This is a genomic window from Kibdelosporangium aridum (assembly GCF_900176515.1).
In the GTDB taxonomy this organism is placed as follows: Bacteria; Actinomycetota; Actinomycetes; order Mycobacteriales; family Pseudonocardiaceae; genus Kibdelosporangium; species Kibdelosporangium aridum.
This window is the reverse complement of the sequence record NZ_FWXV01000001.1, coordinates 2,161,547-2,203,829: the sequence shown is the minus strand read 5'-3', so window position 1 is coordinate 2,203,829 and position 42,283 is coordinate 2,161,547. Positions and strand designations below refer to the sequence as shown.

Genomic DNA, 42,283 nt, shown 5'->3' with positions numbered 1-42,283 from the left:
CTGCCGTTCAGCTGCGCAACGCCACTCCAGGCCGTGTCTACTTCGATGCGAAGAAGGCCGCGGGCAAGACCTCGATGGAAGCCATGCGCGCACTCAAACGACGACTATCCAATGTGGTTTATCGCCGGATGGTGCACGACCAGCAGACCAGGCAAGCGGCAGGCCCGGGAGGGCACTCCGGGACGACTCGCCAGTCCAGCGTGACCGACCTACCCCCGGACATCGGCTCTTCGGACAAGCCACAACCCGGACCCACCACAACCCAGCCTAACCCCCACTTCCCAGCCGCCTCTTGACATAAAGGGGAGCCATGGGAGGAGCCGGAGCTGTTCAGCCGGGAGATCCGTGCCGCGTTCCGTTCACTTCGGAACCGGTGAGCCGGTGGCCCGGCACCGCCAAAGCGATGCCGGGCCACCGTGGGTGACCTGCCGTTCGGCCGGAGGTGTACAGCTGCTTCACCGCCTCGGCGGTCAGCGACCAGTCCGGTCTACTTGCGGCCGAGCGAAGCCATGAACTCGACCAGGAAGTCGCGTGTGGACTCCGCGGACCAGATCTCGATCACAGCTGGATCGTCGAGGGCACGCAACGACTCGATGCGCTGCACTGCCGGTTGCTGGAGCTGCTTCTTGCTCAGTGCATAGACTTCCGCCGCGACCGTGGCGAGTTTCTCCGCTTGGCCGAGCGCGACAGTCATCAGGTCCTCGGGGATGACGGCCCGGTCGACCAGGCCGATGGCGGCCGCATCGGCTGGGCTGATTGTCTTCGCTGTCAGGACAAGCGATGAGACTGCGGCGGATGCGTGCCGCATGATCTCCAGCGGTACGGTCGGAAAGGGCACTCCGGCGGCCAGTTCGGTGAGCCCGATCGTACCGCCGGACATCAGCGTCACATCCGCGGCCGCGGCGAGGACACATCCACCAGCGAGCGCGTGGCCGTTGACCGCGGCGACGGTCGGTTTGGGGTGCGTGAACCAGGCGAAAGCCGCGGTGCTGAGCGCTGGGATGAACTCCTGGGCGTAGCCGGCGCCGCCGTCGATGATCCGCTTCAGGTCCACCCCCGCGGAGAAGCACCTGCCCGCGCCGGTCAGCACCACCGCGCGGGCGTCGGCGACCTGTGCCAACACGTTCGGCAGCTCGGTCAGGATCTCCAGGTCCAGCGCGTTCACCGGACCGTGGCTCAGCGACAGGATCGCCACGCCGTTGTGGTCAGTCACCTCGATCATTGACCCATCTTGGCGCACGGGGGTGCGGCGCGTGTGTGAGCCGCGCTTCATACTGATCAGCATGACCCGGCAGCCTCGCCTTGAGATCGAGTACTGCACCCAGTGCCGCTGGCTGTTGCGCGCGGGGTGGACCGCACAGGAACTGCTGACCACCTTCACCGTCGAACTCGGCGAGGTCGCGTTGATCCCCGGGACGGGCGGTGTCTTCGACGTCCGGCTCGACGGTGACACGCTGTGGTCACGTGCGGAGCAGGGCGGTTTCCCTGAGCTCGCCGAGCTCAAGCGTCTGGTGCGGGACCGGATCGCCCCCGACAGGGACCTCGGGCACACGGACCGGCGCGCGTCGACCTGACCACGCGTTGAAGGCGATCACGCCGGTGACAACCAGGACCAGGCTGCCGTCGCAGGGCAAGCGTCGCTAGGGTCGCGCCATGGGGATTGAGGACGTGCACGCGTGGCTCCGCGATTCCGATCCGGCGTTACGGTGGCAAGCCGAGCGTGATCTCGTCGGCGAGCCAGCCGAGATATGGGAGGCGACAAGAGCGCGGATCGGGACCGAAGGGTTCGGTGCCCGTCTGCTGGCCCTGCAGGACGCCGACGGCCAATGGGCGGGCGGTGCGTTCTTCCCCGCGGGCTTCGACTTCGCCACCATCGAACAGACCGGGCAGCCCTGGATGGCGACCACGTGGACGCTGAACTCCCTGCGGGAATGGGGGCTTGACCCTGCGGTCCTCAAAGGCACGGCCGACCTGATCGCTCAGAACAGCCGTTGGGAGTACGACGACCTGCCGTACTGGGGTGGCGAGGTCGACTGCTGCATCAACGCGTGGACGCTCGCGAACGGCCTGTGGCTCGGCGCGGACGTCACTGGCATCGCCGACTGGTTCGTGGAGCATCAGCTGGCCGACGGCGGATGGAACTGCGAATGGGTGGAAGGCTCGAAACGGTCGTCGTTCCATTCGACGCTGAACTCCCTCAAGGGATTGCTCGCCTACGACATCGCGACCGGAGGCACCCCGGCGACGCGTGCCGTCCGGCGTTCAGGTGAGGAATACCTGTTGCAGCGCGGGCTTTTCCGCCGCCTGTCGACGGGTGAGCCGGTGGGGCCGTGGATCGACCACTTCGGCTACCCGTTCCGCTGGCGCTACAACGTGCTCAACGCGGCCGACTACTTCCGCCAGGCGGCGGTGTTCGACGGCGTGCGGCCAGACCCACGGATGTCTGATGCGATCTCGTTGATCCGTGCGGCCCGGCAGGCAGACGGCACGTGGCTGCAGGCTGGCCGGCCACCAGGGCAGGTGTGGTTCGAGGAAGACGTGCCCGCAGGTGAGCCTTCGAAGTGGTTGACGTTGTACGCGACGCGAGTCCTCAACTGGTGGAGTGCTTCGTGAAAATAGGTGTGAACATCCCCAACTACGGACCGGGCACCGACCCGGGAGTGCTGCGCAGCTGGGCGCAAACCGTTGAAGGACTGGGCTTCGACCTGCTGATGATGTCCGACCACATCGCGGTCACGCCGGACGTCGCCGAGAAGTATCCGGCGCCGTTCTACGAGCCGTTCACCACGCTTTCGTGGCTCGCCGGTGCGACGCGGCGGATCCTGCTCGGCACGACAGTGCTGATCGTGCCGTACCGGCATCCGCTGCTCACCGCGCGAATGGCCGCGAACCTGGCCGACCTCAGCGGCGGCCGGTTCATCCTCGGTGTCGGCGTGGGCTGGGCCGAGCAGGAGTTCGACGCGTTGGGCGTGCCGTTCAAGCAGCGCGGCAAGCTCACCGACGAGCACCTGCGAGCGGTGCGGACCGCGTGGCAGCAGGAAGACGACTACCGCAGCGGCCGGATCCCCATCTGGGTCGGCGGCAACAGCGCGGCCGCCGTCCGGCGGTCAGTCCGGCTCGGGGACGTGTGGCATCCGCTGCGGTGCAAGGCGTCCTGGTTGGGCGAAGCCGCTGAGTGGTTGAAGTCCGTTGCGGCACAGGAAGGTCTTCCGGTTCCCGGGCTGGCGCCGCGGATCGTGCTTCGACCGTCCGATGAGCCGGTGACAGGCGAGGACCGGCTCGCCGGTGAAGGTGACCTCGAGCAGATCGTCGGGGACCTCGCCACGCTGCGGTCGCTCGGCGCTGAAGCCGTGCTGCTCGACACGTTCGGCGGCGACCCCGAGGAACTGAAGCACCCGGAGCAGGCATGGCGTGATCTCGCGGCGGTGGCTGCGGGCTGGAGGGAACAGACGTGAGCACCGCGTTGGTGATCGTGGACATGCAGGAAGTGCTGATGCCGCTGGTCTGGCGCGGCGACGAACTCGCGGGCCGGATCGCGTCACTCGCCCGCAAGGCACGCGAAAGCGGTGTCCCAGTGGTCGCGCTGCAGCAGATCGGCCCGAGCGGGTCGATGTTCGATCCGGAGTCGTCGGGCGCACAGCTCGCCGCCCGCCTCGATCTGCAACCGACCGACGTGGTCATCCGCAAGACCGCGACGGACGGCTTCTACGGCACGAACCTCGCCGCAATGCTCCTCGAGCGGGACGTGGACACCGTTGTGCTCACCGGTGTCGCCACCGACTACTGCGTCGACGCGACAGCGCGCTCGTCGTTGAGCCACGGGTTGGACGTCGTGCTGGTCGGCGATGGACACGCACCAGCGGCAGACGGTGATCCCGACGCAGGCCTGAGTGCCGAACAGATCATCGACCGGCACAACAGGATTCTCAGCACCGCGGTGCATCCCGGTGGAGAGGTGAGCGTACGGCCAGCGGCCGAAGTAGAGGCGGCATGGACGACAAGGTGATCAACACGGTCGCACTGATCCATGTCCAGGACCGCAAGGCTTTGCTGGTTCGCCCGCGCCAGAAGCTCGCGTTCTACCTGCCAGGCGGCAAGCTGGATCAGGGCGAGAACGACGAGGCCGCGCTGCGGCGCGAGATCCGGGAAGAGCTGGGCTGTTCAGTGGGAAGCCTGCATGGCTACGACACGTTCGAGGACCAGGCCTACGGCGAACCCGAAGGCACACGGGTCTGGATCGCCTGCTACTTCGGCGAGCTGGACCGCCAGCCGGCGCCGATGGGGGAGATCGCCGAAGTCGCCTGGTTCAGCCACGAGGAATACGCCGCCATGCCCAACACCGCGCCCGCGGCACTCAGGATCTTGCTCGATCTGCGAGGCCGGGCCCTGATCACGTAGTCACGAGACCGGTTGGACGTCCTTCTGAGGCGTTGGCGGCACGGTGATCGTCGTCGCGACGTCCCGGGCGCGGGCGAGTTGGGCGACTCCGTAGCCGCTGAGCAGGCCGCAGATGACTGCGAGCGCGATTTCGAGGTTGCTGGTGGCGAGATTCTCGCCGAGCAGCGCGACGCCGATGATCGTGGCGGAAGCAGGGTTCACGAGGTTGGTCACAGCCAGTGGTGCGCTGAGGCCGTTGCGGTACGAGCGCTGCGTCAGGATGGTCGCGACGATCGCGAAGGTCGCGACCGCGACCATGGCGAGGATCGTCGTGGGCCATAACAATGCGTCGGCCCCACTGTCGCCCACGGTGACAACGAGCGTCTGGCATAAGGCCGAGCAGACGCTGAACGCCACGCCGCCCGCGACGGCTTCCCATAAGGTCGACGCCCCTGGGCGCCTGCCGAGGAAGCCGAGCACGGTGACGAAGACAACAGTTCCGATGATGAGCGCGATGAGCTCGAACGAAGTGAGCGTGTCGGCCTTGCCGGAGGTCGTGATGATCAGCGCGAGACCGGTCAGGCCGAGCACCGTGTAGGTCATGCCGGTCAGTTCGAGCCGGGTTGGCTTGCGTCGTGCGGTCAGCGCTGCCAACGGGACAGCGATCACGAGCGTGAGCACGCCCAGCGGCTGGATCAGGGACAAAGGACCGAAGTTCAGCGAGGCGACGTGCAGCGCCGCACCGAGTCCATTGAGTCCGATCGCCAGCCATAACACCGGTACGCGGACAAGTTGGGCAACAGTCAGGTGCGCGTGGCGCGCTTGGATGAGAGCTGCCACGGCATACGCGATCGCGACTGCGACACACAGCACGATCGCAATGATCAAGTCAGTCATAGCCCCAGTCGTCGCCCAATCTCAACGGAACGGGTGTGTTCAGCCGTCCTTGAGTGGACGCGCGGAGATCCCTCACCCCCGAGCGTACCGGCTTTGCGGATCTTGGGTGACCGATCGGGAAACTATTGCTTACGGAGTCCAGGGCGCGGCGACCGCCCAGCTGACATCTGCGGCGTACGAAACGGGGTTGTCGAACACCTGGGCGCCTCCGTTGGAAGCAACCCACACCTCGGCGTTGTAGTGCCGCATGTTCGTACCCAGTTCGTTGATCGACGCCAGCCTGACACTGCCCGGGGTTGCTCCAGGCTGCGCGCAGAACGTCGCGTCCCGGCGGTACAGATCCGTGTTCTCCGACGGGTTCAACCGGACGCGGAAATCCGCGTGCCGCAGGTAGCGGCCGGCGATGTTGCGCGCTTCGAAGGAGTAACACGAAGAGTCGGCCAGTCCTGGCCGGATGTAGAACGTCGCGTCGGCCTTGAGCAACGGCGCGCTGCCGCTGGTCACCACATCGGTGCGGGCCAGGCTGTCCTGGTGGCGCAGGAACCGGTCGGTGAAGCCGGGAGTGGTCACCTGCAACGACCGTGCCGAGTTCACCGGCAGCGAGAATCCGCTGCGCCACCATCCGATCGTCGCGGCCCACGTGGTGTCCGCGGCGAAGGTCGTCGCGGTGTCCCACGGGTTGGGGCCGCCCTGCCGGGCCAGGTAGACGTTCTCGTTGAAATGCCTGATGAACGATCCCGGGGCGTCGTGTGATTCCAACGCGGTCGCGCCGAGACCCGGCCGGGCGCAGAAGGTCGCGTTGCCCGCGAACGCCGCCGTGCCGTCGTTCGGGTCTTTCCGGATCACGGAGTTGGCGTGCCGCAGGTACTCACCGGGGAAGTTGCGGGACTCGAAGGACAGACAGGACGGGTTGGCCAGACCGGGCCGCGCCCAGAACGTGCTGTCCTGTTTGAGCAGGTCAGGGCTGGTGTTGGTGACCACGTCGGTGCGCGTGACGCTGTCCTGGTGCCGCAGGTAGCGGTTGGTGAGCCCGAACGTGGTCACCTTGAGCGAGATCAGTTCGTCCCGGCCGACCTCGGTCCCGTTGGCCTTCGCCAGCACCTCCTGGTTGACCTGGCGCACCCGGGCCTCGGTCATCTTCATGATCCGGCGGTCGTAGGTGAAGAACCCGTTGATTTCGTTCTCCACGTCGTACGGTTGCGTGTAGACCGAGGCCGACAGCCCTCTGCTGTGCACGAACCGGCCGACCTCACGGGTGATCTCGACATACCGGTTGGTCAACGAGTTCTCGTCCGGATACAGCGGGCCGTAGGCGCCTCCGGCACCCGGTTGCCACTCGTGCCCGACGATCCGCCGCCCGAGGCCGCCGTATTCGCCGAGCACCGCCACCCGCGTCTGCGTCGGCGGCCGTGTGCCGCTGGACATCTGGTAGGCGTGGTCGTCGATCACGTCACCGTTGGGTGGCTCCGGGTCCGAGATGCAGCAGTTGGAGCCGGAGTTGTGGTTGATCAGCCTGGTCGAGTCGTTCGCCCTGACCAGGTTGACGATGCGCTCGTTGTCGTACTCACCCCAGCCCTCGTTGAACGGGACCCACTGCACGATCGACGTGATTCCCTTGAGCTGATTGATGATCCGGGGTACTTCCGCTTCGAAGTTCGCGCGGCCGGCGGCGGGCGGATCGGCGACGGGGGCCAACGACGGCATGTCCTGCCAGACCAGCAGACCGAGCCGGTCGGCCCAGTAGAACCACCTGGCCGGTTCGACCTTGATGTGCTTGCGGACCATGTTGAAGCCCATGGCCTTCTGCCGTTCCAGATCGAACCGCAGCGCTTCGTCCGTCGGCGCGGTGTAGATCCCGTCCGGCCAATATCCCTGGTCGAGGGTGCCCAGTTGGTAGACGAACTTGCCGTTCAACATCGGGCGGAGCGCGCCGCCGATCACGGCTTTGCCCAACGACCGCATACCGAAGTAACCCGTCACGACGTCACCGCCGGTGAGCATGGTCACGCGTAGGTCGTAGAGGAACGGGTCGTCCGGCGACCACAAACGGGCGTTCGGCACCGGGATCCTGATGTTCGTCCCGGTGGTGCCGGTCATGCTGCCGACGACCGTGCCGCCGGTCAGCACCTCGGCCCGCACCTGCTGCCCAGCCGTGCCCTGGACGACGAGGTCGAGGGCGCCTAGCGGCACGTTCGGCGTGGTGTCCAGGCGTGTGATGTTGTTGGCGTGCACCGGTTCCAGCCACACCGTCTGCCAGATACCGGACGCCGGGGTGTAGAAGATCCGGTCCGTGGAGTTGAGGCGCTGTTTGCCGACCGGGAACGCGCCGCCGTCGACCGGCGAGTACGCCCCCACGATGATCTCGTTCGAGCCCGCGCGCAGGGCATTGGTGATGTCGAACGAGAACGCGTCGTAACCGCCGGTGTGCGTGCCGACCTGGGTGCCGTTCACCCAGACCCGGGCCTCCCACGTGACAGCGCCGAAGTTCAGCCGTACCCGGCGCCCGTCCCATGTGGACGGCACGGTGAACGTGCGCCGGTAGTACATGTAGTTCTCGTGCCGCATGATCCCGGACAACGCGGATTCGATCGGGTACGGCACCAGCACACCTTCCGGCAGCGTCCGTCCGATCGGCGGGGTGTTCAGGTTCGGTGCGCCGCTGAACTCCCATACGCCGTTGAGGTTCTGCCAGTCCGCCCGGACCATCTGCGGGCGCGGGTATTCGGGCAGGGCGTTGGCAGGGGAGACCTGGCTGGTCCATGGCGTGGTCAGCGGCGGTGTCTTGGGCACCCACGTGGCCGCGGCCGCCTGCGGCGCGGTGACCAGCGTGGCGGTCAGGAATAAGCCGGTCAGTGCACTGATCAGCAGACGGCTGGGCCTGGTCATCACGTCCCCCTTGACGTCGTCCGGTGCGCCCGATCGTAGCGGCATTACAACGTTGTGCCAACGTTGTAAAAGACGATCATCACCGTGGTGACTTGACAACGTGGGGACAATAAAAAATTGGCGCGCCCACCATTATCCAAATGGTGAACCCGCCTTCCTGGTACCAACTTAGCCGCTGTGAGGGGCATGTGTCAACTCTGGGGTACGAAGCGGAATTGCGGTCCGAGCGCAGCTACGTCGAAGGGCTCTACACACGGCTCGACGCCGAGCGCGCACGAGTGAAGGGGGAGTTCCAGGCGGCATTGCGCGGAAACGGCGGGACGGCTGTGGAACGCGACGTCGAGGTCCGTGCGCTTGCCAAAGAGGCGAAGCGGCTGGACGTCGCGGACAACGGATTGTGTTTCGGCCGCTTGGACACCATTTCGGGGCACCATTCCTACATCGGCCGGATCGGCATTTTCGACGAGCAGAACCAGTACGAACCGGTGCTGCTGGACTGGCGGGCACCCGCCGCGCGCCCGTTCTACACGGCCACGGGCGCGAATCCGGAGAACATGCGCAGGCGCCGTCAATTCCTCACCCGCGGGCGTCAGGTGGTCGACTTCACCGACGAGGTGTTCGGCCATCCCGGCGAAGACGACCGAGGCGACGCGGCCCTGCTCGCGGCGGTCAACGCACCGCGCGGCGAGGGGATGCGTGACATCGTCGCGACGATCCAGGCCGAGCAGGACGAGATCATCCGGCTCGACCACCCGGGCGTACTGGTGATCGAGGGCGGCCCGGGCACCGGGAAGACAGTGGTGGCGCTGCACCGCGTCGCCTATCTGCTCTACACCCAGCGCGAGCGGATGGAACGCCACGGTGTGCTCGTGGTCGGGCCCAACCCGGCGTTCCTGAACCACATCGGCCGGGTGCTGCCATCGCTGGGCGAGTCCGACGTGGTGTTCATGACGCCGGGTGATCTTGTGCCCGGCCTGCGCGTCACCGCCGAGGACGCACCGGACGCCGCGCGGCTGAAGGGATCGCTGAAGATCCTTGACGTGCTCACGGCGGCGATCGCCGACCGGCAGCGGCTGCCGGAGCAACCGATACCGATCCAGTTGAAGGACGTCACGGTCCGCATCGACGCCGAGACCGCGGAGTGGGCGCGGGACGAGGCCCGCTCCAGCGGGCTGCCGCACAACGAGGCCCGCTCGGTGTTCGCCGAGATCGTCACGTACGTGCTCACCGAACGTGCGCTCGGCCGGATCGGCAAGGGCTGGCTGACCAGATCGGACCGGGAAGCATGGGAGGAGATGCGGGCGGACCTGCTCAAGGAACTCGCGGAGGACGAGGTGTTCACCGCGGCGCTCGATGAGCTCTGGCCGATCCTGACGCCGGAAACTCTGTTGGGACCGCTGTACTCGTCGCCGGAGCGGTTGCGTGCCGCGGGTGCTGACCAAGCGCTCCTGCGTACCGACGGCGAGGCTTGGACGGTGTCGGACGTGCCGCTGCTCGACGAGTTGGTGGACATGCTGGGACGCGACAAGGCGGTGGACAAAGCCGCCGAGCAGGCGGCGGAGCGAGAGCGGAAGGCCGATGCGGAGTACGCCGCGGGCGTAATGGACATCATGCGGCTGGACTACGAGGAAATGGACGAAGATGTCCTGCTGCGTGCCGACGACCTGCTGCGCTCTACGGAGCTGGCGGACCGTTTCGTCGAGCGCGATACCCGTGAACTGGTCGAACGTGCTGCGGCGGACCGGGACTGGACCTACCGGCACGTCGTGGTCGACGAGGCACAGGAACTGTCCGAAATGGACTGGCGGGTGCTGATGCGGCGCTGCCCCAACCGGTCCTTCACGGTCGTCGGCGACCTGGCGCAACGCCGGTCGGCCGCCGGAGCGCGGTCGTGGGGCGCGATGCTGGATCCGTACGTGCCGGGCCGCTGGGTCTACCGGTCGCTGACGGTGAACTACCGCACCCCGGCGGAGATCATGAATGTCGCCGCCGCGGTGCTCGCCGAGTTCGCACCCGGTGTCCAGCCGCCGGAGTCGGTGCGCGCGAATGGCGTCCAGCCGTGGTCCAAGCGGGTCACCGAGGACGAATTGACCGCTGCCATCGAGGAATTCGTCCGCGACGAAGCCGACCGTGAGGGCACCAGCGTCGTGATCGGGCCGCCGGGTGTGCCGGGTACGGTGCCGGCGTCGGAGACGAAGGGCTTGGAGTTCGACGCTGTGCTGGTCGTGGAGCCAGAACAGATCCTGGCTGACGGCCCACGCGGCGCGGCAGAACTCTACGTCGCCCTCACCCGTGCCACTCAGCGCCTGGGGGTCCTGCACCAGGGCCCGTTGCCGCAGGCGCTGAGCGGACTCGCGGAAGCCGTACAGGTGTAGGGATGCATATGTGGCCGGCCCTGGCGCAGGGCTGGCCACATATGATCAACGTTGTGCCGTTACTGCGTTTCGACGATCAGGTGCCCGTCCGTCCACGCAAGATCGCCGTGGCCGGTGCGGCCGGTTCGGGCAAGTCGAGTCTGGCTCGCTTGCTCGGGCAGTGGGGCGATCTGCCGTACGTCGAACTCGACTCGCTGTACCACGGACCTAATTGGACAGTCCGGGACACATGGATGGACGAGGTCGAACAGATCGTCAGGGGCGACGCCTGGGTCATCGAATGGCAGGGCGAAGAGGTCCGCACGCAGGTCAGCGAGAACGCGGACTTGCTGGTGTGGCTGGACCACCCGAGGTGGCTGACCACCTACCGGGTCATCAAACGCACGTTGAGCAGGCGGATCAACAAGACCGTGCTCTGGTCGGGCAACACCGAAGGGCCGCTGCGGGAGTTCTTCACCGACCCTGACTACATCGTGAAGTACTCATGGCGGATGCACCCGTTGATCCGGCAACGGGTGATCACGGTCGTCAAGGAGAACCGTTTCCCGAAGCTGCACGTGGTCCGGCTACGCGGCCAGCGCCAAGTGACCGCCTGGCTCAACGGCCCGCTCCGGACCGCCCTGGCTCGCTCCACAGTGGACTAGGGCGTCAGCAGTAGCCCGGCGCTCGTGATCAGGCCTGGCAGCACGGACCAGAACCGGCGTGGACGGTGGGTCGGCCGGGTGGCCCGGCCAACCCGGGCACGTCAGAACTGCAGGCTCCATGCGTTGATCCGGCCGACGTCCGCGTTGGCCGCGTCACGGACACGCAGCTTCCATGTGCCGTTGGCGACCTCGCTGGACGCGTTGATCGTGAAGGTCCCGGTCAGGTTGTCGGCGCTGCCGCCAGCACGGTTGTGGATGTTGTAGGCGGTGCCGTCGGGAGCGACGACATCGACGATGAGGTCACCGCGGTAGGTGTGCACGATGTCGACGCCCACGCTCAGCGCGCTGGGTGCGTTGCCGGGAACGCCCGTCACCGTGATCGGGCTTTCCACAGTGGAAAGATCCGGGATCGCGACGTCATCGGGGTTCTCGAAACGCGGCCCAGGAGGTGCGACCGGGCCCGACAGCGACCAGATCGCGGTGGCGATCGCATCACTGTTACGGTCCAACGCGGTGGCGTTGACGTTGCTCGTCGTGTCGCAGGAACGGTGGTAGCACCGGTCGTAGGCGACTCCGCTGCTGCCGCCCCACTTCTGCGCTTGCGCTGCCGTCATGATCCCCTCGGCACCGGTGAACAAGCCACCGATCGGGATGCCCGCCCTGGCGAAGGCGGCGTGGTCGGAACGCCCGCCCACCGAGGTCAGTTCGGTCGGCACGCCGATGCCGGTGAAGTGCGCTTCCAAAGCCCGCTGGATGTCGATGGAGCCGGTGGGCTGGCCGCTGGCGCTGTATACGAAGTAGCCGGGGTTGGGCGAGCCGATCATGTCGAAGTTCAAGTAGCCCTTGATCTTCGCGCGCTCGGTGCCCGGCAGGTTGTTGACGTAGAAAGTGGACCCGACCAGGCCGAGCTCCTCAGCACCCCACCAGCCGAACCGCAGGTGCTTCTCCGGCTGGAAGTTGGTGCGGGCCACGGTCAACGCGACTTCCAGCAGCCCCGACGACCCCGTCCCGTTGTCGTTGATGCCAGGACCCGCGGAGACGCTGTCGAGGTGAGCACCCGACATCAGGACGTTGTCGGCGTTGCCGCCCGGCCAGTCCGCGATCAGGTTCCAGCCGGTCGCACCGCTGGAGGTGAACTGCTGCAAGCTCGTGGTGTACCCGGCGGCGTTGAGCTGAGCCTGGAGGTAGTCGACAGAGGCCCGGTAGCCGGGACGGCCGTGCGCTCTGTTGCCACCGTTGTTGGTGGCGATGTTCTGTAACGCGTTGACGTGGGCCTGGACGTTCGCGAGCGGAATGTCCGGCGCCGCAAGCGGTGCCGGTAACGCCGTCGCGGTTGATCCGATCAACAGCCCGCCCGCGGCCAGCGCGGTGGCTGTCAGCGTGGCGAGCAGGGTTCGCGTACGCATCGGGTGCTACCTCCAGCGAGAATGGGGACGATCCAGGTGAGCTTCCCTGGCACTCGCTGTGCGAAGTAGGTCCGTTCGGATCCGGTTGTTCCCAGTTGCGGGCTAGTGCGAACCGCCGTGCAGGATCCGGAAGCGGTCGGGTCGCGCCGGATCTCGATCAACGACTTGGACCGGTGGCCACGTCCATTGCCACACGTTGATGCCGGGCGTGCGGGAGAACTGGATCTTTCCGCGGGTGCCTTCGACGGCGACGCGCGGCCAGGAATCGGCGATGCGCGCCCGGTCCACGCCGTGAGAGCGCAGCACATCCGCGAGGACGGTGATCGTGTCGTAGCCCTCGAAGGCGACGAAGGAGGCTGGTTCGGCCAGCCGCTCACGCAGGGCCGTCTCGACTCGCACTCCAAGTGGGGTGAGGCGCTCGGGCAGGTAGCGCAGGAACGGGATCGCGGCGCCGTCGTCGCCCAGCAACGCGGCCCATTCGGCGAACTCCGGTTGCCCGGCCGGAGCACCGAGCACGATCTCGGCGAGGCGCTGGTCGCGGCGGACAGCCTGGACGATCGACACCGCCGGTTCTGGGTGGCCGACCAGAAGAAGGAGAGCCGTCGCGCGACTGTCGACGAGCGCGTCGCACACCGCCGCGGGGGTGAGTGAGCTCATGTCGAGTTCGACGACCGAGCCGCCACGCGGAGCGAGGTAGTCCCGCAGAACGCGGATCCCAGATGCCCAGTAGACACTCGACTGGGCGGCTACGGCGATCCGCCGTCGGCCCGCGCTGAGCAGGAAATCTGCGTAGATCTGCCAGCCGCGGGACTGTGGCGGGCAGAGGCGTGCGACCCATTCCGTCGGCTGGTCGGTGAGCGCGTCGAGAACCGCTGACGAGCACAGGAACGGCAGGCCGAGGGCGTCGGCACGGGCAGCGGCAGCGCGAGCGACGACGCTGTGATACTCACCCGCCAGGGCGGCCACGCCCATGTGGGCCAATTCGTCGACGGCCGCCTCGGCCTTCTGAGGATTGGCCGCGGTGTCCCGGACCACCAGCTCGAGTGGTCGTCCGGCGATCCCGCCGGCGTCGTTGACGTCGCGAACGGCCAGCTCGAGTCCGGCGAGCAGGTGTCGGCCTGCTTCGGCCCAGCCAGGCCGAGTCAGCGGAACGAGAGCGCCAATCTGGACGGTCTGCTCCATTCCAGGTGGCGATGGTGGCCTGTTCATGTGTTGAGCCTACGACCCTCGGCCGTTCTGGTTGAGCGACGCCACGACTGCGCGGATTGTGGGGCTACGGAACAGGTCTCGCAGTTTGACGGTGGGCTGGTTGCGTGCTCGCAGCGCGGCGTTGATGCGGACCGCCAGCAACGAGTTGCCGCCCAGCGCGTAGAAGTCGTCGTCCAGGCCTACTGGGACGCCGAACACCTGTCCCCAGATCTCCTGGAGCGTGCTGGCGAGTGAGGAATCGACCGGGGTATCTGCCGAAGCCGTCGACAAAGCCGGTTCGGGCAACCTCGACTGGTCGAGTTTTCCGTTGGTGGTCAGGGGGAGGGCGGCCAACGCGGTCACAGTCGCTGGAACCATGTAGGACGGAAGGACCGAAGCCGCTCGTTTTCGGACGCTTGCCGTGTCGAGCGAAGCCGGGCAGACGTAGGCGTCGATCCGGGCTGAGGCGCCATCGCCGCGGACGACTACCGCGACCGACGTGACGTCTGGGTCCTCCAACAGCACCGCGCGGATCTCGTCCAGTTCGATTCTGAAGCCGCGGATCTTCACCTGGCTGTCGATTCGGCCGAGGTGCTGCAGCGTTCCGTCGGGCAGCAAGCGGCCTAGGTCTCCGCTGCGGTACATCGTCCCTTCCCGATAGGGATCGGGCAGGAAACGGGATGCGGTCAGTTCCGGCTGGTTGAGATAGCCCTGGGCCACACCCGCGCCGCCGACGTAGATCTCGCCCGCGACTCCCGGTGGGATCAACGCGCCGGAGGAGTCCATCACGTACACATGCCAGCCGGGGAGGGCTGGGCCCACTGAACGGGACGCCGAGAGGGCCATCGCGCGGGTGAACGTCTGGTGTGTCACGTGCACAGTGGTCTCGGTGATGCCGAACATGTTCACCATTCGGCACGCGGGGTGGGAGTCCAGCCAGCGCAACAACATCCGGGCGTCCAGCGGCTCACCGCCGAAGACGACCAACCGGGCGGGTACGTCGGCATGGGAGACATCCAGCAGTTGGGCGAAGGCGGACGGGGTCTGGCTGAGCACCGTGACTCCGGCGGACACCAAAAGGTCGCGGAATCGGGAAGGATCACGGGAGTCGTCATAGGAGACCACGACCAGACGGCCGCCGGTCAGCAGGCAACCCCAGATCTCCCAGACTGAGAAGTCGAACGCGCTGGAGTGGAACAACGTCCACACGTCGGACGGCCCCAGGTCGTACTCGGGGCGGGTGGCGTCGACGAGGCTGATGACGTTGCGATGCGGGACAACCACGCCTTTCGGGCGGCCGGTCGAGCCAGATGTGTAGATGACGTATGCGGGCGAGTCAGGGGGCACAGGCGCGGAAAAGACCGCCTCGTGCAGCAGTGAGTCTGGCGTGACGACCGAAGAACCGGGGAACTCGGCGAGTCGGGTGATCACCAAGCGGGCATCGGCGTCCCGCGTTGTGTACGACAGCCGCTCGGCGGGGTAAGCCGGGTCGACAGGGACGTATGCCGCCCCGGCCTTCAACACTGCCAAGAGAACCACGACCAGCTCAGGTGTCCGGTCAAGGCAGACAACGACCTTGTCGCCATCGCCGACACCCGACGAGCGAAGCCCACCAGCCATGCGGGAGGACAAAGTGTCCAGTTCGGCGTAAGTCAGATCGCCGACAGCGACCGCGGAAGGCTGCGCGGCCACAACACGGCTGAAGGCCTCGGGGATGGAAACCGGAGTGGCCGGCAAAGGTTCCGACTGGCCCAGCGCGACAATCCGGGCGACCTCGGCAGAACTCAGCAGCGAAGGCGGGATACCGTCGCGAAGCTGGGCGTGCACGTGCACGAGGTGCGAAGCGAACTGGGCGATGATCTCCGGGGAGAAGTGGCTGCGCAGGAAGTCGAAGCGCACGCACCCGTGCAGGACCGACACAGTCAGCGGATAAACCGGGGACAGGCAGGGAACGTACTCGGCATCAGGCAGTGGCAGGCCGGGTTCGAACAGCATGCCGACGGCCGGAGTCGGTCCGTAGCACTGCAAGACGAACTCCAGCGCGGCGGGCCACAGCGAAGTGGATGTGTCGCAAGGCAAGGAATACGTGCCGACGCCGATACCCGAGCCCAGGCCCCATTCCGGCGGTGCGCAGGAAACAGCACTCTCCGTACGAGGAGCCACGATCACCAGATCGGCCACGCCGTCGGTGTATCGCAACAGCACGCACCGCGTGTCCGAAGCCGGTCGTGCCAGCTCGATCGCCGCCCGCCGGCCATCGGTCGAAGGTGCCGGCACGTCCTCCACCCATACCCCAGGTGTGGAGAATGGTGCCGTCAGCCGGATACGCAGTGCGTGGTGCACAGTTCCCCCTCTGCTCAGCGTGCGCTGAATCCGCCGTCGACGGTCAGCACGGATCCGGTCACCTGACGCGATTCGTCGGAGGCCAGGTAGACCACGGCGGCTGCGATGTCAGCCGGTTCGATCAGCGCGTTCATCGGCTGGGCTTCCACAAAGGCTGACTCGTGGTCGGAGACGTCCAACGCGTGCGCGATTTCGGCCAGCATGCGGCCTTCCATCTCGTTGTCGTCACGGACCGAGCCCGGGCAGATGGCGTTCACCCGGACCTTGACCGGGGCGTAGTCCAGCGCTGCTGCTTTGGTGAGGCCGATGACGCCGTGTTTCGCGGCCACGTAACCGGCGAAGTGCCGGTAGCCGACCAGGCCCGCGGTCGAGGCGATGTTGATGATGCTGCCTGATCGGGCCGCGCTCATCGCCTTGCCGACCACGTTGATCATCCGCCAGGTCCCGGTCAGGTCCACGTCGATCATCAGCGTCCACTCTTCCTCGCTGATCTCGTGCACCGGTTTGCCCGACGGCGCGGCGATTCCCGCGTTGTTCACCACCGCGTCGATCCGGCCGTACCGGTCGACAGCGAGATCCACCGCGGCCCGAAGCGTTCGGACATCCCGAACGTCGGCGGGCGACGCAAGCACCGATGATCCGAGAGACCGGCACAGCGAAGCCGTGTGTTCCAGCTGGCCGGCTGTGCCCAACGGGTACGGAACGCCGGGCATGTCCCGGCAGATGTCGAGCAATGTCAGATCGGCGCCTTCACGGGCACAGGCTAGCGCGGTCGCCCGGCCGAGGCCGCGCGCCGCGCCGGTGATCATGACGGTCTTCCCAGTCAGTCGCATACCGAGTCCTTGATCAGCTCCAGCAGCGGTCCGGCGGTGGTGAGATACATGTGGCCACCGGGCAACTCGGTCGACGTGAAGTCCTTGCTGGTGGCCTTCACCCACGCAGCCACCTGGTCCGGGCTGACCAACGAGTCCGAGGAGCCCCGCAGCGCGGTGATCGGAGCGGCCAGTGGCAGGTGGGTCGAAGGCACGTAGCTCTCGTGCATCTGCACGTCGGCCCGCAGCGTGGGCAGGATCAGTTCCCGCAACTCCTCGTCGTCCAGTGCCTCGTCGCTGAAGCCCGCGAACTGGCGGACCTGGGCGACGAAGGCGTCATCGGACAGGCCGGTCGCCCGCCCGGGCCGGGGCGTATGCGGTTCGGTCGACCCGCTGGCGAACAGCCGGACCACCTCGAAGTCCAGATCCACCAAGCGATGCGCCAGTTCATAAGCCAGCACGGCACCCAAGCTGTGCCCGAACAACGCGACCCGGCGGTCGGAACCCAGTGAGCCGAGCAGTTCGGGAAGCAACCCGTCGACAGCCGCGTGCACATCGCGGTACGGCTCCTCGTCGATGCGCCGCTCACGGCCGGGAAGCTGCAACGGCAGCACCGGGAACCGAGAGCTCCACGCGTAGTAGAACGACGCTCCCGACCCCGCGAAAGGCAGACAGATCAACGGAGTCATCGCGGCAGCCTCGCGTCGTAGGTGATCGGGAGCGTGGCAAGGCCCCGGCTGGTCGAGTTGTCGAAGATCCACTCCAGCTCACCGGGAGCCACCGCGAGCCGCAGGCCGGGAAGGCGGCGCAGCAGCGTCGGGAACGCGATCGAACCCTCCACCCGGGACAGCGGGGCGCCGGCGCAGAAGTGCGCGCCGTGGCCGAAAGCGAAGTGCTTGTTCGGTGTGCGGGTGATGTCGAGCCGGTCGGGGTTCTCGAACGCGTCCGGGTCGCGGTTGGCCGAGCTGAGCAACAGGTGGACGAAGCTCTCCTTGGCGATGTCCACGCCGTTGAGCGTGATGTCCTCGGTGGCGATCCGGATCGTGCCGCGGAACACCGGCGCCTCGAACCGCAGGAACTCCTCGACCGCGCTCTCGGCCAGCGACGGGTCGTTGATCAGCAGCTCAAGCTGGTCGGGGTGCTGCAACAAGGCCTGCGTGCCGTTGCCGATCAGGTTCGCGGTCGTCTTGTGGCCGGCGATGATCAGCAAGACCAAAGTGGACACCAGCTCGTCCTCGGTGAACACGTCGTCCTCGTCGGCGGCCCGGATCAGCACACTGACCAAGTCGTCACCGAGGTCCTCGCGGCGATCGGCCAGCAGGTCCAGCAGGTACTGCTCGATCTTGTCGCTGGCCACCCGCAGCAGCCGGTTGCGCTCCTCGTCCGGGTACGGCGCCTCGCTGAGCATCACCACGTCCGCCTGGACCTGCGGCCGGTCGTGGTCGGGGACCCGGAGGAACTCACTGATCACGCGCATCGGCAGGCTGTAGGCGAACTTCATCAGATCGACCGGGCCTGTCGCGGGGAACTCGTCGATCAGATCGTCGGTGATCTGCTGGACACGCGGGCGCAGCAGCTCCATCCGCCTTGGCGTGAACGCCTTGCTGACCAGCTTGCGCAGCCGGGTGTGGTCCGGCGGGTCGGCGGTGATCATGTTCTTGATCAGCACCGGGCTGGCGTCCCGCAGCTGGTCCTGGAACCACTGCGGGGCCGCGTCAATGCGTTTCGACAGGCGTGGATCGGTGAACGCCTTCAAGGCGGTGGCGTAGTCGGCCACGACGTACGCCTCGGCGCCGGGCGGGTGGTCGATCTTGTGCACGGGGCAGCCGGAGCGCAGTTGCGCGGCCCAGCCGTGCGGGTCGTCGCCGGGTGAGTTGAAGAACTCGGGCGGGAGCGTCTTGTCGGTGGCGGTCACAGCTTCGACTCCTCCAGTTGTTCCGGACGGGGCAGCCGGCGCATGGTCGGCGTGAGAGTGGTGAAGGCGACGGGGACGGCGATCGCGCCGACGAAGGTGAACACCGCGAACGGCCCGCCGAGGTCGAAGATCACGCCGATGGTGAAGATGCCGATCGGCTGGACCAGCATCGACAGGAAGAACACCGCACCGAGCACGCGGCCGTGCAGCTTGTCCGGCGCCAAAGCGGCCACGTAAGCCAGGAACAGCGCGCTGACGATCGGGCCGCGCAGGAACACCACACCGACGATGACGCCCATGACGATCACGTTCGGCACGATTGCGAGCAGAGCGGCCGCGACCGGTCCGACCCACGCGGCGAACCACATGATCCCGCTCGGGGACACGTGCTTGAGCACCCAGGAAGCGAAGAACGAGCCGATGAGGCCACCTGCGCCGGCGAACGCGACCGAGATACCGATGACCGCCGACTCGGTGCCCTTGTCGTTGGCGGTCGCGGCGAGCGCGATGAACACCCCGGTGTGGTTGAACACCAGGTTGGAGCCCATGATCCAGGCCAGCGACCAGAACAGGATCGGCTCACGGCGGATCAGCCGGAAACCGTCCTTGGCGTGCCGTTTGCCGTCGTCGGCGATCGTCGACGCGGCCTGCATCGGCTTCTTGATGAACATCAGCAGCGCGGTCGAGATCAGGAACGACACCGCGGCACCGAGGTACGGGAAGGCCCGCGCGATGCCGAACAGCCAACCGGCGGCGGGCGGGCCGACCAGAGTGGCGCCGAAGAACCGGATCTGGTTCTGCGAGATCGCGGTCGGTACTTGCTGAGGCGGTACGAGTGCCTTGATGGCCGCGAGGCTGGCAGGCTGCGAGACGCTCAGGCAGACGGCCGAGAGCATCGCGATCACCAGGATCACGCCGAGGTCGGCGTTGCCGGTCATGACCATCACGGCCAGACCACCCAGCAGCGCGACCCTGATCAGGTTGCACCAGATCAGCAGCTTCTTGCGGTCGAACCGGTCGGCGAGCTGACCGGCAGTCAAGGAGGTCAGCCCGGCGACGACGAGCTGGAGCGACGCGACCAACCCGGCCCACAGTGCCGATCCGGTGGTGGCCAGGATCAGCAGCGGGTAGGCGAACTCGGCGGTCTCCTTCGCCACCGCGGCGAAGGCCTCGCTTGTCCAGAGTGCTTGGAAGTTGCCGTTGCGGCGCAACGGGATGAGTTTTTCTTCCTGAGCCGGTGGCGCTTTAGTGACCATGGGTGTCTCCTGAGTGGACGTGAACGGGCAGTAAGTCCCGCAGCCCGGCCGCGAGGCCGTGGACATGCGGACTGGTCAGCATCGACCAGTGGTCGCCCGCCACCGGGTGGATGCGGACTGGGCCTTGGTAGACCCGGTTGAGCTTGGTGAGCAGCGTGGTCACCGTCTTGGTGCCGGCATCGGCCTTGAACACCGTGACCGGGCAGGAGACCGGCTTCGGCCGGTATCGCAGCATCGCGCTGATGTTGCGGACGAACTGGTCGCGGACCTCCGGCGCGCGCCGGACCCGCCGGCCGATGGGACCGATGCCCAGCATCGCGCTGGCCTGTGACCAGGCGCTGCCAACGAGATATTCGGCATCGAGGCCGATCGGCCTGCCGATCGCGGGGATGTGGCCGTCGAGGCAGACCAGCATGTCGACGTGGCCGAGTTGGGCGGCCACCTCGTGCGCGACGATCGCCCCGAACGACCAGCCGCCGACCGTGTACGGACCTGACGGCTGGATCTCGCGGATGCGCTCGACGTAGTGCGTGGCAAGAGTTTCGACCGACCGCGCCGGACGGGACGGCTCAAGGCAGCGGACCGGGCGATCGACCAGCTCGACGAGCTGCTGATAGCCGAGTGCGGTCCCCATCGCGTCCGCGACCAGGAACAGTGGTGACTCCGCCGGGGCGTCCGCTTCGGACAGCCGGACGAGTTCGCCGTACGTGGCGTTCGCGGAGAACCCGACAGTGGGGATTTCCCGGCCGGTCTTCTCCCGGACTTGCCGCAGCAGGGTGACCAGCATCAACGACTCGCCGCCGAGTGCGAAGAAGTTGTCCGATTCGGACACTGACGCGACACCCAAGGTGCGGCACCACAAGTCGGCCAGCGGCCCACGGGGAGCAGCCGTGGCGATCTTTCCCGGCGTCACTTCGACATCAGGATCGGTCGGTGCGAAGGGATGTGACGGCAACGAGCACCGCAGTGACTCGGTATCGTCCGGGAGCGCGGAATCCACGCCGTGTTCCCACAGCGTGCCCAAGGCTCGCAACAGGTCGCGCTCGGGATCGTCTGACGTGCCCAGCAACGGAATCGTGGTGTTGTCGGCGGACCAGGAAGGATGATGGCGCACTGTGCTGATCATCGATGCGCCCGGGCCGAGCTCGACGAAGGTCCGGAAGCCCGCCGCGAGCAGGACGCCCGCGCCATCGGCGAGCCGCACGGTGTTGAGCATCTGGCCGGTCCAGTAGTCCGGGCTGAGCACCGATTCGGGATCTGCCCAGTCACCGGTCTCGTTGGAGACCAGCCGGATGCGAGGGGTAAGTGCGGGCGTGGCGGCAAGGGCGGCCTGCAGGGAGGCTGCGGCGGGCTTCATCAAGGGGGAATGGAACGCCCGTCGGGTGGTCAATGGGCGGGCTTCGTGTGCGGCGAGGAACTCCTCCATGGCCGCGACCGGACCGGAAACCACGGTACGGCCGGGGCCGGCGACCGCGACCGCGATCTCCGGACCACAGTGGACCTCAGTTGCTTCGATCGTGGCCATCAAGCCGGGTTCGGTGTCCCACATCGCCGTCGCGCGTTCGAAGACCAAGTTGGCCGCGACATCTGGTGTCCACACGCCAGCCAATGCGGCAGCGGTGTACTCGCCGACGCTGTTGCCGAACATGGCGGTCGCGTTGACGTCCCATTCGTTGAGCTGACGGCCTAGGGCGTAACCCAGCGCGAACAACCCGAGCTGCTGGTGAACCGTGTTGGCGAACCAGTCAAGACCTTCGCCTTCGGTGATGACAGGGGAGAGGTCGACTGTCACCGCGTCCGCGACCTCGTCGAAAGCCGTTTTGAACGCGGGCAGCAGACGATAGGGCGCCGCACCCGCGGCCGAGCGCAACGTCCCCTGGCCGGGGAACAGGAACGCGACCTTGCCCAATGTCCGAGGCTCATCCGAGGGTGCGGTCTCGCGCAGCAGGATCGCTGCCTGCGCGACGTCATCGGCGACGATGGCCTGCCGATGACGGTGAAACCGCCGTCCGGTGAGTGTTCGTGACACCTCGGACAAGATGTGGCCGGGCACGTGGGCCGCCAGGTCCTCGCGGCTGCGGCTGAGGGCATCGGCGGACGCGGCGGATACCGGGAGAATCCGCTTTCCGTTCCGAAGTGGACGGCCGCGCTCGGGTGCGGCCTTGACGATGACGTGGGCGTTGGTCCCGCCGACGCCGAACGAGCTCACGGCCGCCAACGGAACACCTCGTTCCGGCCAAGGCCCGGTGGACGTGCACACCTGGAACGGCGTGGATTCGATGTCCAGCAACGGGTTCGGCTCGTCGTAATGCAGTGTGGGCACGACCTCGCGGTGCTCCAGCATCAGCACGGTCTTGATCAACCCAGCGATCCCCGCCGCGGCACCGGTGTGCCCGAGGTTGCTCTTCACGGCACCGAGCAGGCACCACCCGGTGGCGTCCGTGCTCGCTCGGAAAACGTCGGTGAGTGCCTGGACCTCTACTGGGTCGCCCATGCGTGTGGCTGTGCCATGCGCCTCGACATAGTCGATGTCCGCCGGGTCGATTCCGGCTATGTGCTGGGCGTATCCGATGACTTCGCGCTGCCCGGTGATCGACGGCGCGGTGTAACCCATCTTGTCGGAGCCGTCGTTGTTCAGCGCCGAACCCAGGATCACCGCCGCGACCCGGTCGCCGTCACGCAGCGCGTCCTCAAGTCGCTTGAGGACGACCACGCCAACACCTTCACTGGGGACCGTGCCGCCCGCGTTCGCCGAGAAAGGCCGACAATGCCCGTCAGGCGAGAGGATGCCGCCAGCTTCGTACAGGTAGCCCCATTCACCTTTGGCCATCACGGTGACGCCGCCTGCCAAAGCCACATCGCACTCGAAACCAAGCAGGCTTCGCACAGCCATATGGGTTGCGGTCAACGAGGTCGAGCAGGCCGTCTGCACAGTCACCGCAGGCCCGCGCAAGCCGAGTTTGTACGCGACTCGGGTGGCCAGGAAGTCCTTCTCCCGCCCGATGACCTCGGCCAGCTCACTCTGCGAACCGTCCGCCGCGCGGCCGACGACATCGGCTCCGGCGTACAGCCCGATCCAGCCAGGAAATCGAGTCGGATCGATGCCCGCGTCGTCGATGGCGGACGACGCGCATTCCAGGAACACCCGCTGCTGCGGATCGATCCCGGCAGCCTCGGCCCGGCTGTAGGAGAAGAAATTCCAGTCGAAGGCGTGCGAGCCCGCCAGGAAACCTTTGGCGGGAACGAACTCGGGGCGACGCGCGACCTCAGCCTGTACCCCACGTGCGACGGCCTCGTCACGGGTGAACCGGGAGATCCCCTCGACGCCCGAGCGCAGGTTCGCCCAGTACTCACGGATGTCCGCGGCCTTGGGGTACCGGCAGGCCATGCCGACCACGGCTACCGCCATCACCGGCCTCCGAGCTCGACGTACAGGTGGTCAAGGCCGACGTACGAGATGTTCGGCCCCCATACGGCCCCGTTCTCCGCGAGCCGTGCGTCCGGGAACCGCTGTACGAACCGCCGCAACGTGGTCGCGGCCTCAAGCCGGGCGAGGGGAGCGCCGACGCAGTAGTGCGAACCGAACCCGAAGATCAGGTGCTGGCGTTCGGACACTGGGCAGCCGGGGCGGTCCTCGAGCAGCGCGCCGCCCGCCAGCGACACCATGACCAAGTCCCCGGATCGCAGCCGCGAGCCGGCGAACTGGAAATCCTCCGCGACAACTCTGGAGACGTTCCGCAGCGGCGGCCGCTGCACGAGCACCGACTCGACGATCGCCTCGACGCCGTCATCCGCGCGCACCGCCGCCCACAACGCAGGATCGCTGAGCACGGCCAGAATGCACGAGCTCAGCAGCGACGCGGTGGTTTCCAGGCCACCGAACAGGATCATCGCCCACGTCGCGGTGTCCTGCGGTGATTCCCGCGCCAGGCTCTGCTGCATCTGGAGCATCACCTCGTGTGCGCTCTTGGCGTGATCACGCCGGTACATCGCGGCAATGAACGCCGAAAGCCGCTGCGACCACGTGTGCAGGACCGAAGGCGGCTCATCGACACCCACGATGTGCGCCATCACGCGCCCGGACACGGCCTCCGCCAGACTGGGCACGACGTCACCAGTTCGTGCCAGATCCTCCAGGCACCAGTCGACGATCTCGGTGATCCGAGGCGCGAGCGACCGGATGTAGGACGGGGAAAGCAAGCGCTGCACGGGTTTGCGCAGTGCCGCGTGCTGCGGGTCGTCGGTGTGGACGAACCACAGCCGCAGGAACTCGGTGAGTGGGTGGTGCTCCTGCCGTGCCTGCTCGGTCATGTACAGCTCGCAGAGCCGAGCCGAGGTCTGTGAGGAGAAACCCGGGTGGTTGAGCACCTGCCTGGCCAGCGCCGGGTCGGATACGACCCAGCACTCCAGGCCGTCATCCCAGTCCATGCCGCGTACGTCGTCGGCTGCCAGAGTCATACCTTGCCAGCCTTCTCGATCAGGGAGTGCAGACCGGCCGGAGTCGGCGACAACAGGAAGTCACGCAGCCGCACAGTCACCCCGAGCTCGTCCTTGACCATGCGGATCAGCCGCAGAGCGCCCATCGAGTTGCCGCCGACCGTGAAGAAGTCCGTCTCCGCGGTGAACTCGCTGGTCAGCGCTTCAGGCAAGGCCATGCTGAAGAACGCCGAGATCGGCGCGAGGTCCTCTTCGGGCTCGTGCGGGACGTGTTGCCCAGCAGGCACTGCGACCGCAGCCAGCGCACGCCGATCCACCTTTCCGTTGCTGGTGACTGGAATCCGATCCACGACGGCCCACAGCGTCGGCACCATGTACACGGGCAGCTGCTCGGCGAGCATGTCCCGAAGCTCATCCGTGCCCACGCTCATGGCCGGGACAACAGCCGCGATGAGCCGTTTGTCTGCGCTGTCACCGTCACTCACCAGCACGACAGAGTCGCTCACGCGCGGATCGGCAGACAGGACGTCGTTGATCGCGGACAGTTCCACGCGATAGCCGCGCAGCTTGACCTGGCTGTCCCGCCTGCCAAGGAACCGCAGGCGGCCTTGCGTGTCGATCCGCACGAGGTCACCCGTGCGGTACAGCCGCTCGGGAACATCGGGGGAGAAGTGCCCGAAGCACCGGGCGGTTTCCTGCTCGTCGCCGATGTAGCCATCGGCCAGGCCGGCACCCGCGGCGTACAGCTCACCGACTGCCCCAGGGGGGATAAGGCGATGCCGGTCGTCCAGTACGTACACGCGGGTGCCGGGGATCGGGGTACCGATCGGCAGTGGGCCGTCGACCTCGGCAGGAGAGGCCACGGTGTGCGTCGCGGTGAATGTCGTGTTCTCGGTCGGGCCGTACCCGTTGGTGATCAGAATGCCCGGATGCCGCTTGAGCACACGTGCCACGTGCTCGTGCGGCACGACGTCGCCGCCGGTGATGAGCTGGCGCAGCCCGCGCAGCGAGTCCGGGGCGAACTCCTCGACCAGCCGGAACAGCCCTGCGGTCAACCACGCGACGCTGACCTGCCGCTCGATCAGGAACGCACCCAGCTCGGTCGGCGACGGGATCCCGGCGGGGTAGATCTCCATGGTGGCGCCGGACACCAGGGGTCCCCAGAACTCCAAGGTGGACGCGTCGAACGCCAGCGGTGACAGGCGCAGGACACGCTCGCCTGGGCCGAGCCGGACAAAAGGTGCCTCGTGCACAAGCCGCACACCCGCGCTGTGCGGAACCGCCACTCCCTTCGGGACACCGGTCGACCCTGAGGTGAAGGCGACATACGCGATCCGGCCGGGCTCTGCGGGAACATCGGCGGATGGCCACCCGGGTTCCCAAGTCGCGCAGACCGGGTTGCCGTAGGGGCCAAGGGCTTGCGGATCGGCGACAAGTGCCGCCTTCGCGTCGGCCTTGGCCAGGATCTTCGCGGTGTGCGCGCTGGGCGCACTCAGGTCGACGCCGACGTACGCCGCGCCAGCCCACGTGATCCCGAGTACCGCCACGGTCTGCGCGATCGACCGGTCCAGACCGACCAAGACCCGGTCACCGGGCTCAACACCCGCCGCCCGTAGGACCCTGGCCTGCTCAGCCGCGGCTCCCGCCAGTTCGGCATAGGTCAGCTCGACATCGCCCTCGCGGACAGCCACAGCATCGGGTGTGCGGCGGACGGCATCCCGGAACAAAGAGTCCAGTGTGGACTCAGGGAAGTCCTGGCGGGCGTCGTTCAGCTCGTCCAGCACAGCGCGCCGAGCCGGGGAAATACACCGCAAGTCCGCCAACGCGGGATTGTCAGCGGAGGTCAGTTCGTGTGCGGCCGTGGCGAAGTCGGCGGCGAAGCCTTCCGCGTCCGCCTTGCTCCACACGCTCGTCGCGTACTCGACCTGCGCGGTGAGCGTCGGCTCGGACTGACCGAACAGCAGCGACATGTCGAACTGGGCGCCACCGCCGTGGCCCTCTTCGACCCTGATCTGCCCGGTGCTCGTCTGGATACGGTGCGGCAGAAGCTGATCGTGCATGCCGAAACACACCTGTACCAGCGGGTGCGCACCGAGATTGCGGTCGACTCCCAGCCGGTTGACCAACTCGTCGAACGGCAGCGCACCCGCGTCGATGCTCCGTGCCACCGACTCCTGCACGGATCGCAGGAAGTCGGTGACCGGCTGGTCTTCGGCCACCTCGACCCGGATCGGAACCAGATTGCCCGCCACCGCGATCAGTTCAGCGAGTTCGGCTGTGTCGCGGCCGTAGAGGGACACGCCGATCAGCATGCTTCGCGCGCCAGTCCATCGGCTCAACGTCAGGGCATAGGCGCCGAGCAGGAAAGCGAACCGCGTGACGCCGATGTCCTGCGCATGCGCCTTGACCTGGGCACTGACGTCCGGCCCCAGGTCAAGCGTGATCCGCTCGCCGCGCGGGTCCTGGATCGACGGGCGCGGCCGGTCGGCGGGCAGCTCCAGCACGGTAGGCACGCCGTCGAGGTGCTTGAGCCAGAACTCGGCCTGACGGTCCCATTCGCCGTTGTCCCGCGACATCTCTTGCCGGGCGATGAGTGCGCGCATGGTGGGAGCGGGTTGTGTGTACGGCGAGGGCTTCCCGGCTACGAAGGCGTCGTAGTTGGTGAAGATCTCCGTGAACAACAAGCCGATGGCCCAGCCGTCGAGCACCATGTGGTGCCCGGCGAGCACAATCGCCTCCCCAGCCGCACTGACCACGCGAACAAACCGGAATGCCGGAGCAGCCGTGAGATCGAACGGCCTGCGGCCGTACTCGGCGGCTGTCGCACGGACGAACTCGTCGAAGTCGCTGCCGGTGTGCTGGACATCGGTGATCTCGGCCGTGTGCTGGCTGAGTACAACGGGTTTGACGTCCCCGTCCTGTTCACGGAACACAGTGCGCAAGCCGGCGTGCCGCGCGACTGTCGCCGCGACCGCCTGCTCGAACGCGCCCTGGTCCACCTGCCCGCTGTCCACGAAGCACGTGAACACCAGGTTGTACGTCGACCCGCCAACGACTTTCTCGGTCATCCACATTCCCCGCTGGGTCGGGGAAAGGACGTCGGCCGACTCGGCCACCGGTGCGTCTTGGGATGCGATCCCGGGTATGGCCAGCACCTCGGAGAGGGGAGTGGCCGACAACAGGTCGGCGACGGGAATGCGGACGCCGTGCCGTTCCTGCACCAACGCGGCGAGGCGCATCGCGCGCAGCGAATCCCCGCCCAGCCCGATGAAACTGCGCGTGGCGAACCCGGTCACGTCAGTGTCCGGGCCCAGGACCGCGACCGCGTACTCGTCCAAAGACATGGTTCGCCTCCGTGGGCAATTGGAATGAGTGAGGGTGCAGATTAAGAGAATTGACGGCTATTACGGACGGCGCGCCCGCGCTGCGTTGATCAAATCGGCACGACTGGTGCCACGGAAACCGGAGGTGGCGGAATTGTCCGATTCGGCGAGGAGCTTGGAATGACCCTTGACGGTTCCGGCCCTGAAAAGATCGACAGTTTTCAGCGCGCGGCCGGTTGTCTGATTGAGTCGCTCTACGAGCAGGACAAGACGCAGCGAGTCACCACCCTGGTCGAAAAAGGTGATGTCGTCGGCTACTTCGGCGACGCCGAGTACTTCCCGCCATACCGAACGGACGATCTCCAGCCGTTCGTCGGCATCGGTTAAATGCGCGTCAGCGGTCTGCTGGTCGGACACGGAACGGCTCCTCTGTGGAATAGGCGAGGTCAACGGCACTACGGCGTAGGCCGGAAAGCAGTGTTTCGATCGTCGGCTGATCGAACAGATCCGTCGGGTAGTCGATCGCCAGCGTCATGCGGCTGCCCGATCCGGACTGGTCCAGCCGGACGAACAGGTCAAGGTCGTACTTGGTGTACACCGGGCCGTCGAGCCGGTATCTGCCGGTCACGCCGGGTGCGAGGGGCAGCTCGAGTGGCAGGTCGTCCACGTTGACCAGCACCGGGGTCAACGGCGGCCACAGCACTTGCCGGCCGGGGTTGAGCGCGGCCGCGATCGAGTCCAACGGCACATCGCTGTCCATGAACGCTTCCATCGCGCCGGCTCGCGCGTTGCGCAGCAGCTCACGCCAGGTTGTGGAGTCGTCGAATCGGACACGCAACACGAGCGTGCACATGAACATGCCGATCGCGTCCGCGGTCGCCGGATCCTCACGGCCTGGCCAGCCGAGCGCGAACAAGAAGTCCCGCTGGCCCGAACATCGCGACAAAGTGCCTGCCAGCAGGGCTACCGCGGTCATGAAGGGGGTGCAGCCCTCCTGCCCGGCGACCGCCATGACCTTGCCGGTCAATTCCTCGTCCAATTCAACGGAGAGGTTCGCGCCGAGAACCGAAGCGTGTGCCGGGCGCCGGTCGTATGGCAGCTCCACAGTCATGGGGGCGCCACGTAGGCGTTCGACGGCTTCGGCCACGCGCTCCGCGTCCGGCTGCGGTGGCACAACCACGTCGGCAGGGTCGATCGACATGGTCGTGGCGGGCCGCTCGCCACGGGATATCGCCTGGTAATTCGCGATGACCTCGTTCACGAGCAGATGCCGCGACCAGCCGTCGAAGGAAATGTGGTGCATGGTCAGCACCAGCAAAGTCGTGTTCTCGTCGGCCTTGATGACCTCGCCGCGCGCTTGCGGCTCGGTGGCCAGGTCGAACGGGGTCCAGCAGAGCATGTCGACCAGCCGGTCGAGCTCCTCGGCGGTCCAGCCGTCGGCGAGCGCGTCGATGAAACCGACTTCACCAGCCGGTCCGTCGGTCCGGTACTCCACGCGCAGCGTGGTGGTGTCGAGGCGGAACCGCGACCGCAATGCCGGATGCCTGCCGAGCGCGGCCTGAGCCGACTCGGCCAAAATGGCGTTATCGACTCCACCGGTGAACTCGAGCACCGTAGGAATGAGATATGTCGGCCGTAGTTTGTCGTCCTTGTCCAGAACCCAAATGCCCTGCTGGGCCGGTGTCGCCAATTTCCAGATGGCGTTATCTGTCACTGCGTTACCCACGCGAACTGACCCCCTGCGCTACTTCCCCCCGAGTGGCTGCCGGGTACGTTAAATCCGCTCACTGCCGATGTCAACGCCCTTCCAAAACAGGCTCACGTTACGCATTTCAGCTTTCTGCAGCGATGTATCCAGAGCGATGCCCTAAAGGGCAGGCAGATCTGCAATTGGACCGAATCGCATAGTTGGCTGCGTTGACACGGTGTTCGCAGCCATGTCACGCTGGCCCGGCGACTGGGGAGATCGGTCGACCGTGTCTGGGAACGTGCTCTTATTTGAAGATCCATTTCGCACGCCCAGCAGCGGTCCCGGGAAAGCAAAGGGCGGAATGTTGCGAGTACACGAATCAACCATTCACCAGACTCCGGCCGCGCGCTGCCCGGTGCACCTCGGCGGGGACGATCTGGTCGACCCGAACCTGTACAGCGACGGCAACGCCTACGAGGTGTGGCGGCGGCTCCGGGCCGTGGAAGGCTTGAGCTGGCAACAGGTGGACGCCGAGCGCGGCTTCTACTCGGCCGTGCGGTTCGCCGACGCCGACTACGTGCTCAGCAATCACGCCCTGTTCACGTCCGAACGCGGCACGTTGCTCGATCTGCTCGGAACGGACGACCCAGCGGGGGGTACACAACTCGCGGTCACCGACCCGCCACGGCACACCGAGATGCAGACCAGGCTGAAGAAGGCCCTGGCGATCAAAGCCGTTGACCGGCAACGGGAAATGATCCGCGGCAAGGTGCTCCGGCTGATCGAGCCGATCGGCGACGGCGGCGTGTTCGACTTCGGCAACGCCATGCTGGACATGCCGATGGCCGTCACGGGCACCATGATGGGCCTGCCGGAGTCCGACTGGGACTGGCTGACCAGGATCAACACCACGTGCATCGCGCCGGACGACCCCGAGTACCTCGGCGCGGCCGGGCGCGGCCTGACACTGGCCTTCGCACACCACGAACTGTTCGGCTACTTCCAGGAACTGGTCCGCCACCGGCGCGAACACCTCGGCGACGACCTGATCAGCGTTCTGATCACGACCCAGTTCGAGGGCAGGCATATGTCGCTCGGCGAGATCGTGTCGAACTGCTACAGCCTGCTGCTCGGCGCCAACGTGACCACTCCGCACTCACCCAACTTCGTGATGGCCGAGTTCACCGAGACCGACATCCTGCGCGACTGGGCCGCGCACCCGCAGGTCACCGTGACCGCGGTGGAAGAGGCCCTGCGCTGGGCCTCGCCGGTGAACCACTTCCTGCGCTACGCCACCCAGGACGTCGAACTCAGCGGTACCCGGATCAAAGCGGGTGACGCTGTCGTGGTCTGGCTCGGCGCGGCCAACCGTGACGACAACGAGTTCGCCGACGCGTCCACGTTCAACATCCGCCGCAGACCCAACAAACACTTGGCTTTCGGCGCCGGACCGCACTACTGCGTCGGCCACAGTGTCGCGCGCGTGACCTTGCGCATCCTCTTCGAGGAACTGCTCAGCCGGTACGAGGACTTCCAATTGGCCGGCCAGCCGGAGCGGCTGGTGTCCAATTTCGTCTCCGGTTACAAGCACGTGCCGATCACGGCCCGGCGCCGCAAGTGAAGTGGTTGCGCCAGTACGGAACCAGCAACGCGGGCCGGATCCGGCTGCTGTGCTTCCATTACGCGGGCGGCACGGCGTCGATGTTCCGGACGTGGCACACGCTGTTGCCTGACGTGATCGAACCAGTCGCGATCCAGCTGCCGGGCCGTGACGACCGGCACGCCGAACCGCCGTACGAGTCGATGTCCGAACTGGTGCCGGACCTGATCGACGCGCTGACTCCAATACTGGACAAACCCTTTGCCTGCTACGGATTCAGCATGGGCGCGCGTGTAGCGTTAGCACTGTCCTACGAGCTACGGTCGCGCGGACTACCGCTTCCTGTGAAGCTTTTCGTCGCCAGTAGTGCCGCACCGGCACTGCGGTTGCCGGTCCGAGGCTGGGACGAAAGCGACGAAGGCCTTGCCGCGTACATGAAGGAACTGGGCGGGACGTCCGCGGTCGTGTTCGACCACCCGGACCTGCTTGAGTTGTTCCTGCCGACGGTTCGCGCGGACCTGAAGGTCGTCGGTACGTGCCCGGTGCCCGAAAGGGAACCGTTGACTGTGCCCGTTCGGGCATTCGCCGGCAACGACGACAGGGAAGCATCCCCTGCCCGAATGTTGCCGTGGGGACAGGAAACCAGCGCGGAGTTCGACCTGAACATCCTGCCCGGCGCGCACTTCTTCACCGATGCGGGCACCGCCCAGATGCTCGGCGCCGTCACCAAAGACCTCGTGGGTGTTTCGGCCGGTTAGAACCGGCCAAAACACCCACGAGGGGTGCTAGTAGGTGGAGTCGAGCTTGGCGCGCTGCTCCTCGGTCAGCTCAAGGTCAACAGCGGCAATGCTTTCCTCGATCTGCTTGACCGACGAGGCGCCGACGAGCGGGATGATCGGGAGCTCACCGCCGATCATCCACGCCAGCACAACTTGGTTGACTGTGGCGCCGGTCTCGTTCGCAACTTCCTGCAAAGCGGCCCGTCGCAACGGGTTCCCGGCGTGATCCCAATCAGGGCCCAGGTCCCGGTCAGCGTGGACGTACGCACCGCCAAGCAGCGGTGAATACGCCACCAACGTCAACTCAGGCGTCTCACGCAGATACGCCAGCAGATCGCCGCTCACATAGCCCTGGTTCCCGTACGGCGAACGACGTCCAGGCCTGTCGGTCCGGGCTCGCAGGTAACTGTGCTGGTATTGCAGGACTTCGTAACCCGGCAAACCAGCGGCCGCGGCGAGCGCGCGGGCCCGCTCCACCCGCCAGGACCAGTGGTTGCTCACGCCCAGCAAGCCGGCTGTCCCGTCGGCGACCAACTCGGCGAAAGCCTCGACGGTTTCCTGCAACGGCGTGGCGGCGTCCTCCACGTGGGCGTACAGCAGCCCGATCCGGTCGAGCCCCAACGTTTCCCGGCTACGCTCGGCGGACTCGCGAATCGCCTTGGCGGACAAGCCTTCGATGTTCTCCGGCTTGGCCGTCGCGGCGAAGTCCAAGCCCGCCGCGATCGGGCGGCCACCGAGCTTGGTGGCGACGAGTACGTCGTCGCTGACCTGACGGCTGGCCCGCCACCTGCCCAGAACTGCTTCGCTTTCCCCGCCCTGGCTGCTGTTGACCCAGAACGCGTAGTTGTTGGACGTGTCGATGAACGTGCCCCCGGCATCGACGTACCGGTCGAGGATCGCGAACGCGGTCTCCTCGTCTGTGCCCGTACCGAAGTGCATCGCGCCCAATGCGAGCACACTGACTTCGCGGCGAGTCTTGGGATCCTGACCGATCGTGCGGTACTTCATGCGGCGAGCCTACCGGCTGGCCACCCAGTCCACTATGGACTTGGCCAAGTTCCCCGATGGACGAACAGGCTTGGTTTCGGGCAAAACGGCGTTCACCGGCCCGGCCAATTGGTCGTCGACGAGCGCGCGCAGGTAGAAGTCGCAGAGGTGGTCGCGCCCAAGGCTCGACGGCCGCACCCACACCATGCGTATCCCAGCGGTGTCGTCCCTGAAACGTGACGTGGTCACGAAAACACGCACCCCGCTACGGGCCGCGAGCCGCGCGAGTTCGACGGCCGAACCGGCCAGGTCCACCACGCCATCGACGCCGTCCAGCGGATCATCGGGCTTCAACCGGACAACACGATGCCCACCCGTGGACAACAACGCAGTGAACGCAGTGCCGACAGCACTCTCGTAACCAGTCACCGCCACGGTCAGAGGCGACGTGCTGTAAGCCGCGTGCACAGCCAAATCGGCGGCCAGTTGCTGGTGCCGGTATTCGAACATGGGCCGTAGCAAGAACTTGGGCACCGGAGTCTCGACCCGGTCGGTCATCCGCGTCCGGGACGGCCCCTCTGCCGCGAACTCGTGCCGATGACGCCAGTACGTCACCCGGGACAGCGGCCCTTCGAGATGATCGACGAACACGTCCGGCGGGCGGTAACCGGCGGCCTGGTGCCGGGCGATCCAGCGCAGACCGCCGGGCAGTCCCAGGATCGCCGTGCCGTCCCGCAGCGAGCCGGACTCCTGCACGACGCGGACCGGCTGCCACGGCGGACTGAGCCGGACCAGTGCGCCCGGCCGGGCGTGCCAGTCGAACACCTGCTGCAACGGAGCGTCCACGACGCTCGAGTACACGATTCCCATCGCGATCAAGTATCCGCCGTTGACGGCAAACTTGCCGACGCGGAGGTGTCGCCCGGATCGGTAGGTTCCCCCCATGGTGGCGGGTGCACTGAACGCGGAACCCACGGATGTCCCGGTTTTCGGCCATTACCGGATCCAAGGCCTGCTCGGGCGAGGCGGCATGGGTGTGGTCCACCGCGCGTACGACACCGTGAACGACCGGGTGATCGCGCTCAAGCGGCTCCCCGGTTCGGTCACCGACCGGGACTACCGGGCCCGGTTCAAGCGCGAGGCCCGGCTGGCCGCCGCACTGACGCACCCGAACGTCATCCCGGTCAACGACTTCGGCGAGATCGACGGTGACCTGTTCATCGACATGATGCTGATCGAAGGCACCGACCTGCGCCGGGCGCTGGGCGCGGGCACGGTCGACCCCGACCGCGCGATGAAGATCCTCGGCCAGGTGGCGTCCGCACTGGACGCCGCGCACGCCGAAGGCCTGATCCACCGGGACGTGAAGCCGTCCAACATCCTTCTCGGCGAGAACGACCACGCCTACCTGGCCGACTTCGGCATCGCCCGGGAGACGTCGCCCGAGGCGACCGCGCTGACCAGGTCCGGCGACCTGATCGGCACGTGGGACTACATGGCCCCGGAACGGTTGTCGGCAGGCCACGTCGACGGCCGTTCCGACCAGTACTCCCTGGCCTGCGTGTTGTTCGAATGCCTGACCGGCCGCCTGGCCCATCCCGCGTCCGACCCGGCCGCCAAGATCGCGGCGCACCTGCTGCAGCCGCCACCCGCGCCTTCGGTGTTCGACCCGGCCATCACCAGGGAACTCGACGCCGTGGTCATGCGTGGTATGGCCAAAGATCCCGCTCGCCGGTTCGCCACCACCACCGAGCTGGTCACCGCGGCGAAGGCGGCCGCGTACGCCGGAGCCACCGAGAAAGCCGCACCCGCCACCGAAGACCAGGCGAAACTCGTCAAAGCCATCCTCCGATCGTCGGCCCCACGCCACAAACCGACCAAACCGATCACCGCGACCGCGCCCTATCCGGGTCTGGTCGGGTTCGACGAACAGGACGCCGATCTGTTCCACGGCCGCGCGCACGTCGTCACGGATCTGTTGGTACGAATGGCAGAACAGCTCGACGGCGGCGAGCCCGTCGTGCTGGTGGGCGCTTCCGGCGCGGGCAAGTCGTCGGTGCTGCACGCTGGTCTGCTGCCGACGCTGACCGAGTGGCCGCATGTCGTGATCACGCCAGGACCGGACCCGATCGGGGTGTTGGCGGCCGCGATCGCGCCGCACGCCGCCGGGGAGCCTGCCGAACTGGCCGCCCGGATCAGGCACCAGCCGCAGGAATTCGGGTCGCTGTGCGGCAAACGCATGGTGATCGTGATCGACCAGTTCGAAGAGGTGTTCACGCACGGCGTCCCGGACGAGGACCGCCGCGCGTTCGCCACGGCTCTGGCCAATGCCCGCCCGGCGCTGGTTCTGATGGCGGTGCGGGCCGACCTTGTCGACCGGTGCATCGAACTGTCACCGCTGATCCCGGCGCTGGCCGCGCCGGTGTTGCTGGGCGCGATGGACGCGACGGAACTGCGGCAGGCGATCGTGCAGCCCGCACGGGACTTCGGCGTGGACATCGAACCTGGCCTGCCGGAACGGTTGATCGCCGATCTCGGGGTTCGTGGCGAGGCCGGGTACGACCCTGGCGCGCTGCCGAGAATGGCACACGCGCTGCGAGAAGCGTGGAACTTCCGCGAAGGCACGACGCTCACGCTCGCCGCGTACCGCCGGGCTGGCGGGATCGACGGCGCGGTGTCCCGTACCGCGGAGGACATCTACGCCCAGCTGGACCCGCCAGGGCGAGAGGTGCTCCGCTCGGTGTTGTTGCGTCTGGTCACAGTGTCCGACGACGGCGCGGTCGCCCGGCGGCGCGTCGATCCGCACGAGATCGGCGGGCACATCCTCGACGGCCTGATCGCGTCCCGCCTGGTCACGGTCGACGCCACGGGCGCCCGGCTGAGCCACGAAGCGCTGCTCACCGCATGGCCGCGATTACGTGACTGGATCGACGAAGACCGCGCGGGTCTCATCCAGCACCGGCGGTTCACCGACGCCGTCCGTGTCTGGGCGGACTCCGGGCAGCAGGAAGACGACCTTTATCGCGGCGCCCGGCTGGCGACCGTCAACGCATGGCTTGAGCAGGGACGAACCCAGCTGCAGCCCGCTGAGCAGGATTTCCTGGACCGCTCCAACGCAGCCGAGCACGCGGGTGTTATCGCGGCCCGCAAGCGGACCAGACGCCTGCGGACGATGGTCGCCGCGCTGAGCGTTCTGTTGCTCGTGGCGACGGGTGCGGTGGTCGTGGCGACACAGCTGCAACAAGCCGCGAGCAGCGAACGTGACCGCGCTGATTTGGGACGGCAGCTGAACCTGTCCCGCCAGCTCGCCGCCGAGTCCGAACTGGCCAGAGGCATCGACCACACCAGAACCGGTCTGCTGGCGCTGGGGTCGTGGCAAGCCGGGCAGACGATCGAAAGCCGCAGCGCTTTGCTTGGCGTGCAGACAGATCACTACCGTGGCCGGATGTCCGGCCACGACGGGCCGATCTCCGCGGTCGCGATCAGCGACGACGGCAAGATCGCCGCAAGCGGTGGCCGTGACGGCTCGCTGAGGTTGTGGGATGTGCCCAACCGCAAGCAGTTGGCTGTGTTGAACGACGATGACGGTTGGTATCGCTCGGTTTCCATGTCCAGAGACGGCCGGTTGCTGGTCGCGGCCAACGTCCTCAAGGGCTTGGTGACCCTGTGGAACGTGCCGGAGCGCAAGCAGCTCTTCGCGGTGCCGATCAAGGCGATCGATGGGCAGATCGCACCGGACGGGTCGTCCTTCGCCGCGTTCACAGAACAGGGCATGACCGTGTGGGACACGGCCAAGCTCACCGAAACCGCCAGGTTCGCCGCACCTGGTTCGCTGGTGACGTCCTACAGCCCGGACGGCAAGCTCATCGCGTCCACCAGTGAGAACAACGTCATCGTCCGCCAGGCGAACGATGGAGCGGTCGTCGCGACTCTCACCGGCCACACCGATGAGGTCAGCGCGATCGCCTTCAACCGCACGGGAACCGCGCTCGCGACGGTCGACCCCGATGGCCACATGCGACTATGGGACACAGCAAAGTGGACACAGGTGATGGACAAGCAGGCCAGCGAAGGCGGCCTGAGCGCGGTCACGTTCAACGCGGCCGGGACGGCAGTGCTCGCAGCGGGTTCCGGGACCGCGATCAACATCTGGGATGTCGCGTCCGGGACCGCGATGCTCGGACTCGGCACTGGTTCGGTCACGACGTTCTCGCTCGCGATGACCGGCGACGGCCACACATTCCTCAGTGCCGACTCGGTGGGCCAGATCACCGTGTGGGCGTTCCAGAAGGCTGTGTTCGGCCCGAGGGACACGCCACTGGTCGGGGTAGCGTCGCACGACAAGCTGCTCGCGACGATCGGTGCCGATGGGACAATCCGGTTGTGGGACAGTGCGACCGGTGACCAGATCCGGCAGTTCACCCACGGCAACAAAGCCACGGCAGTGACCTTCACCGCGGACGGGTCGCGCTTGATCTCGGTCGGACTCGACGGCGCCGTTGTCGCGTGGGATGTGGCCACGGGCAGTGAGAAAGCGAGGTTCTCCAGGCCTGGCACGGAATTCACCGAACTCGCGATCAGCCCGGACGGAAAAACCGTCGCCGTTGCCGGAAAGTCGTCGGCCGAGGCAGGCACTGACGTCGACCGGGACGAGGTCGTCTTCCTCGCCGCCGACAACCTGACGATGACCAGCCGCAGGCCGACCAGGCAGGAGCCACGCAACAAACCGATCCCCGCGGTGAACTACCCGACATCGGTCGTCTACAGCGACGACGGCCGTACGTTGGCGGTCACGTTGTCGGCGGGCAAGGTCGGGCTGCTCAACCTCGCCGATCCCGCTGGGCCGATGAAGATCCTCGAAGGCCACGACGGTATCGCGATGGACGCCGAGTTCACCCCGGACGGCCAGACTCTCGTCACCGGCGGCTCGGACCGGGTCGTGCGGCTGTGGCGGGTACAGGACGGCCAGGCGACGGGCACGATCAACGGGCACGACGCACCGATCCGCAAGATCCGGTTCACCCCTGACGGAAAGACCATGGTGACCGCCAGCCAGGACACCGTCCTGCGGCTGTGGGAATTCCCCAGCGGCCAGCCGCTCGCCCGGCTGGACCGGCACGACGACGCCCTCAACGACGCTACCTTCGACGCCACGGGCGCCCGGGTGATCAGTGCGTCCGCTGACGGCAGCGCGCGGATCTGGGATCTCAACACGGACAACGCTGTCCGGGATGTGTGCGCTCGGCTGGACCGCGCGGCGATGGCCGATCAGTGGGCGTCGCTCGGGCCGGATCGCGGTAGTGTGCCGTCGTGTCCGAACTGAGTGTCGTCGTTCGGGGAACCGGAATGGCTTCGGTCGTACTGAAGCCGGGGGAGTCGTTGCTGTTCGGACGGGCACCGCACTACGCGCTCAAACCCGGCGCCATCGCCTTGACCTTGCCTGGCTGCGCGCCACACATCTCCCGGTTGGTCGGTGAACTCGTCGTCGGCACGGCCACCGTCACGCTGAAATGGCTTGGCTCGGGCGAAGCGCAGCTGTCCGGCTTGTTCGACGCACCCGGCGGCGCGCGCCGGGTGATCATGACAAGGTCGATGTCCGCACTGCTGGACGACGGCGAGAACCAGCTGGTCATCCTGCTCGGCAGGCAGACCGCGCAAGGCTTCGCCGACCTGCTGATCAGCATCGACGTCACCCTTGCGGACGCGCCGTCCGACGTGCCCGGCAGCCCGACTGGCCAGGTCACCAGCGCTGGGCCAGGCCTGATCCGCGAGAGCCGCGACTGGTATGTGGCCCTCGCGTTGACCGAACCTTGGCTGGTCGGCAAAGACGACTACCCGAGGCCGCCGTCGAACCGCGAGATCTACGAACGGGTTCTCTACTGGCACGGCTACGCCTGGAATCTGCAACGGCCGCAACGGGTCGACGACGCCATCCGGGTCATCTCCGCGATCGCCTTCGGTGCGCGCGACGATCCGTACTCCGCGCCGCACGACGGCCGGTTGCAGAACGTCCGGTTCGCCGTGGCCCGTCGTGCGGCGGAAATGCGGTTGGTCACGGTGTCAGACTTGGCTGAAGTGGAGCGTGTCGCTCGGCAGCGGCCTGTCGTCTGACCAGCCATACGCCGAGGCCGCCTGCGATCAGTGTTACTGCGCCGAGGATGTACGCGAGAAGCGTCATGAGGTCATGACCGCTGCTCGGCGCACCTCCCTTGGCGATGGCCTTGTCCCGGAACTGCGCGGCGTGGACGTGGGTGGGGGAATCCGCGACCACAGCGGTGAAGTAGTCCACGGCCGAGTCATAGGCCCTGGCGTAATACCGTTCCAACCCTGTCCGGTAATTGCGGTCGTGGGTGCCGAGAGCGGGTTTGATGTCCCGCATCAGACCGTTGACCACATGGGCTTGGGCGACCCTGTCGTTGTGGCGGGCCAGACCGATCAGGCGGCCTTGCGCGTCGAGGGCGAGACCGTCTCGCATGGTGTGGATCGGCCCAGCTGCACCGACTTCGACGGAAGGCAGACCAGAGCGGGGGATCCACAGCACGGCGATGTCGCCGTCGGCCGGTGCGAGCAGATCGACCACGGTGGCGTTGTCGCGGTCGACCTTGACCACACGGCCTAGCGAACGGTCCGGCGCAGGCCCTTCAGCGACCGCGCGCTCGGCCAGCGTTTTGCGTGCCGCCGAGGGATCACCGATCCGGCCGACCTTGGCCAGGTCCTTGATCGCCGCGTCGAACAGCGCGCCACTGCCGCCGTCCACTCCACTGTGGATGCAACTGCTGGTGGTCACGACGTATCCGGCCGGGTTGATCACCGCCCCTGGGCAGCTGGCTTTGACCTCGTACCCCTTGGCGCCACCGAAAACCTCGCCGGTCTGCTTGTCGCGGACCCAGCCGTGCCAGGTCACGCTGACCGAGACGATCGCGGGCTCGGCGATGTCCACCGGGTCGACCGGCGACGGGGTGGGCAACGTCAGCAACGCCGTCGCGATCAGGACGCGGATCATCCGTACACCCCGGTTTCCTTGGTACGGACCCACACGGACCGGTAACCCGTGCCGGACGTACTGGTCTCGGTCAACCGGGTCGCGGTGCAGGTGAACTCGTCGACCTCCTTCCAGTTCGGGTCCGGTTGCAGCGGCTGGGTGTTGAGCAGGCCTCGGTGGTCGTAGTACCGGAAGGTCATCGAGGCGGTGACCGGTCCCTGATACGTGATGGCTTTGGCGTCCGCGCTCCACCGGAACTCGTACGTGCCGTCACTGACCATTCGCTGCTCACCGCCGCGGTAGCGGCCGGTCTGGGTGAAGCCTTCGCGCCGTTCCCCGCCTGTGCCGTCCGGCCGCAGGATCAGGAACCGGCCGCGTCCGGTGAACCCGAACGGTGGTTGGTCGGTGTAGAACTTGTACGTCGTGTACTCCTCGATGCTCCGCCACGTACCGATCAGGCACGCGGGCAGCCCGTCCGTCCGCGACGTCTCGGTTGTCGCGATTGCCGCCAGCGGGCTGACCGGCGGTGCGGCATCACTGGAACGCTCAGGGATGTCGGCGGAGATCACCACGGCGGTGAGCGTGGTCGCTGCGACGAACGCGCCTCCGGCGACGGCGAACAACACCACTGCAGTACGACTCAACGGCATTTCCCCTCGGGCTCGGGCTGTGCGCCAGGCTAAGGCGGGCAACCGGCGAGCCACGAGGGGAAAACTGCCGGAACTTTCCGGTTTGTCAGGTGCCCGCGGCGAAGTGGACGATGTTGCTGATCTGGCTCAGCTCGACGAGCGCAAGGTGCTGTGGGACCAGGCGATCACGATCCTGCACGAGATCGGCCCGCTGGCCACCGCGCAGGCCGTGCAGGACACGCCGGAGATCATCCTGCGGTCTACTTGACCGAGGCCCAGAACTGCGTGAGGACTTCGGCCGCCTTGTCCGGTGCCTCGTACGGCCAGAAGTGGTTGGCCTCGATCGACTGGAACCGCGCGCCGAGTGCGGTCGCCACTTCGCGAGCCTTGCCCTCCTCCGAGAACGGGTCGTTGATCGCGTGCAGCACGAGGCCAGGTGCCTCGGTCGGGGCCAGCGGACCCCAGTGGCTGTGCAGGTTCGGCGTGGCCGATCGGTACAGCGACAGGATCGACGCACCCATCGTCTCGTCGGTTCCCTGCGCCATTTCCCGAGCGTCCTCAACCGAGGGGCCGTAACTGGTGTACCGCTCGGCCAACGTCTCCGTGGGTGTGGCCAGCATCTGCTCGATCCCGGCTTCGCCTTTGCCCGGTGTCTGCCAAACCTGAGCCTGCGGGTGCCAGACGTAGCCGGGGTGCAGGATGTTGGCGACGTCGGCGACCCACGAGCGCAACCGGTGCGTCAAGGCGAGGCGGTACGTCAGACCGGCGCCCCAGTCATGGCCGACCAGATCCACCTCGTCGAACCGGTCGAGCTGGTCGGCCACCCAAGCGACGTACTCGTCCTTGGCCGACTCGAATCCTTCCGGCCGTGCGCAGCCGAATCCGGGCAACGACAGCGCGACGGACTCCATCCCGATCGCCGCCCGGAGCTTGCGCCAGATGGCTGCGGTCTCCGGCACTCCGTGCAGAAATACGATCACCACGTCAGGCTACCGGCAGTAGCTGATTCAGCACGTCATCCAAGGTCACCAGGCCTGCCAGTTCGCCGTCGGCCTCAACGAGCGCCAGGTGGTTACGGGTCTCGCGCATCGTGCTGAGCGCCGCGTAGATCGGCGTTGTCGCGCTCAACGTCAGGACCGGACGCATCAGTGAGGAGGCCGTCACCTCAGACGGCTGCAACAACGCGTCGCGAACATGCACAACGCCGACCGGCCGCCCCTCGGACATGACCACCAGCCGGAGATGCCCGGTTTCCCGTGCCGCCGCCTTGATCTGCGCGCACGTGGCATTGGGGGAGACGGACGCCAGGTCAGGCCGGACGACCTCGCGCAACGGCCGGGTGTTCAGCTCCAGTGCGGTCGCCAGCTGCTCGTGCCGCGAATCGTCCAGCGCGCCGGCCCGCGCCGAGTGGTCCAGGAGCTGACGCAAGTCGTCCGGACTGCGGCCCGGGCTGACCTCGTCCACCGGTTCGACACCGAACTTCCGCAGCACCCAGTTCGCCATGGTGTTGAGCGCCACCAGAAGCGGGCGCGTGAACCACATGAATGCCCGCATCGGCAGGGCAAGCAGTGTCGCGGAGAACTCCGGATGCGCGATCGCCCACGACTTCGGCGCCATTTCGCCGACGACCAGGTGCACGAACGTCACGACGAGCAGCGACAAGATGAACGCGATCACGTCCGCGGTGACCTCCGGCAGGCCCCAGCTGATCATCAGGGGCGTCATCATGTCGTGCACGGCTGGTTTCGCCGCTGCGC

General features: G+C 66.9%; 33 protein-coding genes and 1 pseudogene (1 of these 34 only partly in view). 13 read left to right on the top strand and 21 right to left on the bottom strand.

Annotated features, from left to right (window positions below):
• Positions 1-296 (top strand): annotated as a pseudogene (locus B9C43_RS58425) (IS110 family transposase); the annotation flags it as partial.
• 191 nt (positions 297-487) lie between these two features.
• On the opposite strand, the gene B9C43_RS09485 reads toward B9C43_RS58425, so the two are convergent.
• Complete coding sequence (locus B9C43_RS09485) at positions 488-1,222, bottom strand: enoyl-CoA hydratase/isomerase family protein (protein WP_084425496.1); 735 nt, start codon at positions 1,220-1,222, stop codon at positions 488-490.
• A 61-nt stretch (positions 1,223-1,283) separates the two neighbouring features.
• Here B9C43_RS09485 and B9C43_RS09480 point away from each other — a divergent pair, with 61 nt between their 5' ends.
• From B9C43_RS09480 to B9C43_RS09460, 5 genes are all read left to right on the top strand, one after another.
• Positions 1,284-1,574 carry an Rdx family protein gene (locus tag B9C43_RS09480; protein WP_084425688.1) on the top strand — a complete coding sequence of 97 codons (291 nt, stop codon included), beginning with the start codon at positions 1,284-1,286 and terminating at the stop codon, positions 1,572-1,574.
• Between the two features lie 79 nt (positions 1,575-1,653).
• Positions 1,654-2,613 carry a prenyltransferase/squalene oxidase repeat-containing protein gene (locus tag B9C43_RS09475; protein ID WP_084425495.1) on the top strand — a complete coding sequence of 320 codons (960 nt, stop codon included), beginning with the start codon at positions 1,654-1,656 and terminating at the stop codon, positions 2,611-2,613.
• Entirely contained in the window at positions 2,610-3,455 is an 846-nt protein-coding gene (locus B9C43_RS09470; protein WP_084425494.1) for an LLM class flavin-dependent oxidoreductase, read from the top strand. Before B9C43_RS09475 ends, B9C43_RS09470 begins: the two co-directional genes overlap by 4 nt.
• Positions 3,452-4,006, top strand: coding sequence for an isochorismatase family protein (locus B9C43_RS09465; protein WP_084425493.1), 555 nt, complete (start codon positions 3,452-3,454; stop codon positions 4,004-4,006). The genes B9C43_RS09470 and B9C43_RS09465 overlap by 4 nt, the downstream gene beginning before the upstream one ends.
• Complete coding sequence (locus tag B9C43_RS09460; RefSeq protein WP_084425492.1) at positions 3,991-4,398, top strand: NUDIX hydrolase; 408 nt, start codon at positions 3,991-3,993, stop codon at positions 4,396-4,398. Before B9C43_RS09465 ends, B9C43_RS09460 begins: the two co-directional genes overlap by 16 nt.
• Here the strand turns inward: B9C43_RS09460 and B9C43_RS09455 are convergent, their stop codons facing one another.
• On the bottom strand, positions 4,399-5,274 hold the full coding sequence (locus B9C43_RS09455; RefSeq protein ID WP_084425491.1) for a DMT family protein: 876 nt from the start codon (positions 5,272-5,274) through the stop codon (positions 4,399-4,401).
• A gap of 129 nt (positions 5,275-5,403) precedes the next feature.
• Positions 5,404-8,205 carry an AbfB domain-containing protein gene (locus tag B9C43_RS09450; RefSeq protein WP_235038511.1) on the bottom strand — a complete coding sequence of 934 codons (2,802 nt, stop codon included), beginning with the start codon at positions 8,203-8,205 and terminating at the stop codon, positions 5,404-5,406.
• A 143-nt stretch (positions 8,206-8,348) separates the two neighbouring features.
• Between B9C43_RS09450 and helR the strand changes: the two genes are divergently transcribed.
• On the top strand, positions 8,349-10,535 hold the full coding sequence (gene helR, locus B9C43_RS09445) for an RNA polymerase recycling motor ATPase HelR (RefSeq protein WP_200825470.1): 2,187 nt from the start codon (positions 8,349-8,351) through the stop codon (positions 10,533-10,535).
• A gap of 53 nt (positions 10,536-10,588) precedes the next feature.
• Complete coding sequence (locus B9C43_RS09440) at positions 10,589-11,179, top strand: P-loop NTPase family protein (RefSeq protein WP_084425685.1); 591 nt, start codon at positions 10,589-10,591, stop codon at positions 11,177-11,179.
• 101 nt (positions 11,180-11,280) lie between these two features.
• On the opposite strand, the gene B9C43_RS09435 is transcribed toward B9C43_RS09440, so the two are convergent.
• From B9C43_RS09435 to B9C43_RS09385, 12 genes are all read right to left on the bottom strand, one after another.
• Entirely contained in the window at positions 11,281-12,585 is a 1,305-nt protein-coding gene (locus B9C43_RS09435; RefSeq protein WP_084425490.1) for a M28 family peptidase, read from the bottom strand.
• Between the two features lie 102 nt (positions 12,586-12,687).
• On the bottom strand, positions 12,688-13,794 hold the full coding sequence (locus B9C43_RS09430; protein WP_084425489.1) for an ABC transporter substrate-binding protein: 1,107 nt from the start codon (positions 13,792-13,794) through the stop codon (positions 12,688-12,690).
• 9 nt (positions 13,795-13,803) lie between these two features.
• Positions 13,804-16,050, bottom strand: coding sequence for a non-ribosomal peptide synthetase (locus B9C43_RS09425; RefSeq protein ID WP_200825469.1), 2,247 nt, complete (start codon positions 16,048-16,050; stop codon positions 13,804-13,806).
• Positions 16,051-16,130: 80 nt separating this feature from the next.
• On the bottom strand, positions 16,131-16,949 hold the full coding sequence (locus tag B9C43_RS09420; RefSeq protein ID WP_084425488.1) for an SDR family oxidoreductase: 819 nt from the start codon (positions 16,947-16,949) through the stop codon (positions 16,131-16,133).
• Positions 16,940-17,617, bottom strand: coding sequence for a thioesterase II family protein (locus B9C43_RS09415; protein ID WP_084425487.1), 678 nt, complete (start codon positions 17,615-17,617; stop codon positions 16,940-16,942). Before B9C43_RS09415 ends, B9C43_RS09420 begins: the two co-directional genes overlap by 10 nt.
• On the bottom strand, positions 17,614-18,843 hold the full coding sequence (locus B9C43_RS09410; protein ID WP_084425486.1) for a cytochrome P450 family protein: 1,230 nt from the start codon (positions 18,841-18,843) through the stop codon (positions 17,614-17,616). Before B9C43_RS09410 ends, B9C43_RS09415 begins: the two co-directional genes overlap by 4 nt.
• Entirely contained in the window at positions 18,840-20,099 is a 1,260-nt protein-coding gene (locus tag B9C43_RS09405; protein ID WP_033387383.1) for an MFS transporter, read from the bottom strand. Before B9C43_RS09405 ends, B9C43_RS09410 begins: the two co-directional genes overlap by 4 nt.
• Positions 20,089-23,508, bottom strand: coding sequence for a type I polyketide synthase (locus B9C43_RS09400; protein WP_084425485.1), 3,420 nt, complete (start codon positions 23,506-23,508; stop codon positions 20,089-20,091). Before B9C43_RS09400 ends, B9C43_RS09405 begins: the two co-directional genes overlap by 11 nt.
• Positions 23,508-24,557: a cytochrome P450 family protein gene (locus B9C43_RS09395; protein ID WP_084425484.1), complete on the bottom strand. Its 1,050-nt coding sequence runs from the start codon at positions 24,555-24,557 to the stop codon at positions 23,508-23,510. The genes B9C43_RS09400 and B9C43_RS09395 overlap by 1 nt, the downstream gene beginning before the upstream one ends.
• Positions 24,554-27,880 carry a non-ribosomal peptide synthetase gene (locus B9C43_RS09390; RefSeq protein ID WP_084425483.1) on the bottom strand — a complete coding sequence of 1,109 codons (3,327 nt, stop codon included), beginning with the start codon at positions 27,878-27,880 and terminating at the stop codon, positions 24,554-24,556. Before B9C43_RS09390 ends, B9C43_RS09395 begins: the two co-directional genes overlap by 4 nt.
• Before the next feature lie 60 nt (positions 27,881-27,940).
• Positions 27,941-28,276 carry a phosphopantetheine-binding protein gene (locus B9C43_RS55470; RefSeq protein WP_160096432.1) on the bottom strand — a complete coding sequence of 112 codons (336 nt, stop codon included), beginning with the start codon at positions 28,274-28,276 and terminating at the stop codon, positions 27,941-27,943.
• On the bottom strand, positions 28,254-29,573 hold the full coding sequence (locus B9C43_RS09385; RefSeq protein WP_160096430.1) for a condensation domain-containing protein: 1,320 nt from the start codon (positions 29,571-29,573) through the stop codon (positions 28,254-28,256). Before B9C43_RS09385 ends, B9C43_RS55470 begins: the two co-directional genes overlap by 23 nt.
• A gap of 337 nt (positions 29,574-29,910) precedes the next feature.
• Here B9C43_RS09385 and B9C43_RS09380 point away from each other — a divergent pair, with 337 nt between their 5' ends.
• A complete protein-coding gene (locus tag B9C43_RS09380) occupies positions 29,911-31,170 on the top strand; it encodes a cytochrome P450 (protein WP_084425482.1) in 1,260 nt (419 codons plus the stop codon).
• A complete protein-coding gene (locus B9C43_RS09375; protein WP_235038510.1) occupies positions 31,167-31,907 on the top strand; it encodes a thioesterase II family protein in 741 nt (246 codons plus the stop codon). Before B9C43_RS09380 ends, B9C43_RS09375 begins: the two co-directional genes overlap by 4 nt.
• A 27-nt stretch (positions 31,908-31,934) precedes the next feature.
• On the opposite strand, the gene B9C43_RS09370 is transcribed toward B9C43_RS09375, so the two are convergent.
• Both B9C43_RS09370 and B9C43_RS55465 read right to left on the bottom strand, forming a co-directional pair.
• Positions 31,935-32,936, bottom strand: coding sequence for an aldo/keto reductase (locus B9C43_RS09370; protein ID WP_084425481.1), 1,002 nt, complete (start codon positions 32,934-32,936; stop codon positions 31,935-31,937).
• A gap of 9 nt (positions 32,937-32,945) precedes the next feature.
• A complete protein-coding gene (locus B9C43_RS55465; RefSeq protein ID WP_235038509.1) occupies positions 32,946-33,785 on the bottom strand; it encodes an SRPBCC family protein in 840 nt (279 codons plus the stop codon).
• Positions 33,786-33,858: 73 nt separating this feature from the next.
• On the opposite strand from B9C43_RS55465, the gene B9C43_RS09360 reads away from it, so the two are divergent.
• The gene (locus B9C43_RS09360) at positions 33,859-38,238 is read left to right on the top strand and encodes a WD40 repeat domain-containing serine/threonine protein kinase (RefSeq protein WP_084425479.1); all 4,380 of its coding nucleotides are present in this window, start codon (positions 33,859-33,861) and stop codon (positions 38,236-38,238) included.
• A complete protein-coding gene (locus B9C43_RS09355; protein ID WP_235038508.1) occupies positions 38,226-39,026 on the top strand; it encodes a hypothetical protein in 801 nt (266 codons plus the stop codon). Before B9C43_RS09360 ends, B9C43_RS09355 begins: the two co-directional genes overlap by 13 nt.
• On the opposite strand, the gene B9C43_RS09350 is transcribed toward B9C43_RS09355, so the two are convergent.
• Positions 38,968-39,918: a hypothetical protein gene (locus B9C43_RS09350; RefSeq protein WP_084425477.1), complete on the bottom strand. Its 951-nt coding sequence runs from the start codon at positions 39,916-39,918 to the stop codon at positions 38,968-38,970. The genes B9C43_RS09355 and B9C43_RS09350 overlap by 59 nt on opposite strands.
• A complete protein-coding gene (locus tag B9C43_RS09345; protein WP_143446197.1) occupies positions 39,915-40,541 on the bottom strand; it encodes a hypothetical protein in 627 nt (208 codons plus the stop codon). The genes B9C43_RS09350 and B9C43_RS09345 overlap by 4 nt, the downstream gene beginning before the upstream one ends.
• A gap of 109 nt (positions 40,542-40,650) precedes the next feature.
• On the opposite strand from B9C43_RS09345, the gene B9C43_RS56645 reads away from it, so the two are divergent.
• On the top strand, positions 40,651-40,794 hold the full coding sequence (locus tag B9C43_RS56645) for a hypothetical protein (RefSeq protein WP_160096428.1): 144 nt from the start codon (positions 40,651-40,653) through the stop codon (positions 40,792-40,794).
• On the opposite strand, the gene B9C43_RS09340 is transcribed toward B9C43_RS56645, so the two are convergent.
• Complete coding sequence (locus B9C43_RS09340; RefSeq protein ID WP_160096426.1) at positions 40,787-41,506, bottom strand: alpha/beta fold hydrolase; 720 nt, start codon at positions 41,504-41,506, stop codon at positions 40,787-40,789. The two genes, B9C43_RS56645 and B9C43_RS09340, sit on opposite strands and share 8 nt — an antisense overlap.
• 4 nt (positions 41,507-41,510) lie before the next feature.
• A protein-coding gene (locus B9C43_RS09335; protein WP_235038507.1) for a hemolysin family protein crosses the window boundary here: on the bottom strand, positions 41,511-42,283 show its 3' portion. 220 nt of this gene lie beyond the right edge of the window; the window shows 773 of its 993 coding nt (coding positions 221-993); its start codon lies off the right edge, out of view — the gene reads right to left on this strand; the stop codon is at positions 41,511-41,513.

Coding starts and splice junctions, on each gene's coding strand:
- B9C43_RS09455 (WP_084425491.1), bottom strand. CDS start 5,274: ATGACTGACTTGATCATTGCGATCGTGCTGTGTGTCGCAGTCGCGATC.
- B9C43_RS55465 (WP_235038509.1), bottom strand. CDS start 33,785: ATGGGAATCGTGTACTCGAGCGTCGTGGACGCTCCGTTGCAGCAGGTG.
- B9C43_RS09350 (WP_084425477.1), bottom strand. CDS start 39,918: ATGATCCGCGTCCTGATCGCGACGGCGTTGCTGACGTTGCCCACCCCG.
- B9C43_RS09390 (WP_084425483.1), bottom strand. CDS start 27,880: ATGTCTTTGGACGAGTACGCGGTCGCGGTCCTGGGCCCGGACACTGAC.
- B9C43_RS09415 (WP_084425487.1), bottom strand. CDS start 17,617: ATGACTCCGTTGATCTGTCTGCCTTTCGCGGGGTCGGGAGCGTCGTTC.
- B9C43_RS09430 (WP_084425489.1), bottom strand. CDS start 13,794: ATGAACAGGCCACCATCGCCACCTGGAATGGAGCAGACCGTCCAGATT.
- B9C43_RS09480 (WP_084425688.1), top strand. CDS start 1,284: ATGACCCGGCAGCCTCGCCTTGAGATCGAGTACTGCACCCAGTGCCGC.
- B9C43_RS09435 (WP_084425490.1), bottom strand. CDS start 12,585: ATGCGTACGCGAACCCTGCTCGCCACGCTGACAGCCACCGCGCTGGCC.
- B9C43_RS09380 (WP_084425482.1), top strand. CDS start 29,911: ATGTTGCGAGTACACGAATCAACCATTCACCAGACTCCGGCCGCGCGC.
- B9C43_RS09475 (WP_084425495.1), top strand. CDS start 1,654: ATGGGGATTGAGGACGTGCACGCGTGGCTCCGCGATTCCGATCCGGCG.
- B9C43_RS09450 (WP_235038511.1), bottom strand. CDS start 8,205: ATGCCGCTACGATCGGGCGCACCGGACGACGTCAAGGGGGACGTGATG.
- B9C43_RS09420 (WP_084425488.1), bottom strand. CDS start 16,949: ATGCGACTGACTGGGAAGACCGTCATGATCACCGGCGCGGCGCGCGGC.
- B9C43_RS09485 (WP_084425496.1), bottom strand. CDS start 1,222: ATGATCGAGGTGACTGACCACAACGGCGTGGCGATCCTGTCGCTGAGC.
- B9C43_RS09395 (WP_084425484.1), bottom strand. CDS start 24,557: ATGACTCTGGCAGCCGACGACGTACGCGGCATGGACTGGGATGACGGC.
- B9C43_RS09370 (WP_084425481.1), bottom strand. CDS start 32,936: ATGAAGTACCGCACGATCGGTCAGGATCCCAAGACTCGCCGCGAAGTC.
- B9C43_RS09360 (WP_084425479.1), top strand. CDS start 33,859: ATGGTGGCGGGTGCACTGAACGCGGAACCCACGGATGTCCCGGTTTTC.
- B9C43_RS09400 (WP_084425485.1), bottom strand. CDS start 23,508: ATGGCGGTAGCCGTGGTCGGCATGGCCTGCCGGTACCCCAAGGCCGCG.
- B9C43_RS09405 (WP_033387383.1), bottom strand. CDS start 20,099: ATGGTCACTAAAGCGCCACCGGCTCAGGAAGAAAAACTCATCCCGTTG.
- B9C43_RS09460 (WP_084425492.1), top strand. CDS start 3,991: ATGGACGACAAGGTGATCAACACGGTCGCACTGATCCATGTCCAGGAC.